The organism is Congregibacter litoralis KT71, assembly GCF_000153125.2.
Lineage (GTDB): Bacteria > Pseudomonadota > Gammaproteobacteria > Pseudomonadales > Halieaceae > Congregibacter > Congregibacter litoralis.
In genome coordinates this window covers 2179006-2236676 of sequence record NZ_CM002299.1, presented here as the reverse complement: position 1 = coordinate 2236676, position 57671 = coordinate 2179006, and the positions used below count along the sequence as shown (strand labels likewise).

Here is a 57671-nt window from a genome sequence, read left to right as displayed (position 1 = left end):
CTCAATATCCAGGACCTTGCCGGCGTCGTCGCTTGTTCCATCACGGGGTTCTCTGCCTGCTTCGACGGGGGGCTTGTCCTGGGGTCGACGCTGGAAGTCGCGTAGGTACAAGTGAGGGCTGAAGAGATCCAAGGACAGGCGATCAATCTGGAGCCGGTCGATGTCGGCACTGGCGACTCCCTGAACAGCGGTGTCGCCGATAAGCGCATCCGATAAAACCGTGAGGTAGCGGGGCCGCAGACGCAGGTTCGCTGTCATACGACTGGGGGTCTGGCTCAGGGGAGAGAACCCCTGCCAGGCCGCGTTACTGACAGTGAGAAGTTGTAGCTCTAGGTCGGCACTGAGTTCCTTGTTGAACAGGTCACCTTGACCCCCGAGGTTTACGGTAAGTTCGGGTAGCACCTCCATCTGAAGGTCGATGTCGCGAAGACGCAGGGTATCGCCCCCGCGCAGGAGCAGGGCTGTCCCTGCCAGAGATTCAGGATACCCGGACGTTTCAATGGCCAGGGCATCGAGCAGCGGTTTGGGGCTCAGCCTGTCAAACTGAAGCGCAAGCGCCATACCCTGGGCGTTGAGTATGTCTGCAACGGTACCCCGGACATCCGCCGTCTTGTTGTTGTCCCCATCCTCAAGCTGAAGCTCAAGTTCGGGCGCTGACAAAGTGTTCTCTCGCCACAGCAAGGCAGAGGATCCGCCAAGGGTGAATTCCCCGTGACGGACCCGAAGGTTCTGGAGGTTCACGCGCAGCTCTTCCATGTTTCCCCGCGCAACTCCCGTAAAGTTCGCCGTAGCGCCCGTTAGCCCCGCAGCGGCTACGTAGTCCCGAGGTGTGACACCAGCGCTTACCAGTAGCTCCCCGAGATTGCCTACGCTGCCCTCGAGGTCTACGTCGATAGTTTGGCGAGAGAGAAAGTCTTCGATTTCTTCAAACTTCAGTGCCTGAGCGTCGCTACTCAGGCTCAATCGCGTATCGCCCGCTCCGTGCAAAACGATTGCGACACGCTGAATGACCGGCGCCTGAAGGCTGCCCGAAATATCCATTTCGATCTCGCTGCGATCGAGGACGTCCGCAAGCTTTCCCTCAAAAGGGAGCAGTTCTTCAAGCTTGAGAGCAGAGCCTCGGGCACGCAGGGCCAGACTGCCCTGGTCCGCGCCCCTCTGACTCCATTCTCCCGAGGCAGTGAATTCGTAAGCGCCATTCTCACGGAGCCCCATTTCACTGAGGGACAAGGTGTATCCGTGGGTGTCCCCCTCGAGGGTGCCGCTGAGGCTGAGACTACCGGCGAAGGGGTAAGCATTCTTATCGAACGCAAGGAGAAAGTCGCTAACCCGCTCGTAGCGACCCTGAACATCAAGCGCGTAGCTGAGCTCAGCGCCGACAGCGTCCACATGGCCGATAGCCTGCAACTGCGAATTCTCACGGTCTCCCAGGATTCTGGCCGCCAGCTCCATGCGATGGCCACTTGCGTGACTTGCCCAGTCGATTCGCGCCTCCAAGACAACGTTTCGCTGAGCGATCGTTGCCCTGGCGTTTACATCCAGACGGCCGTCGGCGTTTCTGCCCGCCTTTACCTGGTAGAGGGGGAAAATCCACAGGCCTTGATTTTGCGAAATGAGGTGTGCGGACTCGATCTCCACTTCTTTAGGTAGGCGTGAAAGCGGCGCAAGGAGAGCCTCCATATCGAGAGCTTCGTCGCCGTCTGACTCCACCAGGTAATAGGTGGCGTTGGCGGCCTTGAAATAGCCGCTGGAGACATCGCCCAATAGGAGCTCCCGTAAGGACATGGCAGCATCGACTCCCTGAAGGGACACGAGGGGTGGCTTGGTTTTGTCTGCATATCCCAGGATCAGCAGCTCACTTTGGAAACTGAATGGCGACCATCGGATTTCGGGTGATCTCAGTTCAAGCTCGTAGGGCGAGAACGTGCTGGTTGTACTGCGAAGGGCTTGCAACGCAAGGTCCGGAGAAAACCAAAATGCTGCCATCATCGACGAGACCGCGACGATCAGAGCCAAAAGCAAAAACAAAGGCACAAACAAAAAATTGCGAAGTGAGGGCACGGCGTAGCGGTCGTTGGGTGAATTAAGAGAAGTCTAGCATTGGATTTCGATAATTAAGCGCCTGCACTAGCGCTCTCCAAGGATCCCCATGCTAGAATTCCGCGCCTCGCGATCCGCAGCGCCCGGGTGGTGAAATTGGTAGACACAGGAGACTTAAAATCTCCCGACTATTGCAGTCGTGCCGGTTCGATTCCGGCCTCGGGCACCATAAGAATCCTGTGGTCCATCTGTTTTACGTGATAAAAACTCAGCTCCAAAGGAAAATGAGCGGGACCCATGCTGGCGTTCAGAGTTTTTATGGCGGCCCTTTTTGTTGCCCTGACAATCTACACCGCGATTACTATTACAAACCATGGTTGGAACCTGATGCCTGTTTTCTTCGGCGATATGAAGGCCATGACCTGGCCCGGCCAGTTCAACGCCGACTTTTTGGGTTTCTTCTTTTATCGGGTTTATGGGTGTCATGGCGACACCAATTCAGCCCGGCAGGTCTGGCCTTGGGTCTTGTGGCCGTCTTTGGTGGGATCTTGTTTCTATCCGCTTATTTGTTTACCGCTGCTGGCAAGGCTGAAGGAGATGTTAAAGAAGTGCTCCTGGGTAAACAGCGCCTCGGCAGCTGAGACGCGTCATCGCCGTCTAGTCATTACCGACGGGATTCCCAATCGCTGATCGACGCTGATTTTCCTGAGTGATTGTCTGCGCCTGCTCCTGGTTTCGCTCTCTTTCGGACTGGCGAATGCATACTTTTCGTGCGATGCGCGTGCCCGAGGGAATGTAGTTTTCACAGATGAGAGGATCATCGGCGTCTGCCTGTGCTACCGCGTCTGATGTGTTGCCATTTTGTGATGCCGTCGAGCTTCCTGTGGAAGAACACGCGGCCAGCATGGCCAGGATCGCCATCATGGCGAATAGGGGAGTGGTGTATTTCATAGGCCTGTGCCTGCATTCATTTCTAACGGACCACCAAACTAAAACAATTAGCGAAAAATTTACAGCGGAAATACAGCCCTGGTGGGGATGATGCTTGCGTCAAAAAGCACAATCACAGGAACATTTGAGCCCCGGATTGGCTCTGAAATCGAGTGAGTACTGCCTACATATCCTTTTTAGAAGAAGAGCGCGTATCGGCACCGACAAGTCGTGCCCTGCTCGTTGCTCTGTTGCTCTCCCTATTGACGCACCTCATGCTCTCCGTTTATCTACAGGATCAATGGAAGCCGGGGGCGGCGTCGCGAAGTGAGCCTGAAGTGCAGCGACAGATAGAGCTTAGTCTCCGAGAAACCACATTACCTGAGACGCCAACAAAGGAAGCAAACCATGGGAACCGAGAGGCTGTAGAAAAGCTGGATAGTGAAAAACCCTCGATAATCACCAGCGACAAACGCCAAGTCGAATTTCAGGACCAGCCTGTTCAGGACACGCTGGCGCCTTCCGGAGCCGTGGATAATCCGGCTATTGACGTACCCCCGCAACCGTCAGCCAGGGTCTCTCGCCCCCAGGGGCTGAACCTGAGCTTGCCAGAAACAGCCCAAGACCCAGCCAGCACGCCGCGGCCCGGGAGGTCCTCAACAATTTTTGATGGACAGCTGCTGGAAACACTCGCCCGACAGCAAGAGCGCTCAGGCGCATTGGAGCCCTCGAAGTTGGCTATCGAGGGTAACGCAAGCTCCTTCGTGGGCGGTAGATGGCAGTCTTTTGTGAAGATCGGCAAGCTGTGTTTCGAGGTGATCGAGGCGGACCCCCTCGATGCTCTGAGCACTGACCAATGGTACCGCCGCGATTGCGACTGAGTGCGTGTCTCTGCTTCGCCGCACGAGCTCGTGTTTGATGTCAGCATTCGAGTGCCAAACACCGCGTCTCTTGGTATGTTTGACAGCTGATAAACCGAAGGACCGCGTTCCCCGCGAGATCGACCAGGAGAGCCAATGCAGGAAGCCCTTACAACGATGCTGCGCATGCAGGATCGCATGAACACCCGGGTTCATCCCCAATGGATAACCCAGAACTTTGCCTGGCACCGGGCAATCTGGGTGGAGTGCGCCGAGCTGGTGGATCACCATGGCTATAAATGGTGGAAACATCAGGAGCCGGATCTGGAGCAGGTGCAATTAGAGGTCATCGATATCTGGCACTTCGGTATGTCGGCCTATTTCCGTGAAGATTCAAGCGTGGAAGAGCTCGCACGTGAAATCATGGCGCTGTGGCCAGAGTCTCCAGCAGATTTGGGTGTCCTGGAATCTGCCGAGGCCCTCGCCGCGGTGGCTGCGGGCGAGCGTCGGTTCAGCATTGAGGCTTTTGCTTCGCTGCTGGGCGCCGCATCCCTCGACTTCAGCGGCTTATATCGCCAGTACCTGGGAAAAAACGTGCTGAACTTTTTTCGCCAGGACAACGGTTATAAGGAAGGCAGTTATCGAAAACTATGGGATGGTCGTGAAGACAACGAACACCTCATGGAGCTCCTCGCGGGCATAGATACCGCAGCCCTCGATGCTGAAGAACAGCTCTATAGCGCCCTGACAACGCGCTACGCCGGGACCGCTTAGAAGGGTGAGTGATGGCGACGACAACCGGCTGTCTACCTCGGCCCTTGCCAAGCGACTAAAACTGCCAATTCAGCAGCTTTTCGTCACCTTGCGTGACTACGGCTGGATTGATCGGCGGGATAAAGGCTGGGCCCTCACCGCGAAAGGTGAGCTCCAGGGCGGTGCCTATCAGGACAGTCAGCGCTTTGGTCGTTATATCGTCTGGCCCGAATCTCTGATGGAACACCCGATGATCACAGCCATCGAGAGTAATCAACGCATTACCCCGGGCGGCATGCAGCGCTATTACCCTCACCTGGGTGTGCGACAGATCAATCGTAACTTCGCTGAATTGGGCCTGCTCCGCTTAACCCGTCGGGGTCTGGAGCTCAGTAATCTCGGTGAACGCTTCGGGGGACGCCAGGAGCGTGACGAAGACAACGGTCTTCTTATCATCAGCTGGCCCCACGAAATCGTGGATAACGCGGTCATTCATCGCGAGCTCAATCGCCTTGCTAGTGATGGCATGGTCCTTACCGAAACTGACACTTCCGGTGTTCCAGGGGAGGCCGGGCAAACCGGGGTCGACGCCGTTGCCCCGGATCTTTTTACCGAGACTGAGAAGCCGAAAGCTACGCCGCAGACGGTCTCAGCGCAGCGCTGTGGTCTTGATGGTCACGCTGTCGATAGCGTTTTGCAATTGCGGGTCTGCGACTGGCTCTATGAAGCGCAATACGCCCATGCCCGTAATCGACGGCTGCCCGTGGAGGAGTCTCTTACCGCGGACTTTTACGTCCCCGCTCTGGGCCTTTACATCGAGTGTTGGGAGCGTGATGTACCGACGCAAACCCTGACTCGTCGCCTGCGTACGCGGGAAGTCTGTCGGGAACTGGATCTTGCTTACCTGGAGATTGCCGCAGCAGATATCGAGCGGATCGATGATTTGCTGACGCGACGCGTCGCCGAACTTTCCTCCTAAAATACCAACACGGGTCGTTGGAGTCGGCGGCGCCGCAGAACCACGGCGCTTTCGATGTGCGGTGTATAGGGAAACTGATCAAAAAGCGCGTAGTGGGTCACAACGTGGCTATCCGTGAGCGCCTCAATGTTGCTCTTCAGGGTTTTGGGGTTGCAGGACACGTAGAGAATGGCCTCGAAATCACGAACACAATCCAGAGTTCCGGGATCCAGACCCGCTCGGGGCGGATCCACAAACACCGTGCGCAGGTCATAGTCACCGAGAGGCTTCGGCAATGTGGCGAGACGGCGAAATTCCCGAACACCACTCATCGCCTCACTGACTTCTTCAGCGCTCAGACGAATCACCTGTACATTATCAACGCCGTTGTCCCTGATGTTTTCCAGGGCCGCGCGGGTACCACTCTTGGACAACTCCGTGGCGATAACCGCGGGGAAGCGCGAGGCGAGGGGCAGGGTGAAGTTGCCATTGCCGCAATACAGTTCCAGCAAATCGCCGGGGCATGATGCGCCTTGCTGCCAGGCCCAGGTCAACATCGCCTCATTAATGGGGGCATTAGGCTGCACGAAGGATTGCTCGTACTGGCGGTAACGGTAGCAGCGACCGTCGACGGTGAAGGCATCCACCACAAAGTCACGACCGATGATCCGTTTCTGCTTGCGACTGCGTCCCACTAAAGAGACATCAAATTCCCGGGCAAGAGCCCGGGCTTCATCCTCCCAGGCATCATCCAGGGGGCGATGGTAGATCAGGGTGAGGAGCAGCTCCCCCGTGGTCGTAGCCATAAACTCCGCCTGAAAAAGCTTCCGTCGCAGTACCGGACGGGATTTCAGGAACGCAAGGAGCTGGGGCATGAGCGTGCGAATTGGCGCCAGCGCCGGCGCAAAATCCTTGATGACAACCGGCGTGCGAGGATGCCCGGGGTCGAACATCACATAGTCGATGTCGTCGCCGTCATGCCAGATACGAAACTCCGCACGCACGCGATAGGATTCTACGGGAGAAGCAAAGCGTTCTGCCGGCGGTAACCTTAGAGTCAGCATGTCTTTTTCGACATCGCTGCACTTTTTCGCAAACAATGTTGCGTAGTTCTCGGGATCGGTTTGCCAGGGCAGCATGTTTAGAGACAGTTCGCTGGTTTTGGAAGGCCGGCGATTTTACTGGCTATCTTGGCAGGTGATCCAGGAAAAAGCTTAAGAAGATAGATGCTGCGCCCCTTGTCATCTCCCAGGCGCAATCTGCAGAACTTCACCAGGGCCCGCATGGCCGGGGATGAGTCATAGGTGTCGTAATACTGCCGGAGCAATTCAATAAGCTCCCAGTGCGCTGGCGTGAGAGTAATGGATTCTCTCTTTGCCAGAGCTTCGGCGACACCTGGGTTCCAGTCTGACGCATCCTCCAGAAAACCCTCTTCGGTCAGTGCGGGAAGCATTGACTCAGACTTTGGCTCAGACATTTGTTCAGATATGGGCTCGGTCATCGCCAGAGGACTTGCGTTTGGTGATTTTCGCTGAGCCTTACCCAGCCAGCGTAGTCTGTAGAGACAATGGAGGGATGTAACTCCCTGGCCCCGTAGGCCCGGAGGTCCTCCTCAAGAGCGTGGAGTTGTGCTCCCGAGGCCACCCACTCCTGAATATCCGGATGCGTGATTCCTGCGAGGACAACAGCCTTACCCAGGAGCAGTACGTCGTCCTGAGGCTCCAACATCGCAAGCAATCGCTGCCCTGCCTGGGAGCGGGGAGCGCTGGACAAGCAGTGAAGCGGTCGATCAGAGACTGATGACATGGCTTGCCTCCTGCATCAACTGGCGGAGCTCCGGACCCGAAAGGGCCACAGCGAATGCCGGCAGTTCCGCCGCGTGCACGCCGTTAGCAAGGAGTGACGTTTGTTCCACATACACCGTCTCCAGATCGTAGAGGGGCAGGGAATCGATGACCTTGCGCAGGGATTTTCTGCCCAGGGCCTCGGCGCTTTGCTCCGCTTTCAGGCAGAGCACGGCGTCACCGCAAAACACAATCTTCGGGTTCTGGGCGAAGACAGCGAAGGCCAGCGCCAGATCCAGGGCGGCGCGCGCAAGGGACCCCTCGTAGGGTGCCTGCTGAAAGAGAATAAGCGGTTGTTTTTGCTGTTGGGACATCGTTACCTCTAGTCCCCGAAGGTCATCAGGCGGTCGGCAATACTGGATGCCTCGATCAACTCTCCAAGCCCCGCTATGGCGAAGCCGGGAAGACAGCGCTCCTCAAGATTGCGCCCATCGCCCACGCCAAAGCGCTGGGCAGAGGCAACGCAGGCAAACAGAGGGATGCCGCCATCCTCGCCCAATGCCTGCCACTCCTTACGCAGATCCTCCTCGTCAGCGCTGGACTCACAAGCCGTCAGTGCGGTGAGTGCGCCGGCATCGAAGAAAAACACGCTGGCGACGTTATGCTTTGCTCGCCCCAAGGCCTTGGCAAACTCGAGAGCCTGTCGAGAGGATGAACCGCTGTCGGGGGGGCTGAGAACAAGAAGGGCATAGCGCATGGGGTGCGATTATAGACGCTGTGCCTCTATCGTCCCAAAAAAAAGCCCCGGACATTGCCGGGGCTCTCTTTAAGCTCTTAGGACTGAGCTGTGATGCTGCTGGGCTCTTAATCGTCAATCGTCGCCGGAAAGCGCCGTCAGAAGGTGCAGAATGTGAATGAACAGGTTGTAGATGTTCAGGTACAGACTCACCGTCGCCCGGATGTAGTTCGTTTCACCGCCGTTAATGATACGGCTTGTGTCGAACAGAATCAGACCGGACATGATCATTACCACCGCTGCGGAGATCGTCAGGGAGAGCGCAGGAATTGCCAGAAAGATATTTGCAATCATGGCAACCACAGCAACGATCAGACCCACCATCAAAAAACCGCCCATGAAGGAAAAGTCCTTTCGGGTGGTGAGGGCGTAGGCAGACAGGCCGAAGAACACCACGGCGGTGCCAGCGAGGGCCTGCAGCACCAATGCAGGGCCATTAGGAAGGGCCAGATAGTAATTCAGCATGGGCCCGAGGGACGCGCCCATAACGCCTGTAAACGCGAAGATTGCGACCAGCCCTTTGGAGCTATCTGCGGTTTTGTGCACAACAAACAACAGGCCAAAACCCACCAGGCTCAGCAGCAGTGCAGCGCCCTGGGGAAGCCCCATGACCATGGAGACACCCGCCGTAAAAGCGCTGAACAACAGCGTCATGCCCAACAGCATGTAGGTGTTTTTCAGAACTTTGTTGGTGCTGACCGCCGCGCCTAAGGCTGCGTCAACGTCATACACTCTTGGATTAGCCATTTTTTACTGCCTCACAATTCACATTGATGAATTTTCTTACGTATTTTTGGACGGTCAGGGTGGGTAAAAGTTCCCCAAAGGCTCCTGCCGCTTGGTATCTGAAAATCAGCTAAGGTACTGAAAAATATAGCTAACTTTGCACTTACCTGGTGCTTACCTTGCACTTACCTGGTGCTTACCTTGCACTTACCTTGCACTTACCTTGCAACAGACCGCTTCCAACCGGCCTTAAGTGAGCAAGAGTATAGCCTTAGATAGACCCGGGAAAAACTTTTTGTCCTGCCCCTAGGCATAGCCTTGAGCTATCAATAGGACGCTCATCATGACGACAAAGCCAGCAGCAAGACTGAGACGTGCAGACCTGGGCACGCTCGTGGCAACGAGAACATCACGCGCAGCCATCCAGGAGCGCTTTCCGCCGCTAACCATGAGCACCATCGCCAGAGTGCTCAGACATCCGCAGAGATTCCACCAGAGCCAGGAGACATCCGTCGCCAGCTGCCAGAGGGCAAAATTCGCCACGACGCCGCCGGTAAAGGCGGCAACAGCAAGGGCAGACTTTGTGCCCGGTAGCAGGACCGCGATCATAAAGAGGCCCAGAAGAGGGCCATTCACGAGAGAACTCACCTTGTTAATGGATTCCAACAAGGTGCTGGCAATGTGTTCAACGCCAAAGGAGAACGCTACCGCAAAAAGCCCCCAGCCCAGAGTGACGATCTTGGATGTTAAAAATCGGCGTCGCTCGGACTCTGCAAACCCTGCGGGCATAAAGTCTTCCAAGGTACTCGCCGACAGGCTGTTGAGTGCGGAATCAATGGACGACATAGCCGCGGCAAAAAGGCCCACGATGGCCAGGCCCGCCAGCCCGGGAGCAAATTCCCGGAGCACAAATGCCGGGAAGACCATGTTCAGGTTGGGCTCTCCCGACGCCGTTGAGGGAAGACTATCGATAAACTCGGGCTGCTTGAGTGCGTAAGCGGCGAGACAGAGTCCAAGGAGACAGTAGGCCAGCACCAAAGGAAACCGCAGAAGTCCGTTGAAGACCAGAATTTTGTGAAGATCCCCCTCGTTTCTGGCCGCGAGAAGTCGTTGGGCCTGGCTCTGATCGCAGCCGTAATAGGCCATGTACAGAAACAGTCCCCCGAAGAGCATGGGCCAGAATCCGAAGTCTGTTCTCCCGCTCAGGCCCCAGTCACTGACGAGGGGCTGACGGCGCACGGATAGCGCATCAAAATGTTGCCAGAGGTCTGGCGCCAGCCATATCAGAGAGGCCAGGACCGCGGCAATCAACAGTGCCATCTGGACCACGTCAGAAATCACGACAGCTCGCATGCCCCCCATGACGTCATAGGTGACGGTCACACCCATGAGTAACGCCACGGCAGGGATGTAGCCGATACCCGTGATCAGTGACAGTACGGAGGCAACGCCATACACCGTGACTCCCGTGGCGACGCCCCTAAAGAAAAGAAAGCTGGCACTGGCTGTTAGGCGCGCGCCGCGCCCTATGCGCAGCTCCAAAAAAGCGTAGATCGAAATCACGCCGCTGCGATGGACGGCAGGAAACAAAAAAGCCAGGCCCAGCATGGCCAGGGGTACGGCCAGTTCATATTGCAGCCAGAGCAGACCGCCGCCCGCGGCAAACCCCACGAAGGCCGGCGCGCCCAGAAGACTGTTGGTGGAGCATTGCGTCGCCAGAATTGATGTCGCCAGAGCTGGCGCCGGGAGGCCGCCGCCAAGGTAGTATTCACGCTCCGTGCTCTGGCCGCGACCGAGCCACAGGGCGAGTCCCAGCATCGCCGCGAGGTATGCACCGATGACCCACCAGTCCAGTGCTGTCAAACTGCTTGCCTCGGGCTCGCGTAAAAATCCATCATAAGAAGCTGTGAACCAACATTGCTAGCAAAAGGAATCGAGTGTGAAGAATATCAAAGGAATCGCTGTCGGCTTACTCGCCGCCGCCATGCAGTATGCCCCGAGCCTCCTCGCGGGTGAAACGGTGGTTTACGCCGTCGCGGGGCAGGAATACGAGGGATATTACGAGCCCGCGGAAGACAGTAAAGGTATGGTGCTTATCATCCACGACTGGGATGGTCTGACGGATTACGAGGTGAAGCGTGCCGAGATGCTTTCGGACCTCGGGTACAGCGTATTTGCCGCAGATCTCTATGGCAAAGGCGTGCGGCCTACGGAAACCAAGGACAAGATCGCTCGCTCCGGCGAGCTCTACAAAGACCGCGAAAAGATGCGTAGCCTCATGCGCGGGGCGTTGGCCGCTGCCTCAGAGAGCGGTGCTGATGTCGCAGACGCCGTGGCCATCGGGTACTGCTTTGGGGGAACGGCCATCCTGGAGCTTGCCCGTGCGGGAGAGCCCCTTAAGGGTTTTGCCAGCTTTCACGGTGGGCTGACTACCCCAGAAGGACAGACTTACCAAGAGACTCAGGCGCCGGTAATGGTCTACCACGGTAGTGCGGATACGGCAGTGAGTATGGCCGATTTCGCTGCACTCGCTGAGCAACTGGAGTCCCATGGTGTCACTCACGAAATGACAACCTATAGCGGCGCGCCCCATGCCTTCAGTGTCTTTGGCAGCTCTCGCTACCAGGAAAAAGCCGACAAGGAATCCTGGGCGTCGTTTACCCGCTTTCTCGACGAGACTCTCGCGCCATGAGCAGCGTTAAGACGAGATCTTTGACGACTCTGAGCGGCATGCCCGGCACGATACGCCCCGTCTTTCGACGCTGTTTCACGGTGCTTGCCGTCGGGCTCCTGAGTGGATCGGCACTATCCATGGCTCAAACTGCTCCCCCGGGAGAGGTGATGGCGCTCTACGACATCGGCTCCGCACCATCGTCCCGGCGTGTCATGAGCGACATTGAGACCCTGGTGAATTTTGGCACCCGCCACACGGCGTCGGAGACGAAGAGCGATACCCGCGGCATCGGCGCAGCCCGGCGCTGGATCTTTGATGAGTTCGAGCGGATTTCGGCGAGCTGCGATGATTGCCTGGAGGTGTTCTACGTGGGCGAGACCGTATCCGGCGAGCGTCGGGTACCTGATCCGGTGGAAATTGTGTCCGTACTGGCGATACAGCGGGGCGCCCTGGACCCCGATCGTATGGTCATGATGTCCGGTGATATCGACAGCCGCGTCTCCGACGTCATGAACGCTACCGCGGATAGCCCCGGCGCCAATGACAATGCCTCCGGCGTTGCGGGCGTGCTGGAGGCGGCGAGGGTGCTCAGTCAGTACAACTTCGATGGCAGCATCGTCTATGCCGCTCTCGCGGGTGAGGAGCAGGGCTTGATTGGTGGACGCATCGTTGCATCTCACGCCTTGGAACAGGGCTGGCAGATTAAGGCCGTATTGAACAACGACATGATATCTAATATCTCAGGCATCGATGGGGTGATTAACAACACGGTGGCTCGGGTATTTTCCGAGGGTACCCGCGCTGTAGAGACCGAGGCTGAGGCGCGGTCCCGGCGTTTTACCGGTGGGGAAGTTGATAGCCCCTCCCGAAACCTGGCGCGATACATAGACAGCATGGCAGACCGCTACCTCACAAATCTGGACGTGGAAATGGTGTACCGTCTGGATCGCTTCGGGCGGGGAGGGCACCACCGGCCTTTTAACGCCGTGGGCATTCCCGGCGTACGCATTATGGAGACCCATGAGCACTACGATCGCCAGCACCAGGACCTCCGCGTGGAGGATGGCCGTGCCTATGGTGACACTTTGGATGGGGTCAATCCTGACTATGCGGCAAAGCTTACGGCGCTGAATGCCGTTACTCTGGCGGGCATTGCCGGGGCGCCTCCCTTTCCCGCGCAGGTGAAGGCCGCCGGTGCGGTCCGCGCTTCCGCCACTCTGGAGTGGGCCCACGGAGGCTCTGAGCAGGCACGGGAAAATTTGGCGGGCTACCGGGTCTGGTGGCGAAAGACCACGGCACCACAGTGGACCCATTCACGCTTTGTGGGGAATGTCACGGAGTGGGAGTTCACCAACCTGGTCATCGACAACTATTTTTTTGGCGTATCCGCAGTCGCCCAGGACGGTAGTGAAACACCAGTGGTGTTTCCAGGGCCGGCGGGCGCGTTTTGACGGGACTTGTTCGTACGGTCTTGGCGCTTCATCGATTTGAGCAACTATAGTGGAACACACGGGTTCGGATCAGAACATTTTTGACAGTCGCGTTATGCGGCTCTATCGTCGATTCGGTGCCTGGGGGCTCATCGTCCTGGTTACCGTCGTAGCGGTTCTTGCCTCCCTGGCGTTGACGCTGGCGCTGGCGCTGCCCAACCAATCGCCTCAGGAGCGGGAATCAGGCGTTATCTATTACTACTTGTTCGCCGCGACCCTGGTGCCTCTGGTCGTGGCTCCGCTATCGACATTGGTATTGGCGCGAGTGTTGCGGAGCCTTGAAGAGGCCCATAGGCAAGTGTTGGCGCTGTCTACGCAAGATGACCTGACCCGGGTGGCGAACCGTCGAGGTTTTTTCCGGGCGGTGGAGGCCGCGTTTCGGGATCTTAACGAAGACCAGTTGTTTCTCCTGGGCATGGTGGATTTGGATAGGTTCAAAGAGATTAATGACACCTACGGTCATCTAATGGGGGACCGCGTGCTCGTCGCGGTCGCTGCTCATCTTCGGAATACCGTAGACGGTATTGGAATGGTTGGCCGCCTGGGTGGCGATGAGTTTGCGTTCTTCGCTGTCGGCTCCCGAGCATTACTCAGCAGTCTGAGCGAGAAAATCGAGGAGGATTTTAAGAGTTTGATGCTATCCATACTCCCCGCAGAGACAGAGCAGTCAGTGTCTGCCAGCGTTGGCCTCACCTGTCTAGCTGCGGGCGAAACCGTTGACCAGGCCTTGCTCCGCGCCGATAGCGCGCTGTACAGGTATAAGAAAGCTGTGCAATTGCGAGCGAGGGAGCGCTAATTGTCTGAGCTTGCCCTGATTTTCAAAATCACAGCCTTTAATCGAGCAAGAATCCCGTGAGAGGGGCGAGAGAGTCAAGAGGGTCGAGAGGGTCGGACAGTTTTCCCTGGAGCCTCCAGCTTCCGATATGGACGTTGCGCGAGGTCTGGAAATCCAGACCATGCCCGCTGAGGGCTTCACAGCGCCAATGTCAGGCCACAAGAAAGAAACGCAAGCCATTACAAAAGAATTTTGTCGCCTCCCTTGCGTTCCCCACCCGGCAGGCTACTGACTCTCCTGCGCCACAGTAGAAAAACCGCGCTCAGCGCCAAGAAAAGCACGTTGAGCGCGAGCGCGGAATCGAAGGCGAAGAACTCGCGCTCAGTGACACTCGGGGCTGATGCTGTTGAAACTGGATTGGCACTCAATAAGCTGGGCGTGGAGATTCGTTTCATAACAGGGCGCGTAACGGACAGGCCAAAAAAAAACGCCCGAAGGCGTTTATTTTGTTGAGCATTTGGCGGTGGGCTAAGGATTCGAACCTTAGGAAGGGATAAACCTTCAACGGTTTTCAAGACCGCCGCTTTCGACCACTCAGCCAGCCCACCGGAATCTCGTATCACGAGAGGCGCAGATTATACCTACTGATTTCGGTGTGGCAACGGTAGTCTTTGTCTTTGCCACACACTCCGCTTTAGACGGCATCGAGCCTGAGTTCTGCGCGGCCCGAAATCATAATGCCCCAAATATTAATCTGCGTGCTCAGGCGTTATTCCAGCCCCGAGCCGTCCTCGGAATAAATAACCCAGATCTTTTTGTAGCCGTCGGTCTCCCAGATACCCGTCCACTCCTTGGGAATTGTGACGGCTTCGCCTGCAGCGATTTCCGTGATGCTCCCATCACTGGACGTGAGGGTGACGCCACCTTCCAAAAAATACATAAACTCATCAACACCATAGGGTTCGTCGATAACCCACCGTGACTTTCCTGCCATATACATGCCGCTCGCGAAGCGACCATCCGAGGACAGCAGGGAGGTTACGTCCTTCACGGTATCGGCTCCCTCGCCCTTAATGAGCGTATCGGGACGATCGAAAATCGCCCCCGCAATATCCTCACGACTCATTTCGGCGGGATGAATGGCCGTATCGGCCAGCACTGGGAGGGCTGCCGCAAACATGGCACTTCCCAACGTTGCCGCAAGGACGGTTTTTTTCAGGGGTATTCGATTCACGTTAATGCTCCTTTCCTTGGCGTGTTCAGGTTGTTGTTCTCAATGTCTTTGGCACTGTCGGAACGGAAGAATAGCTCAGATTGCATATCCTACCGCCAGGTAGCCTACGGCGGCGATTGCCGCTGCGATTAGCGCAAAAGGCAGCTGTGTGAGGGCGTGTTGCATGGGCGTGCAGCCCGTTGCCTGGGCCGTGAGTACCGTGGCATCGGAGTAAAAGCAGGCGTGACTGCCAAAGGTGCTGGCAGACAGGGTGGCTCCGATAAGGAGCGTCATGTCGGCGTCCACGCTGTTACCCAGGGCCACCACAATAGGAAGGATGATGACAAACACCCCCCAGTTCGATCCCGTCAGAAAAGATACCAGGCCCATGGATAGAAAAACCGCGAAGGGCAAAATCTGAGCAGTGAGTAAGGGTTCCAGGGAAGCAACCACATAGGTAGCCATACCCAGATCATCATTCACTTCCTTGAGGATAAAGGCAGCGACCAATACAGCCAGCGGTTCAATCATGGTTTTGAAGCCGTCCAGCACCGTGTCAAAGGCATCGTGAAGATCGAGAATTCGCATGCCTAGCACCACGACAAGAGTGGCTCCAAGGGTAATGTAGATGCCGACAAGGAAGTCATTGTCCGCCGCGATCGTTGCGCCGACGAGACAGATCATGGGCACAAGAAAGAGCCACAGGCGAGGCCTCACACCGGCCTTGGGTGCAATGGCGCGGTTGGCGTTTTCGATGTGCTGGGCTTCCGGTGGAACGGTCACTCCCGTCGACCGTGCCCTTTCGTCAGCGGCGCGCATGCTGCCCAGAGAGGGTATCCAGCCGCCGATTACCAATGGCACTACCAGGACCGCTGCCCAGGCATAGAACATATAGGGAATTGCACTGATGTACACGTCGAGCCCTTCACCGTCTTCGGCGAGGCCATTCGCCACGAGCAAGCCCGCAAAAAAGGCGCCCCAGGTCGAATAGGGAATGATGACGCTGATGGGAGCAGCCGTGGAGTCGACCACGTAGGCGAGCTTTTCCCGGGATATTTTGAACTTATCGGTGACGTCGCGCATAGCTGCGCCCACGGCCAGAGAGTTCAAATAATCGTCGACAAACATGGCGATACCCAGGAGCCAGGTTGCGAACAGCGCACGCTTCTCGTCTTTGACGCGCGTACTGATAAACGCGGTGAAAGCGCCGCTGGCGCCGCTGCGCATGAGTAGCGCAATTAATCCGCCCATGAGACCACAGACAAGGATTACCCACGCTACGTCGGGATCTGTGAGTACAACGATTGAGGCTTCCGCCATACCCGTGACAAATCCGCTGCCGAAAAGCATTACGAGTCCGAGGAGGGATCCGCAGAGGAGGGACTCTATGGGGCGGCGGGTCCAGACAGCGAGGGAGAAAACCAGGATGGTGGGTAGTAAGCTCAGTATGCCCGGGTCGCTGGAAACCATATCCTCAGCTTAGCTGTTCGCGGGTAGCGCGATAGGCCGCATCAATGGCGCCGTCGACGAAGGCGTAGGCAGAAGCGTCGGAGTTGGCAACGGAGATACGTCCCATTTGCCGGGCGCCGAGAAGATGAGGTCCGTAGCCGGGCCCGTACTCCGGTGGGTCCGAGTAATCGTTGTATTCATAGGCGTAACCGTGGGGCCAGCGGTTCACCGTGATAGCAGCGATATCCCGCTCGGGATCAAAGCTGGTGCCCCTGAGCCCGCCGCTCAACTGTCGCAGGATACGGCTTTCCATGTCGTTGTAGCTCATCTGATACATCGCCTGGCGACCAATGACATGCTGCTCTTTGGCGGTCAGTCCCTGATCCGGTGCGCAGGGCACCACGCTGCCATGCAGTATCGCAGCCTCATCCGGGTTTTCGGGGTACTTGACGCCGCCCATCGACACGGGGAAGTCCATGCCAAAAGAATGCATAAAGTCCGATTGCATCACGCTGATGCTGTGCATGCCGAGCTCAGCGAAGGGGCGCCAGTTGCGGACAGCAACGCTGATGTAGATGAGGGGCACCTTGGTGGCGTAGTTGATGGCATCCCGCTGATCATCGGGAAGCTCCGGCGCAATATGCGGAATGATGGCGTTGTAGCAGGCGAGCACTGCATGCCTGGCGCGCACCCGGTGACTTTTCCCGTCGCGTACATAGCTGACATCGACATGAGAGCCGTCGGGCGTATGGTGCACATTGACCGCGGTGCTGTTGAGCCGGAGTCGGCAGGGGCTTTCTTTGCGATCGAGCTTGCCGTAATCGGTTTTTGCGAGCACCAGATCTTCCATGGTCGATCCGGGAACGGCGTCGGGAATGAGCTTGCGGAGAATGGCCCGGGCCACCCCCGCATTGCCGTCAGGAAAATGAAAAATATAAGGCTCATCCCGCACAGGTTCGTCGGAGCTGCCCTCGGGAAGATCAAGATAGGCGGTGCCGGGCATACCCATGCTGGCTGCGGCGAGGGTAGAAAGCGCATCCCAGCCAACTCCCCACCAACCCCGGGCGCTGTCGCGGAAGAGATAGTAGACATCCTCCGGTACGCCCACCACGTCCAATAAAAATTCCCGGTAGGTCTGCCCGCGTAGCCACTCGGCCCGCTGTTCCCGGGGGATGTGCGCTGCATAGTTAATGGTGCTGTTCATCAGGGAGAGCAGGGCGGTGCGCGCCTCCAGGGGAATGGGGTAATCCCTGATATCGTTCTCTGTGAGTGCAGCGTCGTCGCTGCTGCGCCAGCTTTTCACACCCGGCAACGTGAGATCTTTCCCATAAACCTCTTCAGGGAAATAGCTGCCCCGGCCCAGCTTTGCCCCGGCAAAAAAGTCCTGGTCGTAGTAGTCGTAGAAGCGATCGGTAATGATGCCCACATCACGAAGCAGTTGCGCCGCGGCCGGAGAGTAGCTGCCAGGAGTATCGATGGACTGGCTGCCACCGTAGCCGACGAGTTTTTTACCATCCACGGTGAATTCGTTGCGCCGTGCGTGGCCGCCAAAATCATCGTGGTTATCCAGTATCAGAATGCGGCTGTCCGTGCCCTTTTGCTGTTGCCAGTAAAACGCCGCCGCAAGCCCGGAGATACCGCCACCGACGACCACCAGGTCGTAGTCATCGTCAGTTTGCTCCCTCGGCACTGAAAACTCCTTGCCGCCCCAGGCCATCGCGTGGGCAACGTCAAAGGAACCAGGCTGGCTGCCTCGCATGCCCGTGAGCGCCGGGGGATAGGGAGCGGCCGCTGATTGAGCCAACAGCTCCAGTGGCGTCAGCGCGCCCGCCGTGGTGCCGAGAGCTATGCCACCGAGAAAGTCCCTGCGGGTGATGTTCAGACGCGAGGGCAAGAGGCTGTCCTAGAGGTTCCAGGTAAAGCGCATGCCCACGGTGCGAGGCCGGCTGGGACTGATGCTCGACTGGACATAGGGCTGCCCACCAATACTGATGCCGCCTTCCGCGTCGTAATACTCATCATCGAGGAGGTTTTCCACGTAGAGCGCAAGGGCCCAGCCGGCGTCGGATCGGTAACCGCCCAATGCCTGAACCTCGGTGTAGCTACCTGTTTCCTGTAATCCTGCCGCAACCGTTGCGGGAATAAACGGTTCCCAGTCGGTGACGGCGTCATCTTCCCAGCTCGCAGACAGGTTGCCGTAGAGTTCGCCGGATCCAAAGGGCAGTACGGCGTCGATCGTGCCGTAAGCCGTCCATTCCGGAATCCCGGGAGCAGGCGAGCCTTCGCAAATCGTATCGTCGCCCAACAGGGCCAGACCGCCGGTGCATTGAGACTGAATATTGGAGCCCTCCGTATCCAGCCAGGAAATGCCGAGACCGAAACTCAGGATATCGGTGAGTGCCACGTTCCAGACACCCTCCGCACCAATGCCGTCGAGCTCCGCATTACAAACTTCAACAATCGGGGAGCCCGGCTCGCTGCAGGTTGTCTGCAGACCTTCGTAGGCGTAGGTGAAAGCATTTACGGAGAGTTGGCTGCGACCATCCCACTGCGTGGCTTTGTAGCCAATCTCGTAGGAGGTCACCGTCTCGGAGTCGAAGGACGTTGGCAGATTAACACCGGGCAGGGCTTCCCCGCCAAAGGGTACGCCCGCCACAGAGAAGCTGTTAAAGCCCCCCTGTTTGTAGCCGGTGGTGACGCTGAAGTACACCAGCATGTCATCTACGGGTCGCCAGTTAACGACACCGCGCCAGGTGGGCTCGCTCCAGCTGAGGGTGTCGGAAACAGCGCCTTCGGGCGTAGTGAAGCCGGTCTGCACGACCTGGCCCAGCAAGCTGCCATTGCGTTCGCTCAGAACGCGCTGGGAGAATTCTTTCTCGTCGTCGTTATAGCGAACCCCCAGGCTCGCATCCAGCTGATCAGAGAATCGGAACTGGAGGTCCACGTAGGCGGCCCAGCCCTGAAATACGCCTTCGGTGCGATTCCAGTCATCAATCAAGCCATTGTTGCTGCTGGGCGTCCAGGTACTGGTGCCAAAGTAGTATTCGAGATAATCGCTGAGCCCATAGGCATTGTAATAGTCAAAGACGCCCTGACAGTTATCGCCCCAGTAAACATTGCAGTACACGTCCTCGTCCTGCTGGCCCAGAAACTCCGTGTCGATGTCTTCTCGATAGTAGGACACACCGGCGTACCAGTTAAACATACCCTCGTTGTCAGAGGTGAGGCGCAGCTCCTGCTCGAAGTACTCACCCTCCTGATCCTGCTCGTAGTTGAAGATCGTGAGGCTCGTGGCGTCAAAATCTTCTGTATAGCCGTACTCATGGGTTTTGTAGCCTGTGAGAGACGTAAGCGTAGCCCAGCCCAGGTCGTAGTTCAGCTCAAGGCCCAGTTGAAAAACCTCCCCACCGTCAAAGAGACCGTTTCGGGGGCCATCAATACGCACATCCCTGGGGTCAGAGGGCAGGGCGATGTCACCATAGATGCCCTCGAGAAACTCGTAGGAGGCACCCCGGCCCGTGGCCCGGTAAATGGTGCCCGATTGATCGCGATCCTCGTATTCCAGGAACAGCGTCGCGGTGAGTGCGCCGCCGTCATCGTAGACGCCCGTAAGACGCAGGGCGCTTTTTTCGTGTTGAATGAAGTCTTCGCCGGTGATTTCGTTATTAACGTAGCCGTCTTCCCGCGAATGGAGGCCCGCGACGCGAACACTGATGGCGTCGCTGACATCAAAGTTTGTAGCCCCTTCGACGCGGAAAATACCGCGCTCCCCGGCGCGAACGTCGATGTAGGCATCAGCATCGTCCTGCACGGGTCGGCGACTGATGATATTCATGGCGCCGGCGATGGAGTTGCGACCAAAAAGAAAGCCCTGGGGGCCCCGGAGAATCTCTGAGCGCTCCAGATCAAATACGCTGGTGACTGCGGCGCCGTTACGGCCCTGATAAAAGCCGTTTTTGTAGACACCCAGGGAAGGATCTGCGCCGTTTCCAAAATCGTTGGTGGTAATGCCCCTGACGGCTATGGTGTCAAGGAAGCTATCCTTCGAGTTTCCCGTTACCCCGGGAGTGAAGGTGACAAGATCTTTGACGTCGTCGGTGTTCACCGTGCGAAGAAAATCACCGGACAAAGCCTGCACCGCGAGGCCCACATCCATCACCGATTCGGCGCGCTTGGTCGCCGTGACGATCACTTCTTCAAGTTGTTGCGCCTGAGCTGTGCTGGCGGCAAGGGCTGCCGAGACCGCAAGGGCGAGGTGTCGCCGGGAGGCTGATGGCGTCGAAAGCCCCTTGGACTCAGCGCAGTGCTGCGCCGATGGTGACCGTTTAGTAGACGTAGCTGATGACGCTGTATTCATAGGGACCCCGGATGCTCGACCTGAAAAGTGATGGGCTCTGTCTGCAGGCTGTCGCTCTGCGTGTGCTATGCCTGTCGTCCCCGCGCTCGTTGTCAGAGAAACAGTCGTACTACTTCTTTGTTGTGCTGTGCCCGATAAACCAAGACTACGAAACAACGTATGGCCAGACAAGCATTAGATGAGGATTAGCGGTACCCCTAAGTGGGTAGCGTGTGTTGTTTCTATGGCGACAGAGCCTGGTGGTCCAGGGGTATCTTCAGCTCTTCGAGAGTCTGGCGCATGGGTGCAAGCTGCTTTTCATAGCGGCGCCAGCGACCTACGCTGCGTGTGTGGGCAGCTTCTCTTACCTGAACGACGCTGGCGGTCGTTACGGCACCACGCTGATTATAAAAATCGAGACACTGATCTTCCCAGGGGAGCTGGATAAAGCTGAGGAGCGCCCGGGCCTGAGGCTCCGGGTCTGCCGCTACCGCCTCGTAGTCAACTTCGTGATAGCGCAGTCCGAAGCGCTCCCGCCAGTCGCTCATGAGCTGGTAATAGCGGGCATGGTGCCGGGCCATTTCTCCCTGTTCATAGGAGTGGGGGTAGGCATCCGCGAACAGCTGTTTGAAGCTGGCAAAACAGGCATCCATGGGGCTTCGCCGTACGTGAATAATTTTTGCGTTGGGTAGGGCGGCCAGAATCAGTGGTACAAAGCGAAAATTGGCAGGCAGCTTGTCCACGAAATGACTGCCATCGCCCTGCATGGGCTGCGTGAGCCTCATATAGGCACTGCCCAGTTTTTTGGGGTCCAGGGTTGCCGCCTCCGCGAACACGGCCTTGAGGCTTCCGTCCCCCCGCGCTCCCAGGAGCCGCCGACAGGCGCCTTCGAACTGCCGCAGTTCTCCTGCGGAATGCACCGCGCTGTGACTGCTGATAATGCGCTCTACCAGTGTAGTGCCAGTGCGTGGCTGGCCGACAATAAAGATCGGGGCGTGACTGTCGTTGCCCGGGGCACGGCTGCTTAGCCAGTCCCGGGTGTAAGTGGCAGAGAGCATCTCAAAAAAGTCGATTTCCCCTTGCTCGTCATAGCTGAGGGTTCGTCGACGTGCCGCTGCGCCGCGAGCGAAGGCGTCAAAGGCCTGGGGCCACTCCTTCAGATCTTCCAACTCTTTTCCCAGGGCGTAGCTTAAAAATGCCGTGTCCCGGTCGTTCCGGGACTCCCTGTCCAGAATCTCCCGAAGCACCGTGATGTGATTGTGGTTGCGGGCTTTTTCCAACCCTGACAGCAGCCAGTGGGCGTTCGCGTGGCCGGGATGGCGGGCAATGGCGCTCTCCAGAAGCTCGCGGGCGCGGGAAAAATCACCCAGAAACATCAGATTGTTTGCACGGTTAATCACAAAGCCAATATTGGCGGGCTGATGCTGCAGCGCTTTTTCCTGCCATGGCGATGCCGCTGCAGCATTGCCAAGGAGCGTATACACGCTGGCAATGGTGTCCTGAATCGCAGGATTATCGTCAGCATGTGCCACCGCTTTTTCCAGAGCATCCTCCGCCCGGTTGACCTGCCCACGGCGAATAAAAATACGCGCAAGCTGGGCCCAGGCTGCACCGTGATCCGGCTGGAGTTTGGTGACGGAGCCGAAGCCCTGAATGGCCGTGCGTATATCGTTGGTCTCGAGGGCAATCATGCCCACAAGAAAATGTCCCTCGGGAAGATCGGGTTTGCGCTGAAGAATTTGGCGGCAGCACTGCGCAGCACCATTTTGATCGCCACGCTGCAGGCGGTCGTAGCCTTCCCGTAACTTGGCCTTCAACCAGACAGCCTCCGGGGGTTGTTGCTGTGTCATGGGGCTTCCTTAATGTGCCGGGCGTGATGCGAAGTGTGCCTAAAACCAGCACTGGGTGTAGTGGGCTTGTGGGCGGAGCTTTCGGCAGCCATAGTACCGATTGGTGTAGATCGAGTCAGCTGCCCCAGGTATCAGCGGGGCGGCGTTCACGGCACAGGAGTGCGTATGAGTCACAGTGTGAAAGCCCCATTTTCCTTATTCTCTTACTTGTTAGTCTCTCTGCTGTTTTGTCCAGGTGTTGTTTCCAGCGCACGGTCACAGGAGGCCGCGGATCTGGTGCTGTCTGGCGGGAAGGTGTACACCCTCAATGAGGCCGCTCCCTGGGCGGAGGCGGTGGCCGTTAAGGGCGATACCATCGTGTACGTGGGAAGCAATGCCGGCGTCGAAGCTTTTATAGATGCGGATACCCAGCGGCACGATCTGGAAGGCAGGCTGCTCCTGCCCGGGTTTATCGACAGTCATATGCATGTGGGATCGACGCTGCCCTATCTGTTCGCCGCCAGCCTCTCACCAGCCATGAGTCGTGCAGAAGCCCTGGCAACAATCGCAGCCCACGCCGAAGCCTATCCGGAACAAAACCCATTGATCGGCACGGGTTTTCTTGGCGCAGCATTCGGTCCCGAAGGACCTACCGCGAAGGACTTGGATAGCGTGGTTTCGGACCGTCCCGCAATAATCTTTGACGAGGGCTTTCACTCCGCATGGGTCAACAGCCTTGCCATGGAGACCGTGGGTCTCACGGCTGCCACGCCGGACCCCAAACCGGGCGCTCATTTTTATCGTCGCTACCCCGACGGTAGTCCCACGGGTTGGCTCATCGAAGGTGAGGCCTTTGGCTGGGTCGCCGAGGCCCTTGGCGTTATCGATAGCGACATTCTTGATGAGGCGGCGGATGCCTTTTTTGCCAGCATGTCGTCCATGGGCATCACGGCCGCCTTTGATGCGGGCATGATCGAGGGAGACGGTGAACTATTCCGGTTCATGGGCGAGCGTGCCGCCAGAGGTGCGTTGCCCCTTCGGGTGGTGGGTTCTCATTACGTCAACAGCGAGAGGGGACTGATTACGGCTCTCGAAGACCTGGAACGCTTATCCCGGGAGTATGAAAACGAGTTTTTCGATGTAGAGGTACTGAAAGTGAGCCTTGATGGCACGGTGGAGGCACAGACCGCCTACACCATCGAGCCCTACCAGTCGCCCCCGGGTCACCGTGCCGAGCCCCTCGTACCACTGGAAAAAACCAAAGAAGTTGTGGCCGGGGCAGCCGGGCAGGGCATTGATGTACACCTTCATGCCATCGGCGATGGAGCCGTTCGCATGGCTCTGGATCTGGTGGAGTATGCGCGCGCAGAACAAGAGAACAGCACCAGTCGTTTCACCATTTGCCATGCCCAGGTGGTGAATCCTGCCGACGTGCCTCGCTTCGGTGAGCTGGATGTCATCGTGCAGTCTACCCCCACCTGGTACGCCTACGACGACATCGCCCTGGCTTATCTGGGAGAGGAGAGGATGACGCATATGTACCCCCTGAACTCCATAGCCAAAGGGGGGGGCAAGGTCACCCTGGGTAGTGACTTTCCTGCCAGTTGGATCGGTCTCGATGGCATGAATCCATTGTTCAATATCGAAATGGCACTCACGCGCCAGCCAACCGGGGACAAGGACTATGCGCCTCAACCCCCGGTGGAAGAGAGAATCACCCTGGCTCAGGCCCTACGCGGCTATACCCTGGACGGAGCCTATCAGCTGGGTCTTGAGGATCAGATCGGCTCGATCACTCCGGGAAAACAGGCGGACATGGTGGTTATCGATAAGGATTTGTTCGACCTGGATCCCTACGCCATTCATCAAACGCAGGTCGTCATGACTATTGTAGACGGGCGGGTGGTTTTCGAGGCCCCATAAAAAAACACCGGTCCTGGTACAAAAAGCACCAGAGCCCGGTGTCCTATCGCCAAAAGAGCGCTTCAGGCTTTAACTGAGGCGACTCTTCATCGACTACACGCTTGCTCGTTTAACCGCGCGTTGCTGTCTGACAGTCTGCCTCAAGCTTCTGCGCTTACGGCGTCTTTCGGTCCCCGCGGGTCGTTACTGGCCCTGGGAACTTGCCGATCGGGCGCTTCCACCGCTGGTGCGGCGGTCTCGGAGAAGAGCACGATTTGTCCTGTCTCAATATGTAGCTCCTGAACCGGTGAGGGTGAAACCCTGGGATCGTTGACCGCGCGACCCTCTTCGGTGAGTCCTTCACCGGGAGCATTGGCTGCTTTGGCGTCTACCTGCAGCGTGGCCGCCGCAGGCTCCGCGGGCGCGGGAGCCTGAGCAGTGTCTGCAGTCGCGTCGGCTACCACCTCGCTCACATCGTCTACTGCTTCGGGGCTGTCCTCGGCTTCAACTATCGCTGTCTGCCCATCAGTCGCCGCACTCAAACCCATGGCGGCTTCAATGCTGCTACCGGCGGAGGCGGGCTTGGTTGCTTCCTCAGCCACGGGTGTCTCCGCTGCTTCGACCGTATCTGTCGCGGTTGCCGCTTCACCTGTCAGGGCTTCATCAGCGGCAGCAACTGAATTGCTAGCTTCGGCGTCGTTGAGACTTGCATCGACCGCTGATTCATCGACTACAGATGCTGTTTCAGCCACTGCCTCGACCTCTGTTACGGCTTCTATGGCTTCTACGGGCTCTACCGACGATTCGGCTTCTGACTCTACAACGCTCGTAGACGCCTGATCCGTTTGCTCTTCAGCTACGGCCTCGGCGGTCTCCGTCACGGGCTTGCGACGGCGACGGCGGGGTTCTCCGCGGCGCTGATTGCTGGGGCGTTTCCGGGGCTTATGTTCGCTCGCGACGTCCTGATCGCGATCGCTGCTCTCGCCGTTATCATCTTCGCTGGCTACAGCTGCTGCCTCATCGCTATCACTGGAATCTTCAGACTGGGTAACACCGGATTCTCCCGTGCTCTCCTGTCCATCGGGCCCCGAGCGACGACCGCCGCGGGAACGACGGCGGCGACGGCGACGGGTACCGTCTTCCGGCTTTTCACTTCCGTCCTCATCGGAGGCGCTTCCGGTCCTTGCCTCAGCGGCGTCGGTGCTGGCTTCGCTGTCCTTCGAGTCCGCGTTCTGATCCGTATCCTCAGCGTTGCGATTCTGGTTGCGGCCCTGGCCACCGCGGCGGCGACGGCCTCGGGTACGCTTGGGGCGATCACCCTCAGCATCTGCGCTTTCTGATGTATTGCTATCGGAAGTGGTGACGGCTCCTGCTTCCTCTGCACCGGCTTCTTCGGCGTTCGCATTGGGATCCCCAAAGAAACTGACCCAGAGACGCTGTGCCAATCCGGGTTTGGCAGCGACGGCCGCCGTGGCGGCAACAGCTGTTGTTGCCGCGCTTGTGGCAGCGCCTGACACTGACGCCGGCTCCGTGGCTTCACTGTCCGCTACCGCGGTGGGTGCTGGTGCGGCCGTGGGCGCAATTCTCTGCACCACGGCTTCCTGAGTCGGCAGGCTGTGATCATGGCTGTCCGAAATGCTGTCTGCGTCGGGAACTGCAATCTCTACCTTGTAGCTGGTCTGCTGATCCCCTTCGACTTCGTCGTCGCGTAGACGGGTCACTTCAAAGTGCGGTGTCTCGAGGTTGGGATTGGGTATCACCAGTACGCGAACCCTTGTCAGGGACTCGACCTCGCTCAGGGCGACACGTTTCTCGTTGAGCAGATAGGCAGCGACATCCACGGGTACGATGGCGCGCACCTCGGCGGTGCGGTCCTTGATGGCTTCCTCCTCCAGCAAACGCAGGATGGAAAGAGACAGGGACTTGGTGTCGCGAATACTGCCCTGTCCCGTACAGCGGGGACAGATAATGGCGCTGGTTTCTCCCAGGGAGGGGCGCAATCGCTGACGGGACATCTCCAACAGCCCAAAGCGTGAAATTCGCCCAACCTGCACTCGGGCACGATCGATAGCGAGGGCATCGCGCATGCGATTCTCGACGGCGCGCTGATTCTTGGCCGCGAGCATGTCGATGAAATCAATAACAATGAGTCCACCCATGTCACGCAAACGCAATTGACGGGCAACTTCATCTGCCGCCTCAAGGTTTGTTTGCAGGGCGGTAGCCTCAATATTGGCACCTTTTGTTGCTCGGGCGGAGTTGATATCGATCGATACCAGAGCTTCCGTAGGGTCGATCACGATCGATCCGCCGGACGGTAGCCTCACTTCGCGCTGAAAGGCAGTTTCGATCTGACTCTCAATCTGGAATCGGTTGAAGAGGGGAATGTTGTCTTCGTAGAGCTTGATGCGTTGCTGATACTTGGGCATCACCATGCTGACAAAATCCATGGCCTGCTTGAATGCATCAGGGGAATCGATGAGCACCTGATCCACATCGTCCCGAAGATAATCGCGCACGGCACGGATGATGACGTTGCTCTCCTGATAAAGAAGCACCGGCGAGCGGTTCTCTTCGCCAGCCTTGCTGACGGCTTCCCAGAGCTGCAAGAGGTAGTTGAGGTCCCATTGCAGCTCTTCTGCGGATCGACCCACACCTGCGGTGCGGATAATCACACCCATGCCATCGGGAATATCCAGGGCACTGAGCGCCTCGCGCAGTTCTGCGCGATCATCACCCTCAATGCGGCGGGAAATGCCGCCAGCACGGGGATTGTTGGGCATGAGCACCATATAGCGGCCGGGGAGGCTGATAAACGTGGTCAGCGCTGCGCCCTTGTTGCCGCGCTCTTCCTTGTCTACCTGAACGATGAGGCGAGTGCCTTCCTTGACGACATCGCGAATGGAGAACTTGCCGTCCACGTCTTTGGGATTGCGATAAAAGTATTCTCGGGCAATTTCCTTAACGGAAAGAAAGCCGTGACGCTCAGCGCCAAAGTCCACAAAGGCCGCTTCGAGGCTGGGTTCTACGCGGGTGATTTTGCCAACATAGATGTTGGCTTTCTTTTGCAGGCGGGTTCTGTTCTCGATATCCAGATCGTATAGTTTCTGGCCATCGACGAGTGCTACGCGCATTTCTTCTGCATGCGTAGCGTTGATGAGCATTTTCTTCATGTCTAACTAAACCTCTCATGGGGTTTAGCCGGCGCATGCCAGTGCTTACGTTCGTCTTTCACGAGGCCTGTTAGGCCGCAGATCTAAGAAATCGTCCGTTCGCCGCAGCCCGGGTTGAGCCGCTTCGCGGCGAAATCAGGCTGCAATTTTTGTTATCTCCGAGCGGTCGGGAAATTCCGCCGCCCATCGCTAATTCTGGTCCTGCCCCGGCAACCCTGTTTATTGGTGTTGCGATAGGGCGCTTTTTGTAGATGGCGGACTTCCTTGGGAAGCGCAGCCTCGTCTCGATTCCCCCGGTCCCAGGGCCGACTCCTGCGGTGTTGCTTCAGGGCGGTCGATCTGGCGCTCAGCGTTTCCTTCTCGTGCACGCTGGACGGCAAGCCTGGATTGGCGCCGTTTCCATCACATGCTGATCATGCTGCTGAGGAATGGGGTCTCGTCAAAAAGCGGTTCGTAACTCTGTTGTAACTGTGTTGTAACTGTGTTGTAACTGTGTTGTAACTGTGTTTCGTGCTTGTTGTGTTGTTTGCTTCACGATCTGCTCTGGCATTCGTTCGTAACGTGCCTCCACAGCGTCGTATAATCCCAGCAGAGAAATTGCTACCTGCGATAATCCGGTGACGGGCCCCGACCGACGACGTCTTCGATGCGTCGTGGGTGATAGATGATCGGGGAGAATTGCCGCAGACCGTTCACTGCCTGGCAGGCATACTAGCAGCTCCCTTGCTGACGCTCAAATAAAAGAAGGACGTGAATCAGCCCCATGTGCACGAGAACGCCCACGGCAACGCCCAAAACGATTTCCCTGAGGGCAGGCAGAGGAAAGCCAACGATCCTAGGGGGCTTTTTGTGAGCGCGGTGCGTTATCTCACCGTCGACGAACGGGGAGAGGGGCAGCGCCTGGATAATTATGTTTTGCGAGAGTGCCCGGCAGTACCCAAGACCCGTCTGTATCGGGCTATGCGCAAGGGTGAAATTCGTGTCAACAAGGGGCGGGTGAAACCCGATCGTCGTCTGGCTCTCGGCGATGTGGTACGACTGCCTCCTCTCAGCACCCCTGAGCCCCGAGAGCGCGGCGCGGCGCCGCCGGGCTGGCAGGAGCGCCTCGGGGCACGGGTCGTATTTGAGGACGAGCATCTACTCGCCATTAACAAACCCTCGGGTATCGCGGTGCACGGTGGCAGCGGTCTCCAGTTTGGTTTGATTGAAACATTACGCACCATGCGCCCCGGGGCGAAATTCCTGGAACTGGTTCACCGTCTGGACCGGGAAACCTCCGGACTCATCCTCGTGGCAAAGAAACCCGCCGCTCTGCGTGCGCTCCACGAACTACTCCGCCAGAAAGGTAAAATTGACAAACGCTATCTCGCCCTTGCTGAAGGAGCCTGGCCGCGCCACCTGCGCCTCGTGGAGGCCCCTCTGAAGCGATTTGAGCGTCAGTCCGGGGAGCGACAGGTCAAGGTGGCAAAAGACGGTAAGCCGTCCATTACGGAATTCAGGATCAAGAGGAGCTTTAGCGCCGCGACCCTGGTGGAGGCGCGACCGTTGACGGGGCGGACACATCAGATCCGCGTCCATGCGCTCCACGGGGGCCATCCGCTCCTTGGCGATGGCAAATACCAGAGCGAGAAAGGAGAGGGTCTGGCGCGTAAACTCGGTTTAAAGCGGCTTTTCCTTCACGCACAGTCCCTGTCCTTTGAATTGAATGATCAGCGCTATGAACTCACGGCGCCCCTCGATGAAGAGCTAGAAAGTATTTTAATTAAGCTGGCTAAGTAACTGTTTCTAAATTAATTCTGCAGCACTCCTAGTTGCTGAGAGTTCAAAAGGTCGCAGGTGGCGATCAGAGGGAGTCCCTCCAGAGCCGTGGGGTCCGTGCTTTCGAGGGCGGTGAACAGGCAGATACCCAGACCTTCCCAGCGAAAGCTTCCCGCACAGTCCAGGGGCCGCTCTCTGTCCACATACTCCGCAATCTGCCGGTCCGTTAGCGCGCGAAACGTTACCAGGGTGGGCACGCAGTGCCTGGCAATCACCTTGCCGCCCCGGGCGAGGGAGACCGCGGTGTAGAAGCTCACGCTCTCCCCGCTGCAAAGAGCTAGCTGTTTCTGCGCTGCCGCGATGCTTCCCGGTTTACCCAGAAGTATCTCGCCCCGGGCAGCCACCTGATCGCTTCCAAGGACAATCGCGAGGGGATGTGACTCTGAGACGGCAAGGGCCTTGGCGTCGGCGAGGCGAGCGGCGAGAGCCTCGGGGGGCTCATTTTTCCGTGGCGTTTCATCGGTCTCGGGGCTTACGCATTGAAAAGGTATACCCAGGCGCTCCAGGAGGCGCTTTCGGTAAGGGGAGGTCGAAGCGAGGATAAGGGGAGAACTCGTCATGGTATGCATCAGTCTGCGTTTTCGCTAAGGTTCGGGATTGTAAAGATTTTTTTGACAACGGTGGGGGCTATCACTATAGTGCGCCGCCATGTTGACAGCCCCCCTCCCGATTCGGGTCAATATTCGAAAGGCCGTGACTCGTTCGGCGCGTTATGCAGGGGCCCTTGGCGCGGAGCAAATTCCCCAGTTTAAGGACCTTCTGGTTCCCGAGGCGCCCACCATTGATGTGGTGGTGGAATTTGGCGAAAACGACGAAGGGCAGCAGTATGCAGCGGTCGAGATGCAGGGAAGGGTGGTACTGGAATGCCAGCGTTGCCTTAAGCCCGTTGTCTGCGAGGTTCAGGGTAACAGTCGTCTGGGCATTGTCCCGGGAGACGAGCAGGCCAAGCAGTTGTCTGCGGGTCTGGAGCCCCTAATAGCGATTGACGAAGTCGATCTGTGGGCAGTGGCAGAGGAAGAATTGGCGCTCGCGCTGCCCGTGGTGGCATACCATCCGGACGGCGAATGCGAGCCACCGAAAAGCGACCGGCGTGAACGGTCAGAAAGTGAAGAGACGGGGTCCACCGGCCAGGAGGCCGAGAACCCTTTTAGTGTTTTGTCATCGCTGCTGGACAGCGACGGCACGAAGGAGAAATAGCCCATGGCTGTTCAGAAGAGCAAAAAGACCCGCTCGCGACGCGGCATGCGTCGTTCGCACGACTCCCTGAGTGGACCCACATTAAACGTTGATCAGACGACGGGTGAAACACACCGGCGTCACCACGTGACCGCCGACGGCTTCTACCGCGGTAAAAAAGTGGTTGAGACCGGCAGCGACGACTAAACTTCTTGAGCCTGACGATTGCGTCAGGCCGTTGATGAGTTTTACAGCGGCACCTTTGGCCGGACGGGGCGCAACATCATCGTTGCTTCCGTCTGATCGGGGTGCCGCCGTCGTTGCTAGCCCCCTATATTTATGACAATCGTCCCTCGGGACGTGCCTAATCGGAGGTAATTCATGCGTAGCGATCTTGCTTTTATGTTTCCCGGGCAGGGGAGTCAGCGCGTGGGCATGCTGGGGGAGGCGATAGCCGAGTTTCCCGAGGCTGCAACGGTTTTCGAGGAGTGCTCTGACGCATTGGGTTTTGACCTTAAGGCACTTGTCACGGAAGGCGATCCCGAGCAGCTTAATCTCACGGAGTTCACGCAGCCTGCGCTGCTTGCAGCGTCCGTGGCAATCTGGCGGGTGTGGAGTGCCGCGGGTGGTGTTCGTCCCGGAGCAATGGCGGGGCATAGTCTTGGTGAGTTTTCTGCGCTGTGCTGCGCTGGTGCTCTGAGCCTGAAGGATGCCGTGACGCTGGTTCGCGAGCGAGGGCGCTTCATGCAAACCGCCGTGCCCGTGGGCGTGGGTGCCATGGCAGCTATCCTGGGCCTCGATGATGACGTTGTTACCGCCTGCTGTGACGAGCTCTCCGCCGGCGCTCAGGAAATAGTGCAGGCAGTGAATTTCAATGCACCGGGGCAGGTGGTGATCGCGGGCCATAGCGCTGCGGTGGAAAAAGCCATCGCTGTGCTGAAAGAGTCCGGGGCAAAGCGTGCAATGCCCCTGCCGGTGAGCGCACCTTTCCATACATCCCTGATGCGCCCGGCAGGAGAAAAGCTTGCTGAGGTGCTTGACGGTATTGCTATAGCCAGCCCGGAAATCCCCGTGGTGCACAATGTCAACGCCGCGACAGAGACCGACCCCGAGACTATCCGTCAGTTGCTGGTGGAGCAAATTGCTGCGCCGGTGCTTTGGACCTCCTGCGTGTCAAGTTTGCAGTCCATGGGTGCTACACAGTTTGCGGAATGTGGTGCAGGTAAGGTGCTGGGCGGTTTGCTGCGGCGCATCGATAAAAGCCTGGGCTGCGTTTACCTCGAAAATCCAGATGACCTCCGGGCTGCGGCGACTGCACTTGCGCAATGATTTTAAGGACACCCACCTGGGTTGGAAGTGTGGACTCGCTGAAAATCGCAGGCAGATTGGGGAAAGGATATGACCGAAGAGACACAGAACACTGAAACACGCGTTGCCCTTGTAACCGGCGCCAGCCGGGGCATCGGCCGAGGGATAGCGGACGCGCTGGCAACCGCGGGTCATACGGTAATCGGTACCGCCACAAGTGATAGCGGCGCCCAGGCCATTGATGAGCACCTCGCCAAGGTCGGTGGCGCCGGCATGCGCCTTGACGTTGCGGATCCCGAGAGCGTTGCCAGCGTGCTCGCCGCCATCAATGAACGATTCGGCGCACCCCTGATTCTGGTGAACAACGCCGGCATCACCCGCGACAACATTCTCATGCGGATGAAAGATGATGAGTGGCAAGGGGTGCTGGACACTAACCTCACCGCTCTGTTCAAAACATCCAAAGCCGCATTGCGCGGGATGACCAAGGCGCGTTGGGGCCGCATCGTAAACATCACGTCGGTGGTCGGCTCCATGGGTAACGCCGGCCAAAGTAACTACGCGGCCAGTAAAGCCGGTGCAGAAGGTTTTTCGCGCGCTCTGGCGCGGGAAATAGGTGGGCGAAATATCACGGTGAATTCGGTAGCGCCGGGGTTTATCGACACCGATATGACAGCAGCGCTGAGCGAAGAGCAACGCAATGCCATGCTGGCACAAATCCCCCTGGCTCGTTTGGGAGATGCAAAAGAAATCGGTGCTTTGGTCGCGTTTTTGTGCAGCGACGCAGCAGCGTATATAACAGGTGAGACAATTCACATTAACGGCGGTATGTACATGGCCTAATGTTTCCGTCAGGTGTATGCCGGGTAATAAAAAACCGGTAGACTTCGCACCTGCCCTATAACATTGGCAATGTAGGTTTTCCTTCAGCAGGAGTATTCGAGGATCATGAGCAGCATTGAAGAACGCGTAAAAAAAATCGTCGCTGAGCAGCTCGGCGTAAAAGAAGAAGAAGTGCAGACGGAGGCTTCCTTTGTAGAAGATCTCGGCGCAGACTCGCTGGATACAGTTGAGCTTGTGATGGCGCTCGAGGAGGAATTTGAAACAGAAATTCCCGATGAGGAAGCTGAGAAAATTACAACGGTGAAGCTTGCGATCGATTACATCAACGAGCACCTCTCCTGAGGGCACTGCGAGCGCGCAGCAGCGCGTGTAGCATCTGAAGAGCCGTGACTACCGCCAGGTATCACGGCTTTTCTGTTTGTGTGAGCTCAACAAGTTGACAGTGAATCGACAATGGGTAATTGAAAGTTGGTGAGAGCCAGGGGAGAAGGACTGTGAAGGGAAGACGCGTAGTTGTGACGGGATTGGGGTTGGTAACTCCCGTGGGACACGACGTTGAATCAAGCTGGGCATCGATACTCGCGGGAAAAAGTGGCGCCGCACCCATCGAAGCCTTCGACGTTGATGCCTACACCACACGCTTTAGCTCCAGTGTTAAAGACTTTGATATCAGCGCCTATCTCCCACCGAAAGATGCTCGAAAAATGGATACCTTCGTGCAATACGGCATGGCTGCAGGCATCCAGGCGATGGAGCACGCAGGATTTACGGTCACCGAAGAGAACGCCGGTCGCGTGGGTTGTGCCATTGGCTCTGGCATCGGCGGCATCGGTCAGATCGAAAAAAATTCTGAAATCGTCAACAGCACGGGACCCCGTCGTATATCACCGTTTTTTGTGCCGGGTTCCATCATCAATATGATTGCCGGAAATCTGTCTGTTCGCTACGGCATGCGTGGCCCCAACATCGCCATTGTTACGGCGTGCACAAGCGGCACCCACAACATTGGTCTTGCAGCGCGAATGATCGCCCAGGGCGACGCGGATGCCATGCTGGCAGGTGGCGCTGAGATGGCCACGACGAAAGTAGGTCTTGGGGGGTTTGCTGCGGCCCGCGCCTTGTCGACACGCAATGATGATCCCGAGGCCGCGTCGCGGCCCTGGGATGCGGATCGCGATGGCTTTGTCCTGGGCGATGGCGCCGGCATGGTGTTTCTTGAGGAGTATGAAAGCGCGAAGGCCCGGGGCGCCAAGATTTTTGCGGAGCTCAATGGCTTCGGCATGAGTGGCGATGCCTATCATATGACCTTGCCGCCGGAGGACGGCCGCGGCGCCGCCGACGCGATGCGCAATGCGCTTCTCGATGCAGAACTCGATGCGAGTGCCGTTGAATATGTCAACGCTCACGGCACCTCAACGCTCGCCGGCGACGTAGCCGAGAGCCGGGCCGTAGAGTCTGTGTTTGGAACTGCCGCATCGTCTGTTGCCGTGAGCTCTACCAAGTCCATGATTGGACATCTCCTGGGTGCCGCCGGAGCCGTCGAGGCTGTGTTTGCGGTACTGGCGCTGCGTGATCAGGTTGCTCCGCCAACCATCAATCTCGATAACCCCGGTGAAGGCTGCGTGCTCGACTACGTTCCCAACACGGCACGAGAGATGACAATCACGCACAGTCTGACTAATTCCTTTGGCTTTGGCGGCACCAATGGCTCCCTGATCTTCGGACGCGTTTAGACCTCTCGGTGGAGGCCTTACGGGAGGTTCCTTTGCTTTCGGTGCCTGCAACGGACCGGGCATTTCTCTATGGCGACGGACTTTTTGAGACCCTGCTCATCGTCAGCGGCCGGGTACTTTGGCTTGATCTCCATATCGACCGTCTCGCAGACGGTGCCCGGCGTTTGCGCATGAACCTTGATAGCCGGGATGTTCGCGATGCGATCAGCGATACCCTTGGGACGATGACAGGAGCAAACGCTATTCTTCGCGTGACCGTCAGTCGCGGATCGGGGCAGCGGGGATATGCGCCGGATCTCTCTGCGCGGGCCAGGGTGACCACCACCCATCACAGCCTTGAGAGGCCACCCCTTGACGCTTTACCGCCGGCGACAGTCACAACCTCGTCCGTCGTGATGAGCCACCAGCCGCTGTTGGCGGGCCTGAAACACTGCAATCGCCTGGAGCAGGTTATGGCCGCTGCTGAGGCAAAGGATCTGGCGGTCGACGATGTGTTGCTTCGCAACGAGCGGGGTGTTTATCAGTGCTCCAGTAATGCCAATCTATTTGTGCTTCGGGGCGATCGGCTGCTCACATCACCTTGTGACGGCAGTGGCGTATTGGGCACGCGACGGCGATTTCTCATGGAAACGCTTGCGCCGAAGCTGGGCATGACAGCCGAGGAAAAGCCCCTGCAAGCCCGGGATTTGCGCGAGGCCGATGGACTGTTTCTCAGCAACAGTGTTGTGGGGGTTCGCGGCATATCCCGCTGGGATGAGCAGGATTACCCTCCTAGCGAGAGACTGAGCGCGCTACAACAAAGTTTCTTTAGCGAGGCAAGGCAGTGTTGCGCTATCTGAGTCTCGCCCTCTCCGGTACGTTTTTGATGGTGTTGGTCGCTCTCCGCTGGCTGGACGCCTGGTGGGAAGGCCCTCTGAACGTAGCGGAGGAGGGTTTGATCGTGTATGTGGAGCCGGGCGACAGTTTGAGTCGTTTGTCCCGCCGTCTTGCTGACGCCGGGGTTTTGGATCACGAGCGTCTATTTAACTGGGCCGGGCGTTTTCTTGGGGCGGATAGTCGCATCCGCCTGGGGGAGTACCGCCTGGAACCCGGCGTCACGCCGGCTTCACTGTTGGCGCAGCTCCAAAGTGGCGATACGGTGCGTTATCTTGTGACCCTGCCCGAGGGGATTACCTTAGGTGAAGCGCTGAAACTCCTGGCGGACAGTAAAGGTATCAAGCCCGTGCTTGAGGGCCCGCAAGATTCACGCTTACTCGATCTGGTGGCGCCGGCCACGCTGACGGAAGGCTATTTTCTGCCCGAGACCTATCAATACGAGCGCGGTGACAGCGATTTCGATATCCTCCACGAGGCCCATCGCATGATGGAAGAGGCTCTCGTCGAGGTATGGGGGCAGCGCCAACAGGGACTGCCTTACCGTGATCCCTATGATGCCTTGATCATGGCCTCCATCATCGAGAAGGAAACGGGTCTCGCGCGGGAGCGCGCGGCGATTGGGGGTGTCTTTGTGCGACGACTGCGATCAGGTATGCGTCTGCAAACCGACCCCACGGTGATTTACGGGCTTGGCGCAACCTTTGAGGGTAACCTGACGCGTAAACATCTGAGCGATGAAAAGAATGCTTACAACAGCTATCGACATAAAGGCCTGCCTCCGGGGCCCATTGCCCTGCCCGGAAAGGCCGCGCTGATGGCTGCGGTGAATCCCGAGGCGGGAGATGCCCTGTATTTTGTAGCGCGAGGTGATGGAAGCCATCAGTTCAGCGCAAGCCTGAAAGAGCATGAGGCAGCCGTTCGGCAGTTTCAGTTGTCCCGACGCGCTGATTATCGATCAGCACCAAAGAGCAATGAGCCGTGAATCAACGAGGATTATTTATTACCCTGGAGGGCGGCGAGGGCGCATTGTTTCGGATTCTTTTTTTTCGTAAACAGTTTGTAAATATATCGGATTATGGTATATTGTAAACAATGCAGCGGTAAAGCACTGGAATTGATGTGGAGAAGACGAATGAAAAAAGGCCGCATGATCGTCGTCGATGGGAGTAATGGAGCTGGAAAAACTACGGTCATTGAAGCGATTCGTGATCATCTCCAGCATGTGAACCGTGAGACCGTGTTTACCCGCGAGCCTGGCGGCACTCCTATCGGAGAAAAAATAAGAGAGATTCTCTTGTCACCGGAGGCCGGTGAGATGGCTGACGTGACTGAACTAATGTTGTTCGCCGCTGCGCGAGCGCAACACGTTCGCGAGAAGATCATGCCTGCCGTTGAGGCAGGCAAGGTTGTTGTTTCTGATCGCTTTGACTCAGCAACCGTAAGTTTTCAGCACTACGCAAGGGGGCTGCCCCTGGAGTTGATTACCACGCTGAATGAAATCGCCGTTGATGGCCTCAAGCCTGATATGACGATCATTCTTGATCTGGACCCAGAGGCAGGTCTGGTGCGTGTTGGCTCCCGTGGCGATGACCTGGATAGGCTTGAGAAGGAGAAGCTGGACTTCCTTCACAAAGCCCGTGATGGCTACCTGGGGCAGGCTAAGGCAAGCCCAGATAACTTTGTTGTGATTGATGCCTCACAGTCACTTGATAATGTAATAAGTGAGGTGTTGAGCGTCGTTGACCAAGTTATTGAAGCGTAACGGGTCAACGCATGAAGTATCTTAAGGTTGTTCAAGGCGTTGCGACGGTGCTTAGCGGCGATGGAAGGTCGGTGACCTGCAACTATCTTGAGCATCCTCGTTTTTCTTATGATTGTAATTTCAGTGCAGGTCTACACTACGCCTTCGTGAGATTTGTCCAAGATCGCTCGTACTCGAAGGGCTATGAGATTCGCAAAGCGATCAATGTATTTTTAGATTTTATATGCGTGTACGAGTCTGGAGTCCCAGACGCATTACACCTGAATTCCCTCGATAAAATAACATCAGAAGTATTTTACGGTTTTGATCAATACGCCAAGAAGGTCAAAGCGCCGCAGGGCTTAGCATCACGCCTTCGCGGAGCATTGACTTCTGTCGCAAAGGATTACGACGAAGGCATGCCCCTCCTGTTTCTGCCAGCGGTGGATAGTAGGAGTGGCAAGCCAGCTGAGCCGCTTACAGAGGCTTGCTTTGTCCAGCTCTCGACTGCACTAAAGCAGCATATTGATTCTCTGTATGAAAAATTAACGTACAGAGAGAAACTTGGCGCGGTGACGCCTTACCCCCGCAGCGAGTTACTTCCTTTCGACGGCAAGGTGAGTAGGTGGGTGCCGGATGATGACCGCGCTCTAAAGACACTCTTGCTTGAAGGGCATCCTCTTGCAGTACCTTTCGATGACTTCCAGCACGCTTACGATTCGGCCAGAAGCGCCAGAAGTACTGATGCGTTGTCTAACCCCTGTGAGTTCATTTATCGGCGCTACTTGATTCATGCAGTCAGGCCGACTGACTACGCGGATGCCGTAACGCCGTTAGATGACGTATTTGCACGTTATTTCCCGACCGCCATGGATCAGGTGGCTATTGCACTCTTCATTGGCTTGCAGACAGGGTGGAACAAGGAAACGGTGTCCGCGCTCGATAGTGGCAATTACGAGCACGCTCTTGCTGGAATTCTCAACGACAAGAATGCCTTGATTTTCTCCGAGAAGAATAAGTCACAAGGAAGGGGTAAGCCCTATAAGGACCCCAAGGCCTTCTATGCAGCAAGCTCCAAGGAAGACAGGTATTCCGCATACAACTTGATTCAGTTAGCGAAGAAGCTCTCGGAGCCGATGTTAGGCCTACCCATAGACCATATTGGCCGGGAGTACTGCACGATCAATCCCCTTTTTTCCTGCATAAGAGGGACAAGGCAAATGTCGAATGACCTGAAAAAGAATCAGAAGGGGAACCTGTCCCGTCCAGGGCGCTACACGTCCGCTACGGTCAAGGACGTCTGGAGCTCAGGGGTAAAGGCATTCTTTAAAAAGTACGAGGTCTGCGAGAACGGAAACAGACTGGAGACTGCCAAGGATATTGCGTTGCGCCTTCGCCCGACCTGGGTTCGCTTTGTTCGTGATAAGCGAGGCACACCTTTAAGTGTTGTCGCACTGACGCAAGGACATAAGGATATTGAGAGTACGGACATTCATTACGACGATTCTGGTATGGCGAGGCAACAGCGCCGCGAGCGGCTCAGAAAAGAACTGACCTTGCTGATGAGTAAAATTCGCCAGAATAAGTTCAAAGGACTCATCGGCAAGCGAGGCGACACCTCTATCAATTTTGCATCACTGAGAGTGTTTTCATTACCTGGGCAAGATCGCTCTCTTTGGGCGTGCTCCGATTCATACAAGCCAGACTGGCCTGGCAGCTCCACACAAATCCCTATCGGAAAGAAATGCAGCGAACTGCGGAAGTGTCTCTTCTGTAGTCAGGTCTGCATATTCGAGGATTCGCTGCCATATCTAATGGATCGACAAGCATCCCTCCAAAGGGAGGCCGAAGAAATCGGGGCTGCCATGTTGGACCCTCTTCACGCTGATGAGTTGTCGATCATCGAATACATCTTTGACGTTTGGGGGGATGAGGAAGCCTTGAAAAATGCTGCACGCTATCTCAGGAAGAACCCGAGCCTGCTGCCTTCCGATATGTCTATCCTGTCCGTACTGTTTGAGGACGACGAATGAGCAACCAATTGGACAATGAAGACCTCGCTCAGGCCATTAACAGGCCTTTGGAGGAAGAAGCCAAGGAAGCAGCGTCAGCAGAATTCCATGAACTCCTCGATTTTTCGCATGGTGACCTCGATGGTGACAGCGGGTCGCTCCTAGCAAAAATCGAAGATGATCCGACGTTGTCTTTCCGCACATCAGATCAGTCGAGCTACAATGATAATCGCTGGCTTTACGCGACTCGCTCCGGCGAGAAAGTGATCGTCACATTTACCAGCAGACTTGCTGGGGGCAATGAGCTTTACAAGCAGTTGATCTATCACTTGATTCCTGAGTTTCACCCCTACGGCAAAGTCAGGAGCTATCGATCAACAAGGACCTACTCTTATGCCTGTGATTACCTTGACTGGTATCTGTTGAGCCCCAACGGACTAGATGCAACGCCAGAGAGCATTCGCACGATCACAGTGCCCATGATTAACAGGGCGCTGGACATGGCTCGTGATGAAGGCATCTACAGGCATTACTCATTTCTGTATTTCATCCTCGCCTTCTGGATTTCACTGTCAGCGCAGAAGTTAATCTCAAGAGAATTACGTCTGGATATTCCGCTGAATAAGGTGGTCACCAAAGCGCGACAAAAATCTGTCCAGGAAAAAGTTGCCGCCGAAACACAGGGCTGGAAACCGTACACTGAAGGCGAATTGTCCAGCATGGTTGAGTACGCACTCTTCTGGACCGAGGAGGCAATGCCAACACTGATGGAGATACGAGACTTTATCGTTGAGAGCCTTAGTGTCCACAAGGTAGGTTTCCTTGTTCGCTCAAAGCCAGACCTCGAGATTGAAGAAATGCTCGGCAAGAAGGTGAAAGGAGTGACTGTCTGCGGATATGAAACTCGACCAACTAAGGCCAAGATCACCAGCAGCAGCGGTAGGGAGCTCGAATACGACTACATCGCTTACACTTGGAAGAACAACTACAGGGTGGCCCTAGATAACGTAATGCAGGGGATTCTGGTCCTTTTCTCGCTCATCACGGGACTCCGATCTAGCGAGTTGGCAGAACTGGATTTCGACGACATCACCCAGAGCGGTGATGGCGAATACACAGTTAACGTCGTGAGATTCAAAACCAGCAATGACCCCAATTATTTTGGGGAACCTGATGCGATCCCCTTGCCGGACTTTCTAGGTGAGATCATCACACAGTTCAAACAACTTCGTGAGGTCGAAGTCCACATGCGAACCCGAAAGGTTTTTTATTGCGCCAAGGGGGGGAAAGTGGCATCGATAATGGCTCGTTCAATCCAAAAGTCGATGAAACGGATTGGGGAAGTAACAGGTATTGATGGCGTTCATCCGCACAGATTCAGGAAAACCATAGCGGAGATGCTGATCAATCGTTCAGAACGGAACATTGACGTTATCCGTATGCTGTTCGGTCATCGCAGCTACAAGATGACCCTTCGCTATATCGCTCGAAATCCCTACATTATTTCTTCTGTTGCAGAGGCGATAGAAACCCACTACGCACAAGATTTCATCAATCTCGTTAGCGCAGTACAAGGCGGCGGGTACTCGGGGAGCGCGGCAGAGCGGATAGCAGCCAAATCAGCAGAAAAGCCATTGCTGTTTAAGGGCAAGCTGCTTCGCATGACCATCTACAATTACATCGCATACCTTATTGAGGCCGGTGAGCCTGTGTTCATTAAGCGGGCCTCAGTCGGCGTCTATTGCGTAAGCAACGATGAGTATTCGGCAGACCAATTGCCTCCTTGCTTAGAGGGGAAGTGTTTGTCAGACGGCCCAATCCAGCCAGACACCTCGAACTGCAAACTGGACTGCAAGAATGCGGTCGTTCTCAGTGATGCAAAAGGCGAGTTGGAGAAAAACATCAGCTTCTACCGGGGGCTACTCGATGGTGGGCCGGGGATGCTATCCCGACTCTCCCGGCGTGAGATTGAGCGCCAGATCAAGATCAACGAGGTCCATCTTTCCAACCTCGGAAATACCAAATGTTTCGGGAAGGCGTCAGTTGTTGCAGGGGATGTTGTGCAATGAGCGCGAAAGACACAGAGAAGCGACTGGTTCGACTGATAGCTGAACACCATCTGGGCGGTGGAGAAGGAAAGCTGACCATACAGGTCGTGTCGAGCTGGGCGGGGATTTCTCGACAGGCTTACAACAAGTACTACAAGCACCTTACCCCTTACGTTAAGGGTGCTCGCCCCATCGAAGAGTTACTCACAGACCAGGCCGATGATGTTCAGGGGCTACTGTCAAAGAGCCAAGAGCGCATACGTGAGCTTGAGAAGGAGGTTGCTCGACTCCATATAGAGCAAGAAAAGGAGGTCGAGAAAATCAAGGATTCGTACATCACATCGCTGATGAATAGCGACATCTCTCTTATGGAAGCAGATGAGACCAGGAAGCGACTCCAGAAGCAGGTGCTGCACAATGACAAGCTCATTAAGGACAAAAAGGAGTGTGAAGGAAAGCTGAATGACGCCATAGCGATGGTCGCCAAGTTAACTCAGGAGGGCGGGGCACATAATGTCGATGGGCAGGAGGTCACGATAATTGATGTTGATCTTAATCCAATCTACCGAAACTACCTGAAAACCGGAGATCGGGATGTCCTAGAGGATGAGAAAGACCGGGCGCTGGCTGGCGTGCTCAAGAAGGTCAACAAGCTAGCCTCAGTCGGTGACGCTCATGTTGTTCTGTATGTAGATCGTTTTCTTGCGAGCTTTGACGAGTTCGCGTCCTCCTACCGAACCTCAAGCAAAGGTCAGGTCATCATCGTACGACTTCCGATCTTCTCCCGAACAGAATTGAGGTTGTTCGCCAAAAACATATACGTGAAGGCCACCAAAGAAATCTGGATCCCGCATTGCGCTAGCGAGACAGTCACAAAGGCCCAAAGGAAATTCTCTTTCAGAGATGTTCCCGACGTAGAGAAAGAAGCTGCTGACCACCTCGCAACTCCCTCGCTTAATGATGGGTTTCAGCGCGTATGCAGTTACGAGGTGAGGCAGGGCGATTGATGATTGAGATTGAGCGCAGATTTGTTGACTACGAGAGCGTAGATACCGGACTTAAGTGTTCGCATCACCTCCTGGTTGCACAGAGTGGGGACAAGAACGTGCTCCTGAGTCACCCCAATCTGTTTCTTTACGAGAATGCTAGCAGCTCGAAGAACACCTCGAATAGATACTCGAATGTGATAGCCATGTTCTACCGCTTTCTCAGTGGCGAAGAGAAGTACCGATGGGTAGATGTTAGTCAGTACCACGCCCTCGCCGACAACAACGACATCAAGAGATGGCAGGTGGCACGACAAGAAGAGAGGTTGCTAAAAAATCAACCCAAACCTTCTTCTCAGACAATTTATGGCGATGCAAAGCTCCTCCTTATTTTTTTCGAGTGGCTTGTCGCTGCTGGCTTTGTGACATGCGTGAACGTGAAGACGAAGACGTGGTCACCAAACTTTAAAAGAGAAGGGTTCTTAAACTACGTCAGAAAAGAATCCAGGGAAGTGATCGATCCGAAAAATATCGAGGTGCTTGACAAGGAATGGAGGCAGGCGCGGCTGCATTCTCTGATTACGAATCAGGAGATCAAGGCGCTTATCGTCTCTTATCACGACCCCGTTTATCCGGCGCTGTTCAAGTTTGCTCTCGGAACGGCTATGCGTCCGATGGACCTGGTGAGGTTTCCATACATCGGCAATGGCCCTAACAAGCACATACTGCCGTATAGCGATATGGCTGAATCCGAATCTAATGTCGTTGATTACACGGTCGAAAAGAGCAAGGGAGGAAAGACGCGGGAAATAAAGATGAACAGGGCAGACCTGCGTGCATTGGATGAGCACTACATTAAGCCTTATTACCACGAGCGCGCAAAATTGTACGAGCAGCGTTACGGAGAAAAGTGTCCTCCATCAATCCTGTTTCTGAATCGATTTGGAGAGCCTGTAACGCCAAAGATGATTTCAGATGCGACCACTGACGCCAAAGCGAAGGCAAAGGAAATCCATCCTGAGTTTCGCAATCGCGTGAACTTCTACGAGGCTCGGCACTGGTGGCCGACCATGTTCCTTATTCGATTCTTCGAGGACAAGCTGCTCACTGAAGCGGCCGATGCTTTGTACGCAGCCGCTGCGGAAGTTCTCAAGAGCCAGATGGGTCACCAAGACCTGGCAACCACCTACAAATATTATGTCGATAAGGCGCGTCTGGTAGTGATGGCGAACCAGGGAATGGTTAACGAAATCATCACCGACCAGGATGTGAGCGTTGAGCAGTTCATAGAAGAAATGGAGGCTTCAGTATGACGACGCCTGCCGAAAAGAGCGTTAATGCTTTTCGACAAGATGACATCGAACATAATGTCCCAGGCATTTAACGGACTGGCTCGAGTATTGGTCGAAAAGCCACTTGAATACGTCGTCTACGATCTGCCAGAGACCTGGAATCCTGAAGTATTTGATCCAGCATTTGCTTTGGAAGAGGGGCAAGCGCAGCAGGCCTTGCCGGGAGAGGTCATTATATTTGAGGGGAACAGGCGTATTGTCGACTTCCAGTCTCCCGGCTGTCTCGTACTTAAATTGTTGTCTACCCCTATTTGCACAAAGACCTGGGCTTTTTCTCGCTCAAGTCGTCAAGCTTTGCAGACGCATGAAGTGCTCAGCCTGGACTCCCAGTTGCTGTTGGCAATAACGACGCTGGGCAAAATTGGTGACCATGAAAGTCTGGAAAATTTGAGGGTGCTTGCCACCAGGCACGGAAACCATTCCGTTAGATGGGCCGCTGTGCAAGCAGCAGCAGCGATATCGGAAGACGCTGCGATCAAGATGCTCCAGAATGCCTTGACTGACGCGCATCCACATATTTCGAATGCAGCAAAACGTACCCTGGAATTGAACGGATTGTAACAGGACTGCCCAATGGCACTCACTATTGAAAATTCTTGCGATCAGCCTCGTGTGTCTCCTAAAGAGTACCTCTCTTATCTTGACAGAAACATAGACCCGCGTGACACCGCGGGGATCATCGAAAGCGCACCCATGTTTGCAACAATAGCCGATGATGAGCGCCTTTTGACGGAGAATTTGAACGCTTATCTCGCAGGCTTTATCGAGTCCGGTGCACAGGCCGAGCTGGGAAATCAAAGCTTCCTGATAGGGGTGAATGGCTGCTATATCCTTAGATGCAATATTTGGCTTCCACTTGAAGAAGCAGAGCTTTCTGCTGATCAAGAGCGGCTGGAAAAGGAGGTATATTTTTTCGAGAAGCCCCACGATCATAACTTTGATTTTCTAACTGTTGGATACTTCGGAGGAGGGTATAGAACGCGTATTTTCGAATACAATAGAAGACAGGTCGAAGGATTCCCTGGCGAGAAAGTTCAAGCCCGCTTTCTCGAGGAAACCACGCTCCCCGCGAAGAAGGTGATGATGTACCGAGCTATGCAGGACATTCACACGCAGTACATTCCGGATGAGTTATCGATTTCGATCAACCTTCTAGTAGACAACCCGGAGTTGCGGCTGGAACCACAGTACGTTTTCAACTCCAACGTAGACAGAATCGAGTCACTGGTTCCGCAGACCAGGTTGTCCACCAAATGTTCACTTATCCCAATCGCCGGATTGATAGGTGACCAGAACACGGCACAATTGCTGGAAGATATCTGCCTAAGCTCCTCGCTTCCTGACTTGATGAGGACGGAAGCACTCAATGCGCTTGGGGTTCTGTCTGGCACAGCCGCCGCTACTGATACACTTCAAAAAATGCAAGTGGATACAAAAGGCGGAATATTCAAGCACTCAATAGCAATTGGTGATTGCAAGTGACAAAAGCCTGGAGCCGTACCGCAAATGTCGCGAATTTACTTTTCGAGCACTTCAGGCCCTCGCTCAGATTTTTTTCTCTCACGAGTAGTGTCAAGGAAGAGAACATCGAGGCGCAGTGGTCAGAGCCAAAACCCAAACTATCCAGATTTCCCGAGTCTACTCGCACCTTCTATGACCTCAGGTTCCATGGCGATAGTTCAACGAGGTGTGTCGATGACCGTACCTGGATAGATCTTGATTTTGATGAGTTATTTCAGGAGGCGGACATCACCTGGACCAACATTGGCCGTCAATTCCTGTACTGCCGATTCAGGGTGCTTCGCGCTCAAGAGGATCTTTCGGAAACCAGTACATTTACCGGCCAACTTCAGTCGGATGCCGTTGTCCGAAGGTCTCTGGCGAGTCACCTGCATGACTTCGGCAGCACCTCTGCAAATGACTCCACGAAGCTGATTTTCAGGGAGTTCAAGCATGTAAAAATTCCGAAAACATTGGCTCTGATCTGGATTGTCGCCTGTCTCACAATACTCCAGTTTGCACTAACTTTTGGTGGGGTTTTCTGGGGCCTGCTTGCGCTTCAAATACTGGCAAATTTTTTCGTCTCGCAGTGGTTCGAAGGAAAGATAGACGGATTGTCTCATGGCTATTATGAACTCCACCGAATAGCCGCAACCGCTTTGAAAATCGCGACCGATCGGTCTTTGGGAAAGGTCGAATCTGTGCGTCAGGGGGAAAAATTGGTTCAGCCACTACGCCAGGTAAGAAGGGTGACGTGGTTGACCTCGTTCTCACAATCCAGCGAAAAGCTGCTGCTCGGAAATGCGATGTATTTGGTGAATTTGGTCACCAGCATTGAATTCGTGTTGCACCCGTTTCTTTCATCGACGCTTTTACAAAGGCTGGATACATTAAAAGAGAGTTACATTTTTATTGGAAACATGGATAGTGCAATCGCTATTGCCCGATATAAATTGAACTTTGCGGTAAGGTCAACTCCACAGGTGTCAGAAGGGGATATCTTTCAATTCGACGAACTCTATCATCCTCTAGTTGATGATCCGATCAGAAACACTATCTCGCTCACGAACACATCAGCTCTCATTACCGGCTCTAACATGGCAGGTAAAACTACGCTGATAAAAGCGGTAGGCATCAACGCCATTTTTGCGCAAACGCTGCATTTTTGTTGCGCGAAAAGATCGAAATTACCCGCGCTGGACGTGCTTAGCTCAATAAAGACAAGTGACTCTATCTCTCTAGGCAAGAGCTACTATTTTGCGGAGCTAGAGAGAATCCTGGAGTTTCTGAACAAGGATCCTGACTCAAACATGCTGCTCCTTGTCGACGAAATTTTTCGGGGAACCAATACTCTGGAGCGAATAGCGGGTTCAGCTGCCGTGCTCGAAGAGTTGGGGAGTCATCACCGGGTACTGGTCACCAGTCACGACACAGAGCTCGAGACATTTTTGTCAAAGAATTACGAGTTTTATCACTTTTCGGAAACGGGCAATATCGAAGCGCCCTTCGACTATGTATTGCGTCCAGGGGTATGCCGAACAAAAAACGCCCTTAAGCTTATGGAGAGAGTGGGCTACCCCGCCCAAGTGGTGAAGACATCCATCGAGTACTGCAAGTACCTCGAAAATCTGTAGCGCAACATATTTTCAAGCTCGGAAAAGGGGTTTTTCTACAGCGGGAAACCATACATACTTGAGAGTATCCCTGCAATCGAGCAAGGCCTGTTGTAGGAGTTGGGCATGTCAGGTCGCTGGCGTTGGCGATAGCTGATAAAACTCGAGAAAGAGGATACATGAGACTGACAGCGTTACGACTTGTAGCTTTTTATGTGAGTGTTGCGGGTTGTGGATTTTTGGCTGCGTCTTGCGCCTCTACGGCGAATGCCGTCGAGATTTCTCAGTCGATTGCTGCCTTCTTCTTCCTGATGGCAGTTGGGAATTCAGTGTTGTTAGCATTGCGCGGCCCCGGATACGTGGTGTATGACGAAGACCCGACTCACCCGATAAAGTACTATCTATTTTCTGTGATTTTTTTGTCTGCCTTTTTCGCAGACACGCTGCGACAGGAAATGTTTAGGTAGGTGATTGATTGGGTTGTGTAAATAGTTTTTCGTACTTTTGATTTGGGGCTATGTCTTCAAGCGGTATGTTGAGTCTCCATATCGTGTTGTTTAAGCCAATCCATCGACATGTACTTGCGGGTTCCCCACGAGGTACTTGCTATGTGCCGTAGCCTGGCACCGACAAGCATCACCGCGGACTCACCATCCGGGAACGCACCGACAACCCGGGTGCGGTGAGGAGGTGTATCTGCGGGCGTACGACAGCATCAATGGAGCGCGCGCGTCCCTGGGCCGGTACTTCGATTTCAGCAGAACCCAGAACGTGCGCAATTCTATGCTTCGTTGAGCAGGAGTCACACTCGACTCTGTCTCTCCACTATGTGCACCCGCTGCCTACTTGGCAACACCTAACATTGGCCGCTGCTAGCTAGCCTTCACTGGCCTGCCCCAACAGGCGCAAACGGGGCCTTCGTCAGCGGCAGCTAACACCTCAAGGTGACCGGTCGTTGTGCGCGAAGCCGGGTGACTCCTGAATTCGCCAGTGGCCACAAACAGGTCTCTGGATTAAGATTTCGGTTGACCTTGATACCGGAGGAATGATGCGAAAGTTTCGCCCCACCGCCCAGCTTTTCAAACTTATCCTGCTAGTGGCAGTGTCTGGGCAGTCTTATGCATCCTGCACGCACAACGTATTGGGTGACTGGCAGCTTGATACAACTCGTTTCGCCACTGGGCACGACCAAACGACGCGTGACAAAATTCTGACGTACTACGGTGGAGTCTCTTTTATGCGTGTGTCTTTCACCAAGAATACGGTCTCCAATTCAGAGTGGAATCGGGACCTCGAGAAATGGAGCGTCCCACAAGACGCGCATTACGACCCGATTGCTGAGAATGGTACGGAGTGTAAGCTACGTACCCGCGTTGAACACGAGGGCGAGACTATTGAGAGCGTCATGACTATTCGCTTCGATAACGTGGGCTTTTGTTTTGTCCATGAAGGGGAGAAGCCGGGTAACGACTGCTACGTTAAAAACTGACTCAGACCCGGTAAAGCGAAATCAATCGTTAGCATCGGTCACAGAACCATGCCGGCTCTTAGGCGGGAGCGGTCTTTAGCAATGACCCAGAACACCTCAAGGCGGTCTTTAGCGTGGGGAAGAATCACCATGACGTTAACGGCTGCTTTCGGCCAGCGGCAGTCGTCTATCGCGAAATCGAATCAGTTTGTCGCGGGTTAGTATTTGAGATCAACCGCAATGCGTTAGTGTAACGCGTCAATTACAGGACGCGAGCAGTTCACTTTGACACACCATAATCCACATCGCGTAGCGGGCACTGAAATCCCGATGATTAGTCTACGCTCTGCTGCAGGCTTTTCCGGACTCGCGATGGCCCTTATTTACATTGCAGCTTTCGTTTATTTTGGCGCGTTCTTCGATTACCCGTCGCAGGGCACTCAGGAAGAAAGACTCCGGTTTTTGGATGAGAATCAGCTGGCCGTCTCTATCGCCTATGGCTCAATCTATATTTTGTTCGGAGCCTTGCTGGCTGTCATGGTTGCCGGATTACATGACTTGCTAAGCCCCTACGGGCCAGCAGCGTCACTCACTTCGCTGCTTGGCGCAGTTTGGGTTGGGCTCGTCATGGCTAGTGGAATGATCTATGTCACAGGCCTGCAGCATGTTGTCGGCCTTCTGCCCGACAGCTCGGAGGCCGCCTTCCACTTATGGCGAGTTGTCTCGATGCTCGGCGACAGTCTGGGTGGCGGTAACGAACTTGTTGGTGGGTTATGGGTAGCTGGCGTGAGTCTGCTCGGTCTCAAATACGGGGTATTGCCGAGGGCGTTGAACAGCCTGGGCTGTCTTGTCGGCGCTTTTGGCCTTGCAACGACCATCCCCTTGGATGTGTTTACCGATATGTTTGGGCTCTCACAGATTGTTTGGTTTCTTTGGCTTGGGCTCAGTCTGCTGCGAATGCGGGAAGCATGAGCGCGGTCATCGGATTCCGGTGGCGGGCTATTGAGCGGTCAATAGTGGCGCAAACTGGTAGAGGGAAGGGGAAAGCACAAGTTCGAATCGGCAACGAGGGTTTGCGCTATGTACTACAAGGGCTGGATGGCCGCTTCGGATCGAGAGTAGAAACCGACTAAACATGAGCCCGAACTTCAGCTCCTAGGCGATAGCGGTCCTTCAGGGCCTTCTGGTCGAACGTCGGGTCTGGGTCGATAGCGGCTGTTCGAGAGGAAAGCCGTGAACGTCCGCTCCCCGATAGCGGACGCTGCGGCCAGGGGCACTGATGGGCAGCCTCCGGCCAACACCGGTCTCTCGAGTTTCGCTTTAAAGCTACCCCACTTCGTCCTATCCTGAAGGCATTTGCTCATTAATGCGCTGTGAGACGTCATGGACAAGCATCCCGACATGGGCCCCTACGTGGCCTGCATGAATGAAATCAAGTTGAGATATAAGATCGCAAATTCATTCAATACGGGCGAACGTAATGCGATCTATGACGTCCCAACCATGGAGGTGATGATTCTCCAATTCAGGATGATCTTTGAGCTGATAGCTCTCTCATCGCTATCAGCCCACGCAAAAATCTTCGAAGACTACCAAGTAAAATTTCAGAAAAAATGGCGTGTCACAGATATTTTTGGTGACCTGGAGAAATTGAACAAAAATTTCTATCCACGGCCCATACGAGAAGTCCCTTCGGCCCGAGAGAATATAAAAAACGATCTGATTGACATCTCGGACGGATACTTGACCAAGGAGGAACTCGTTTCTGCACATGGTCAGTGCGGGGGCGTACTTCACGCTCGGAATCCATTTGGGAGGCAGATCGACCCTGCAACTTTCCGTTCCAAATTGGACGATTGGTCTTCGAAAGTTATTACGTTGCTAAATACGCATGTTGTGACCCTCTTGGACGACGAATTCATGTATTTGATTCAGTTCAACGCGATTGACCAACCCGTAAGAACCTATGTCTTTGGGAAGGCTAGCGAGCAACAAGGCGATTAAATTCACTCTCTGCGGTCACCGGATGCATCCAAGCTCGAACCGTATCTGGCGGCGTTAACGACCGGAAAGGCGAAAGCAGTCTTCGCGCTCGTCGGACCACGAAGGTCTCAAAGTAGGGGCGAAAGCGGTCCTTCAGGGCCTTCTGGTCGCACGTCGGGTATGGGTCGACTGGCGCGATGGCGTTCCCCCACAGCACAATGTCCGCTTCTGCCGCTCTGCGCCCGTTAGCATCGCGGACACGCTCTTCACATGAAGTTGAACAACCATGATGTCAACCTACGGAGTCACGAACATTTATGTTCTTATTCAAGCATTGGGTTAGCCGGCAACGTAACAATCACCGGCAATGCGCCCCTGCGGGGCCGGACACGCAAACCGCTGCTTCCAGAGGTAGGTGCTCTCAGCGTTCGACGTAGAGGAACTCAGACGAAGGGGAATTGAGTTTATGGTGTTGGTGTACTTCGCGTTGTCAGGCTGCGTAACGGGTGCATTATTCGGCATTCCGGTAGCGTACCTCTTGCGGTTGGTGCGCATGCCGTGGCGACACTGGCTCTACTTCGGCGCTGTTGCCGGGTCCCTCGCTCCGTACGCTCTACACTATCAGCACTCCCAGCAATATCTCGCACGATCGGGGGTCGAGGACTATTTGGGTCTGGACCAGTACACTTTTGCTGTCCCCATGGTAGCGGCCGTTTCAATCTTGGGCGCGTTACCAGTCGCGTGGTTCCGGCCGGCTATAGCCGCGCTTTTACCTGTGGTGTTCGGCGGCCTTTACTGGTTTTTACTCGTGCCGCTCCTATATCGCGGGACGCCGGCTTCGTTCGTGGGCCTGGACAATGTGCCGTTTGTCTGGCTCTTTGCGTTAAGTGTTGCTGGTTACGTGTTCTTGCTTCTCCTTGCGGCTCTTGCTCTCGGCTCTCGGAACCGTCACGGCCCCGTCTAAGCAGCCGAAAAAGCCGCCGCAGATGACGCGCAAAAGGCTCGCGCCTGAGCGGCGGCGTTATGGGTCTTAGGCATTCGTAATCTTTGGAGGCTTAAGCGGTCATGCTGCTTGTGAGGCAATGCAGCCAAAGAGGCGAAGGTGCGATTGCTATGGGCTTTTCTACCGCGAGAGTCTAAGCGCGTGTCGCTGGTGCGGCGAGCTCGACGACATGATTTGGCTGAGCAGGAAGAGAAGCTGAAGTGGGAGACGCAAACCAACAAGTCGCTTGGACAACTGTTCTTGGTCTTCACCGCAATTGCCCCAGCGATCGTATTGCTGCCATGAACACCGTCACACATAACCAGGTCAGGCAGTTCGCTCCCTTCGGTCGCCGGACTACCAAACCGCTACGCGGGTTGGCCGCCCGCTGCTGGCAGCGTTGATGTCCGAGAAGGGTCGAAGCGGTCTCTAGCCATGTCCCAAAACACCTCATAGCTGCCGGTCGCAGAGGCGCTTATGCAGTAGTCTGAAGGACCGCAACCGGCCAGGAGCGGGCGAAGAAGGGCCTCGCACTCAGGCCCTACATGAATTGGTTTGCGTAACGTGCTGTATTAACGTACTTTTATCGTATCTCAGCGTGAGGGTGAATAGGTGTTAACGCATATGAAGATAACAAGCGTTGGCTCGTTAGCACGCTGTCATGCATAGAAGAGGGCGCGAGAGATCCTAAATGGCTTTACTGCATCAAGTACAAGAAGCTGTAGTTCAAGAAGGCTCTGACCTAGGCTCTGTGCTCTTGAAGTTACGTCTTTTAGCATCTCGTTTGGGCAGTGATCTGCTTGAAGAATGGGTAAAGCATGAATCTGAAGGATACCCAGAAGACGCAGAAGTACCCTCATACCGAGTGGTAAGCATAAGCTATAAGGGCACATTTTCTGGCGCATTTGGATCAGGCGTTAGTAACGCTCCTATTCCAACTTACCTTGTCGAGAAGCACGCCGGGGAACACTGGACAAAGAAAAAAGTACGGGAAAGCATTGCAGGTGTTGAAGAACTACTCCGCATGAGTGCTGATAAAGGCGGATTAGGAATTGATGCGTCGAATTTAATTCTACTTTTGCAAGGCAAGGTCTACGAAGATTACTCGTGCATCGACATAAGCTCATCGATTTCTCGCACCGCAATAGCAGAAATCCAACAGGCAGTTCGAGCAAGAATTCTTGAGCTAACTCTTGAATTAGAAAAAGCAATTCCAGCCGCAGCGCATATTTCGTTTGGCGCCCCTCAAAATACCGAAACGAATCCAGAAAAGGTTCAACATATTTCACAACAAATAATTTACGGTAACGTAACAACTGCCGTCGCTGGAAGTAGCGATACGCAAATCTCCGTAGAAATTGGGTTGCGAGACAATGAGTCTTTTATTAAGTATCTCACTGAATCAGGCATTGCGAATGAAGATGCAAAAGAGCTTGCTGAAATTGTTCACTCAGAGGAGCCATCGAGTCCAGAGGAGCCATTTGGTGAAAATGCAAAAAATTGGATCACATCGAATTTGAAAAAAGCAGCAGAGGGGACTTGGAACGTAGGCATTTCTGTTGCCACAAAAGTCTTAACAGAGGCCGCACTGAAATACTATGGTCTCAAATAAATGCATAACAATGGACTCCAATGGATGCTCTGCTCGTTCCTCGTTACGCGCCCCTGAGCCCGGGCGTTAATGCCTGAGAAGCGTCGACAGCGGTCACAGATGCAGTTGTGGTCCGAACGACTCAAAGTAGGCGAAAGCGGTCCTGGGGAATGTCTCAGAACATCTCAAAGCGGCCAATAACTCGAGGGAGTTCGGTAGTTTTTATCGTCCCCTTTGAAGCCTATCCCGACCTTCGCTGTTAGCTCAACAAGCCTTTTGAAAACGCGTCTTTGAGCTTGGACTCCAAGCTATCCCAGACGGCGCTGCTGCCATCTTTGATGCGACTGTTTAGGTTCAGCACTCTTTGCTCAGAGATCGCGTTCTCTTTCCAGCTGAGCCCATCTCCGTGCAAGTTATGGAGAAGCGGCGGTATGCGGTCAATAGACTTGGCATACCTTGCGTCAGCAGATTCACCAGCCTCGAATTCCAGCCAAAGGTCAATGTACTCTTGCGCCACCGCCTCAGAAAGTAACCCTAAAACTCTCCGCAAGCCGGCTTCTTCCTCGGCTTTGACTTGTGGGGTTTCAGCGGAATAGACGATGGTATCTCCTGCATCAATTTCACCAATATCGTGAATTAGGAGCATTTTGATAACGCGATCAATGTCCACCGGCTCGTTGGCATACTCTCGCAGCATTATCGCGGCCATGCATACGTGCCAGCTGTGCTCTGCCGAGTTCTCGTACCGTTGGAGACCAATAGGTCGAGTTTTTCTTAGCACACCTTTCAACTTATCTAGTTCAATGATGAAGCCAAAAATGTCTTCGAGTTCCTGCAACAGAATTCCCCTGGGAAAACCCGCTTTAACGGCGATGAAAGTCATTCAACATACTATATCAAATGTCCTGAACTAGGTGCGGTCTTTCGAGATGTCGCAAAACACCTCAATGCAGACAGTCGCTAAAAGCGAAATGAGATGGTTTTTACGACTACTCTCGGCCAAGAGGGGATATTGCCAACCTAAGACCTGAATCGCCACCAGTTCTCTAGACACTTTCCAGCTGTTTTTCGTGATGCTGTTCGTAGTCTACAGGTGACAGCAGGCTGTTCGAGCCATGCCGGCGTCTGACGTTGTAGAACATCTCGATATAGTCAAAGATATCGGCCCGGGCATCCTGCCGGGTCGGATATATCTTGCGCTTCACGCGCTCGCGTTTCAGTAGCTGGAAGAAGCTTTCAGCGACTGCGTTGTCATGGCAGTTGCCGCGTCTGCTCATACTGCCCTCAAGGCCGTTTGCGCGTAGAAACGCGCTCCAGTCATAGCTTGTGTATTGACTGCCCTGGTCCGAATGAACAAGTACCTTGCTCACCGGCTTGCGACGCCACACCGACATCAACAAGGCATCTAGAACCAGATCGCTCGTGATCCGTGATTGCATCGACCAGCCAATCACCCGGCGCGAGAATAAGTCGATGACCACGGCCAGGTACAACCAGCCTTCGTGGGTCCGAATATGGGTGATGTCGGTCGCCCATCGCTCGTTCGGCGCAGCCGGATTAAACTGTCTCTGCAGTACGTTAGGCGTCACATCATGCGCTTTGCCAACCTTATGCCGTGGCTTGCGATATCCAACCTGCGCCCTGATTCCAGCGTCTTTCATGAGACGGTGGACACGGTTGGGGCCGCAACACTCGCCTATTTCATGCAAATCACGATGGATCTTCCGATAGCCATACACAGCACCGGACTCGAGCCAGAACTGCTTGATCAGGCCAGAGAGCCGCTTGTCCTCACAACCGCGAGCCGATAGCGGCTGTCGACGCCACGCATAGAAACCGCTGGGGTGAACGTTAAGCAAAGAACACAGATGCCGCACCGGCAACTGGTGGCGATGGGATTGAATAAAAGCGTACCTCACTCGGATTGGCTCGCGAAGTACGCCGCGGCTTTTTTTAGAATGTCACGCTCCTCCGTGACACGCTTAAGCTCTTTTTGTAGCCGACGAATCTCGGCCTGATCATCAGCCTCCACTCGATGTTGCTCAGCAGCCGGCCCGTACTTCTTCACCCAGGCATACAGACTGTGCGTCGTCACGCCCAGCCGACTGGCCACGTCCGCCACGCTGTAGCCGCGATCCGTGATCTGGCGAACGGCTTCTCTCTTGAATTCTTCGGGGTAACGCTTGTTGCTCATAAACACCTCTCTGATAGCCATTTTGTATGGCTGAAAGGTGTCTAGCAAACTGGTGGCGATTCAACCTATGTCTGATGTTAAGGTAAAACGTGAGCGAGAATCACGTGTTTGAGCCGGTCTCCGCTCAAGCGATCCGATAACACGCCACTATGTATCACCCGAGAATTATTATGGATGTCGCCTGCAATCTTATTCGACTAAAGCAAGGGAGCCTGCCGACGGCCCGGAAGTGGGCGGAGACCATGAATGACAGAATGAAAGAAGTTCTGGCCTCTTTGCACGATGAATCCGTAGTCATTGAATCTGTGTTCTTGCTGTCTAGGAGGGAAGGAGACTACTTGGTGTACTACATGCGCGCTGTGAGTATGGAGCAATCGAGAACGTCGGTGAAAACGTCCGAGCATGAAGTCGATGCTATTCACAAACGCTTTAAACAAGAAGTTTGGGAAAGTATTGAGGAAACTGAGTTGTTGCTCGATGCCTCTATTTGGCACAAGACTGAGGATTCGGCCTTGCCTTGAGACTCGCTCAGCGCCTTGAAAAAAGCTGTCTCTAAATTGGTGCGAGAGGCTAGGAATTTGCTAGCGGCAGCGAAGGTTTGGTGGATGCCGTTTAGCCCCGGCCAGCCCAAACTTCCGCTCGTAGGCGTAGGCGTAGGCGTATGCGGTGTTTGGCAATGACGCAAAACACCTCAAAGCGGCCGGTCGTTGAAGGTCAAACAACGTGTTTTTAGGACCGCTTCCGGCCAACTGCGGATACTACGGCTGAAGAAAGCAGTGCTTCTGCGACTCATGTCGAAAGTCAGCCTCAAGTGACACCGGGTAGGCCTCAATGCGCTCGTCGCTGAGCAAAGCATCGGCAAGCGCCGCCGGGCCGGCAAAGAAGCTTGAGTTGTGGTCGAACGGTACCGTAAAAAACCATTCCGCCGTAGTCGGCCAGATCGCCTGCGGCGAAAGCGACGATACTGATGATCCCGACACGGGCTCATCCGGTAGCAGAGTGCGCCACTTTTCGAATACGGTGCCGAGACTCGCGCACAGCACAAAATGCTCCTGCTGGCCCATGCCTTTAATTCTCGTAGCGTTGCGACGGTGAAGGTCGTCGATCTCTTCGGTTCCGTAGCCATGCCAGACGGCAACGATGCACTCCTGATGCTCGCCGCTATACGACAATACAGCGTCACTGACCGCATCGATCATTGCGCCTGTAGGCGTTTCTTCAAGCGGTCCGCAGAAGTCACCCGGGCGCAGTTGCTCGTAGTTTGGGTGCGGTATCAGATCACCGTACTGCGTGTATTCGTCGATTGTGTGCCCGCGTTCTTCCGCCACCTTCGACCAACGTACAGGCCTCAGGAAGAACTCCCAAGGAGGTGAGCCATCTTCTGGAGTGTACTTCTTATCGCGCGGGTCCGTACTTACTTGCCACGCCGGCGGGCAGATCTGAACATAACGTTCAAAGCCCGACGGCACCCAGCGATTAACCGTGAACAAGGGGCCGCTACATCTTTGGACCACCCATTCGGCGCGACTACCGTCTTGCTCTGGACCACAAACAGATACGATTCCGCCCCTCATGTATTCGCCCTCCCAACAATTAAGACCGCGTCATTGAGCAATCATCCCAAAAAAATGCGTAGTTTGACTGCGTAAGATGACGGCGTCGATAAAGTACCGCTTTGGGTTGTGGATTCAACCGGTCGTTGCAACACCTAGACACAGCTGCAATTTTGCCCCAATGTCGCAAAATAGGCGAAAGCGGTCTTTGTGGATTAGCGGGTAAGCACTGGCAAATCCAATAATCGGCAGAAAGCGTCGATCGGTGCTATTCCTTGATCGCGCATGTTTTGCCACTTGTTCTGAGAACGTACGGCTTGACTCAAGTACCGTGAGAAATTGGCCTAGCCTGAACCTTACGCCTCGATGGGAAAAGCACATCACAACAGAGCGTTAAGCTCTCGCTTTGTGCTATTTACACTGATTATCAACAGCAGCCGCTGCACAAGTGAGCGTAGCGCCAGCGAAGCCGGCAGACCATTTCAGGTCCAGATCGGGGCCTCCATGCCTCACGCTTGTTGTCACAAATTATGATTCCAAGATAGCCAGCCCGGTAGACCCGCCGCCGCCCGGAAGGGCTGCGGTTCCTGTGGAGAAATCTGGAAAGGTTTCTGGTTTACATTTAGGCTCGAAAACCGGTGGATTCTTCTCCCCTGATCACGTCGTTATGGTTTACTCTAGCGCCGTGATTGAACCTTTTGAGCATTTGTTTCCATTTTGCGGTGCGAGCGGGTGAATTCGGCAGCTCGAAAGAATAGCCAATACCAGGAAAAGCCAGTGTTTTTTCGGTTCGCAGAGGCCAGCAACGACCCGAGCTACTCACTCACTCACTCGTTTACACAAAAAATTGTTCCGATATTTGGCGCAGGCAAGAGCACGGCCATGTCCTATATTGAGGAGCGTCTGCGGGATGCGGGAGTGGACCTCATCTGCACCCGCGAGCCGGGCGGCACAAGTCTGGGCGAACAGCTACGAGAAACGCTGCTGGCACCTACGGAGGCAGGCATTGCGCCTCTGGCTGAACTTCTGATGATGTTTGCAGCCCGGGCACAACATCTCTCTGAATGCATACTGCCGGCGCTCCGGCGGGGGCAGTGGGTGCTCTGTGACCGATTTACCGATGCCACCTATGCCTATCAGGGCGCGGGCCGAAACATGGGAGAGGCACCAGTTGCCTTGCTTGAGGAATTCGTGCAGGGAGACCTG

52 protein-coding genes, 2 tRNA genes and 1 pseudogene (2 of these 55 only partly in view) are annotated in these 57671 nt (G+C 55.3%); 33 read left to right on the top strand and 22 right to left on the bottom strand.

Annotated features, from left to right (window positions below):
• Nucleotides 1–1989, bottom strand: partial view of an AsmA family protein gene (locus KT71_RS10290; protein ID WP_008295468.1) — the 5' portion only. Its footprint begins 822 nt before the window's first position; only the first 1989 of its 2811 coding nucleotides appear in the window; its start codon is at nucleotides 1987–1989; the stop codon falls past the left edge of the window.
• 192 nt (nucleotides 1990–2181) lie between these two features.
• Between KT71_RS10290 and KT71_RS10285 the strand changes: the two genes are divergently transcribed.
• Together KT71_RS10285 and KT71_RS10280 are read left to right on the top strand one after the other, a co-directional pair.
• Nucleotides 2182–2269 (top strand) — tRNA-Leu (locus KT71_RS10285).
• Between the two features lie 68 nt (nucleotides 2270–2337).
• Nucleotides 2338–2730 carry a hypothetical protein gene (locus tag KT71_RS10280; protein WP_008295469.1) on the top strand — a complete coding sequence of 131 codons (393 nt, stop codon included), beginning with the start codon at nucleotides 2338–2340 and terminating at the stop codon, nucleotides 2728–2730.
• Here KT71_RS10280 and KT71_RS10275 read toward each other — a convergent pair.
• Nucleotides 2698–2991: a hypothetical protein gene (locus tag KT71_RS10275; RefSeq protein WP_008295470.1), complete on the bottom strand. Its 294-nt coding sequence runs from the start codon at nucleotides 2989–2991 to the stop codon at nucleotides 2698–2700. The two genes, KT71_RS10280 and KT71_RS10275, sit on opposite strands and share 33 nt — an antisense overlap.
• A 152-nt stretch (nucleotides 2992–3143) precedes the next feature.
• Here KT71_RS10275 and KT71_RS10270 point away from each other — a divergent pair, with 152 nt between their 5' ends.
• The 3 genes from KT71_RS10270 to KT71_RS10260 all read left to right on the top strand — a co-directional run bounded on the left by KT71_RS10270 (nucleotide 3144) and on the right by KT71_RS10260 (nucleotide 5562).
• Nucleotides 3144–3851 (top strand): hypothetical protein, encoded by a 708-nt coding sequence (locus tag KT71_RS10270; RefSeq protein WP_008295471.1) that lies wholly within the window; start codon nucleotides 3144–3146, stop codon nucleotides 3849–3851.
• 135 nt (nucleotides 3852–3986) lie between these two features.
• On the top strand, nucleotides 3987–4604 hold the full coding sequence (locus KT71_RS10265; protein WP_008295472.1) for a dUTP diphosphatase: 618 nt from the start codon (nucleotides 3987–3989) through the stop codon (nucleotides 4602–4604).
• Nucleotides 4605–4608: 4 nt separating this feature from the next.
• Entirely contained in the window at nucleotides 4609–5562 is a 954-nt protein-coding gene (locus KT71_RS10260) for a hypothetical protein (RefSeq protein WP_008295473.1), read from the top strand.
• Here the strand turns inward: KT71_RS10260 and trmA are convergent.
• The 7 genes from trmA to KT71_RS10225 all read right to left on the bottom strand — a co-directional run bounded on the left by trmA (nucleotide 5559) and on the right by KT71_RS10225 (nucleotide 10710).
• Nucleotides 5559–6680, bottom strand: coding sequence for a tRNA (uridine(54)-C5)-methyltransferase TrmA (gene trmA, locus KT71_RS10255; protein ID WP_008295474.1), 1122 nt, complete (start codon nucleotides 6678–6680; stop codon nucleotides 5559–5561). The genes KT71_RS10260 and trmA overlap by 4 nt on opposite strands.
• A gap of 2 nt (nucleotides 6681–6682) precedes the next feature.
• Nucleotides 6683–6994, bottom strand: coding sequence for a TusE/DsrC/DsvC family sulfur relay protein (locus tag KT71_RS10250; protein ID WP_008295475.1), 312 nt, complete (start codon nucleotides 6992–6994; stop codon nucleotides 6683–6685).
• Between the two features lie 44 nt (nucleotides 6995–7038).
• Nucleotides 7039–7347 carry a sulfurtransferase complex subunit TusB gene (tusB, locus tag KT71_RS10245; RefSeq protein ID WP_023659584.1) on the bottom strand — a complete coding sequence of 103 codons (309 nt, stop codon included), beginning with the start codon at nucleotides 7345–7347 and terminating at the stop codon, nucleotides 7039–7041.
• Entirely contained in the window at nucleotides 7331–7699 is a 369-nt protein-coding gene (locus KT71_RS10240; RefSeq protein ID WP_008295477.1) for a DsrE family protein, read from the bottom strand. Before KT71_RS10240 ends, tusB begins: the two co-directional genes overlap by 17 nt.
• Before the next feature lie 8 nt (nucleotides 7700–7707).
• A complete protein-coding gene (gene tusD / locus KT71_RS10235) occupies nucleotides 7708–8082 on the bottom strand; it encodes a sulfurtransferase complex subunit TusD (RefSeq protein ID WP_008295478.1) in 375 nt (124 codons plus the stop codon).
• Between the two features lie 114 nt (nucleotides 8083–8196).
• The gene (locus KT71_RS10230) at nucleotides 8197–8868 is read right to left on the bottom strand and encodes a Bax inhibitor-1/YccA family protein (RefSeq protein ID WP_023659583.1); all 672 of its coding nucleotides are present in this window, start codon (nucleotides 8866–8868) and stop codon (nucleotides 8197–8199) included.
• A gap of 285 nt (nucleotides 8869–9153) precedes the next feature.
• Nucleotides 9154–10710, bottom strand: coding sequence for a sodium:solute symporter family transporter (locus KT71_RS10225; protein ID WP_008295480.1), 1557 nt, complete (start codon nucleotides 10708–10710; stop codon nucleotides 9154–9156).
• A 76-nt stretch (nucleotides 10711–10786) separates the two neighbouring features.
• On the opposite strand from KT71_RS10225, the gene KT71_RS10220 reads away from it, so the two are divergent.
• Genes KT71_RS10220 through KT71_RS19710 form a run of 3 tightly spaced genes read left to right on the top strand, consistent with a single transcriptional unit; the run spans nucleotide 10787 to nucleotide 13807 of the window.
• Entirely contained in the window at nucleotides 10787–11539 is a 753-nt protein-coding gene (locus tag KT71_RS10220; protein WP_008295481.1) for a dienelactone hydrolase family protein, read from the top strand.
• Nucleotides 11540–11559: 20 nt separating this feature from the next.
• Nucleotides 11560–12972 (top strand): M28 family peptidase, encoded by a 1413-nt coding sequence (locus KT71_RS10215; protein WP_238549414.1) that lies wholly within the window; start codon nucleotides 11560–11562, stop codon nucleotides 12970–12972.
• Between the two features lie 49 nt (nucleotides 12973–13021).
• The gene (locus KT71_RS19710) at nucleotides 13022–13807 is read left to right on the top strand and encodes a GGDEF domain-containing protein (RefSeq protein WP_023659581.1); all 786 of its coding nucleotides are present in this window, start codon (nucleotides 13022–13024) and stop codon (nucleotides 13805–13807) included.
• 218 nt (nucleotides 13808–14025) lie between these two features.
• Here KT71_RS19710 and KT71_RS20490 read toward each other — a convergent pair whose 3' ends face one another.
• The 7 genes from KT71_RS20490 to KT71_RS10180 all read right to left on the bottom strand — a co-directional run bounded on the left by KT71_RS20490 (nucleotide 14026) and on the right by KT71_RS10180 (nucleotide 22634).
• On the bottom strand, nucleotides 14026–14241 hold the full coding sequence (locus KT71_RS20490) for a hypothetical protein (RefSeq protein WP_008295484.1): 216 nt from the start codon (nucleotides 14239–14241) through the stop codon (nucleotides 14026–14028).
• Nucleotides 14242–14304: 63 nt separating this feature from the next.
• Nucleotides 14305–14394, bottom strand: a tRNA-Ser gene (locus KT71_RS10205).
• A gap of 161 nt (nucleotides 14395–14555) precedes the next feature.
• Complete coding sequence (locus KT71_RS10200) at nucleotides 14556–15020, bottom strand: cupin domain-containing protein (RefSeq protein WP_008295485.1); 465 nt, start codon at nucleotides 15018–15020, stop codon at nucleotides 14556–14558.
• Nucleotides 15021–15095: 75 nt separating this feature from the next.
• The gene (locus KT71_RS10195) at nucleotides 15096–16469 is read right to left on the bottom strand and encodes a Na+/H+ antiporter NhaC family protein (protein ID WP_008295486.1); all 1374 of its coding nucleotides are present in this window, start codon (nucleotides 16467–16469) and stop codon (nucleotides 15096–15098) included.
• A 4-nt stretch (nucleotides 16470–16473) separates the two neighbouring features.
• A complete protein-coding gene (locus KT71_RS10190) occupies nucleotides 16474–18342 on the bottom strand; it encodes an NAD(P)/FAD-dependent oxidoreductase (RefSeq protein WP_008295487.1) in 1869 nt (622 codons plus the stop codon).
• A 9-nt stretch (nucleotides 18343–18351) separates the two neighbouring features.
• A complete protein-coding gene (locus KT71_RS10185) occupies nucleotides 18352–20805 on the bottom strand; it encodes a TonB-dependent receptor (protein ID WP_023659580.1) in 2454 nt (817 codons plus the stop codon).
• Between the two features lie 221 nt (nucleotides 20806–21026).
• Nucleotides 21027–22634, bottom strand: a complete 1608-nt coding sequence (locus KT71_RS10180; protein ID WP_008295489.1) for a tetratricopeptide repeat-containing sulfotransferase family protein — start codon at nucleotides 22632–22634, stop codon at nucleotides 21027–21029.
• Nucleotides 22635–22799: 165 nt separating this feature from the next.
• On the opposite strand from KT71_RS10180, the gene KT71_RS10175 reads away from it, so the two are divergent.
• Nucleotides 22800–24536, top strand: a complete 1737-nt coding sequence (locus KT71_RS10175; protein ID WP_023659578.1) for an amidohydrolase — start codon at nucleotides 22800–22802, stop codon at nucleotides 24534–24536.
• A 140-nt stretch (nucleotides 24537–24676) separates the two neighbouring features.
• Here the strand turns inward: KT71_RS10175 and rne are convergent, their stop codons facing one another.
• Nucleotides 24677–27688, bottom strand: coding sequence for a ribonuclease E (rne, locus tag KT71_RS10170; RefSeq protein ID WP_008295491.1), 3012 nt, complete (start codon nucleotides 27686–27688; stop codon nucleotides 24677–24679).
• Between the two features lie 750 nt (nucleotides 27689–28438).
• Here rne and KT71_RS10165 point away from each other — a divergent pair.
• Nucleotides 28439–29467 (top strand): RluA family pseudouridine synthase, encoded by a 1029-nt coding sequence (locus KT71_RS10165; protein ID WP_023659577.1) that lies wholly within the window; start codon nucleotides 28439–28441, stop codon nucleotides 29465–29467.
• Nucleotides 29468–29478: 11 nt separating this feature from the next.
• Here the strand turns inward: KT71_RS10165 and KT71_RS10160 are convergent, their stop codons facing one another.
• Nucleotides 29479–30066: a Maf family protein gene (locus tag KT71_RS10160; protein ID WP_238549413.1), complete on the bottom strand. Its 588-nt coding sequence runs from the start codon at nucleotides 30064–30066 to the stop codon at nucleotides 29479–29481.
• 88 nt (nucleotides 30067–30154) lie between these two features.
• Here KT71_RS10160 and KT71_RS10155 point away from each other — a divergent pair, with 88 nt between their 5' ends.
• The 17 genes from KT71_RS10155 (at nucleotide 30155) to KT71_RS10075 (ending at nucleotide 47161) form a co-directional block, all read left to right on the top strand.
• Nucleotides 30155–30703: a YceD family protein gene (locus tag KT71_RS10155; RefSeq protein ID WP_008295494.1), complete on the top strand. Its 549-nt coding sequence runs from the start codon at nucleotides 30155–30157 to the stop codon at nucleotides 30701–30703.
• A gap of 3 nt (nucleotides 30704–30706) precedes the next feature.
• The gene (gene rpmF / locus KT71_RS10150) at nucleotides 30707–30889 is read left to right on the top strand and encodes a 50S ribosomal protein L32 (protein WP_008295495.1); all 183 of its coding nucleotides are present in this window, start codon (nucleotides 30707–30709) and stop codon (nucleotides 30887–30889) included.
• Between the two features lie 174 nt (nucleotides 30890–31063).
• A complete protein-coding gene (gene fabD, locus KT71_RS10145; RefSeq protein ID WP_008295496.1) occupies nucleotides 31064–32011 on the top strand; it encodes an ACP S-malonyltransferase in 948 nt (315 codons plus the stop codon).
• A gap of 69 nt (nucleotides 32012–32080) precedes the next feature.
• Nucleotides 32081–32833, top strand: a complete 753-nt coding sequence (fabG, locus tag KT71_RS10140; RefSeq protein ID WP_008295497.1) for a 3-oxoacyl-ACP reductase FabG — start codon at nucleotides 32081–32083, stop codon at nucleotides 32831–32833.
• Nucleotides 32834–32938: 105 nt separating this feature from the next.
• Complete coding sequence (acpP, locus tag KT71_RS10135) at nucleotides 32939–33175, top strand: acyl carrier protein (RefSeq protein ID WP_008295499.1); 237 nt, start codon at nucleotides 32939–32941, stop codon at nucleotides 33173–33175.
• Nucleotides 33176–33327: 152 nt separating this feature from the next.
• Nucleotides 33328–34566 (top strand): beta-ketoacyl-ACP synthase II, encoded by a 1239-nt coding sequence (gene fabF / locus KT71_RS10130; protein ID WP_023659576.1) that lies wholly within the window; start codon nucleotides 33328–33330, stop codon nucleotides 34564–34566.
• Between the two features lie 41 nt (nucleotides 34567–34607).
• The gene (gene pabC, locus KT71_RS10125) at nucleotides 34608–35405 is read left to right on the top strand and encodes an aminodeoxychorismate lyase (protein ID WP_008295502.1); all 798 of its coding nucleotides are present in this window, start codon (nucleotides 34608–34610) and stop codon (nucleotides 35403–35405) included.
• Nucleotides 35390–36424 carry an endolytic transglycosylase MltG gene (mltG, locus tag KT71_RS10120; RefSeq protein WP_008295503.1) on the top strand — a complete coding sequence of 345 codons (1035 nt, stop codon included), beginning with the start codon at nucleotides 35390–35392 and terminating at the stop codon, nucleotides 36422–36424. The genes pabC and mltG overlap by 16 nt, the downstream gene beginning before the upstream one ends.
• A 150-nt stretch (nucleotides 36425–36574) precedes the next feature.
• Nucleotides 36575–37204 (top strand): dTMP kinase, encoded by a 630-nt coding sequence (gene tmk / locus KT71_RS10115; protein ID WP_008295504.1) that lies wholly within the window; start codon nucleotides 36575–36577, stop codon nucleotides 37202–37204.
• An 11-nt stretch (nucleotides 37205–37215) separates the two neighbouring features.
• Nucleotides 37216–39216, top strand: a complete 2001-nt coding sequence (locus tag KT71_RS10110) for a hypothetical protein (protein WP_008295505.1) — start codon at nucleotides 37216–37218, stop codon at nucleotides 39214–39216.
• Nucleotides 39213–41264 carry a tyrosine-type recombinase/integrase gene (locus tag KT71_RS10105; RefSeq protein WP_008295506.1) on the top strand — a complete coding sequence of 684 codons (2052 nt, stop codon included), beginning with the start codon at nucleotides 39213–39215 and terminating at the stop codon, nucleotides 41262–41264. Before KT71_RS10110 ends, KT71_RS10105 begins: the two co-directional genes overlap by 4 nt.
• Nucleotides 41261–42250: a coiled-coil domain-containing protein gene (locus KT71_RS10100; RefSeq protein ID WP_008295507.1), complete on the top strand. Its 990-nt coding sequence runs from the start codon at nucleotides 41261–41263 to the stop codon at nucleotides 42248–42250. The genes KT71_RS10105 and KT71_RS10100 overlap by 4 nt, the downstream gene beginning before the upstream one ends.
• Before the next feature lie 185 nt (nucleotides 42251–42435).
• Nucleotides 42436–43542, top strand: coding sequence for a site-specific integrase (locus KT71_RS10095; RefSeq protein ID WP_202962347.1), 1107 nt, complete (start codon nucleotides 42436–42438; stop codon nucleotides 43540–43542).
• A 24-nt stretch (nucleotides 43543–43566) separates the two neighbouring features.
• Nucleotides 43567–44142, top strand: coding sequence for a HEAT repeat domain-containing protein (locus KT71_RS10090; protein WP_008295509.1), 576 nt, complete (start codon nucleotides 43567–43569; stop codon nucleotides 44140–44142).
• A 12-nt stretch (nucleotides 44143–44154) separates the two neighbouring features.
• The gene (locus KT71_RS19705) at nucleotides 44155–45063 is read left to right on the top strand and encodes a hypothetical protein (protein ID WP_008295510.1); all 909 of its coding nucleotides are present in this window, start codon (nucleotides 44155–44157) and stop codon (nucleotides 45061–45063) included.
• Entirely contained in the window at nucleotides 45060–46715 is a 1656-nt protein-coding gene (locus KT71_RS10080) for a MutS-related protein (RefSeq protein WP_008295511.1), read from the top strand. Before KT71_RS19705 ends, KT71_RS10080 begins: the two co-directional genes overlap by 4 nt.
• Before the next feature lie 158 nt (nucleotides 46716–46873).
• Nucleotides 46874–47161, top strand: a complete 288-nt coding sequence (locus tag KT71_RS10075) for a hypothetical protein (RefSeq protein WP_023659574.1) — start codon at nucleotides 46874–46876, stop codon at nucleotides 47159–47161.
• A 56-nt stretch (nucleotides 47162–47217) separates the two neighbouring features.
• On the opposite strand, the pseudogene KT71_RS21075 reads toward KT71_RS10075, so the two are convergent.
• Nucleotides 47218–47376, bottom strand: a pseudogene (locus KT71_RS21075) (IS256 family transposase); the annotation flags it as partial.
• A 555-nt stretch (nucleotides 47377–47931) separates the two neighbouring features.
• On the opposite strand from KT71_RS21075, the gene KT71_RS20480 reads away from it, so the two are divergent.
• The 4 genes from KT71_RS20480 (at nucleotide 47932) to KT71_RS10045 (ending at nucleotide 52739) form a co-directional block, all read left to right on the top strand.
• Nucleotides 47932–48183: a hypothetical protein gene (locus KT71_RS20480; RefSeq protein ID WP_152025211.1), complete on the top strand. Its 252-nt coding sequence runs from the start codon at nucleotides 47932–47934 to the stop codon at nucleotides 48181–48183.
• 351 nt (nucleotides 48184–48534) lie between these two features.
• The gene (locus tag KT71_RS10065) at nucleotides 48535–49134 is read left to right on the top strand and encodes a Domain protein of unknown function (RefSeq protein ID WP_023659571.1); all 600 of its coding nucleotides are present in this window, start codon (nucleotides 48535–48537) and stop codon (nucleotides 49132–49134) included.
• A gap of 411 nt (nucleotides 49135–49545) precedes the next feature.
• A complete protein-coding gene (locus KT71_RS10060; RefSeq protein ID WP_008295515.1) occupies nucleotides 49546–50166 on the top strand; it encodes a hypothetical protein in 621 nt (206 codons plus the stop codon).
• A gap of 1652 nt (nucleotides 50167–51818) precedes the next feature.
• Nucleotides 51819–52739, top strand: coding sequence for an AbiTii domain-containing protein (locus tag KT71_RS10045; protein WP_023659569.1), 921 nt, complete (start codon nucleotides 51819–51821; stop codon nucleotides 52737–52739).
• A gap of 238 nt (nucleotides 52740–52977) precedes the next feature.
• Here KT71_RS10045 and KT71_RS10040 read toward each other — a convergent pair whose 3' ends face one another.
• A complete protein-coding gene (locus KT71_RS10040; protein WP_008295518.1) occupies nucleotides 52978–53601 on the bottom strand; it encodes an HD domain-containing protein in 624 nt (207 codons plus the stop codon).
• 163 nt (nucleotides 53602–53764) lie between these two features.
• Nucleotides 53765–54912 (bottom strand): IS3-like element ISGpr2 family transposase gene (locus KT71_RS10035; RefSeq protein ID WP_169729177.1). Its coding sequence is split into 2 segments (ribosomal slippage): nucleotides 53765–54675 and nucleotides 54675–54912, totalling 1149 coding nucleotides; the frame shifts between segments, so codons are not numbered across the junction.
• A gap of 149 nt (nucleotides 54913–55061) precedes the next feature.
• On the opposite strand from KT71_RS10035, the gene KT71_RS10025 reads away from it, so the two are divergent.
• A complete protein-coding gene (locus tag KT71_RS10025; RefSeq protein ID WP_008295519.1) occupies nucleotides 55062–55433 on the top strand; it encodes a DUF6176 family protein in 372 nt (123 codons plus the stop codon).
• A gap of 237 nt (nucleotides 55434–55670) precedes the next feature.
• On the opposite strand, the gene KT71_RS10020 is transcribed toward KT71_RS10025, so the two are convergent.
• Complete coding sequence (locus KT71_RS10020; protein WP_152025209.1) at nucleotides 55671–56402, bottom strand: hypothetical protein; 732 nt, start codon at nucleotides 56400–56402, stop codon at nucleotides 55671–55673.
• A gap of 909 nt (nucleotides 56403–57311) precedes the next feature.
• On the opposite strand from KT71_RS10020, the gene tmk (KT71_RS10015) reads away from it, so the two are divergent.
• Nucleotides 57312–57671 carry the 5' portion of a dTMP kinase gene (gene tmk, locus KT71_RS10015; protein ID WP_040363095.1) on the top strand. It continues 261 nt past the right edge of the window, so only the first 360 of its 621 coding nucleotides appear in the window; it begins with the start codon at nucleotides 57312–57314; its stop codon lies beyond the right edge, outside the window.

Excerpts from the sequence above, each read along its gene's own strand:
- KT71_RS10280 (WP_008295469.1), top strand. The coding sequence starts at position 2,338 with ATGCTGGCGTTCAGAGTTTTTATGGCGGCCCTTTTTGTTGCCCTGACA.
- KT71_RS10275 (WP_008295470.1), bottom strand. The coding sequence starts at position 2,991 with ATGAAATACACCACTCCCCTATTCGCCATGATGGCGATCCTGGCCATG.
- KT71_RS10265 (WP_008295472.1), top strand. The coding sequence starts at position 3,987 with ATGCAGGAAGCCCTTACAACGATGCTGCGCATGCAGGATCGCATGAAC.
- trmA (WP_008295474.1), bottom strand. The coding sequence starts at position 6,680 with ATGCTGCCCTGGCAAACCGATCCCGAGAACTACGCAACATTGTTTGCG.
- KT71_RS10250 (WP_008295475.1), bottom strand. The coding sequence starts at position 6,994 with ATGCTTCCCGCACTGACCGAAGAGGGTTTTCTGGAGGATGCGTCAGAC.
- tusB (WP_023659584.1), bottom strand. The coding sequence starts at position 7,347 with ATGTCATCAGTCTCTGATCGACCGCTTCACTGCTTGTCCAGCGCTCCC.
- KT71_RS10240 (WP_008295477.1), bottom strand. The coding sequence starts at position 7,699 with ATGTCCCAACAGCAAAAACAACCGCTTATTCTCTTTCAGCAGGCACCC.
- tusD (WP_008295478.1), bottom strand. The coding sequence starts at position 8,082 with ATGCGCTATGCCCTTCTTGTTCTCAGCCCCCCCGACAGCGGTTCATCC.
- KT71_RS10230 (WP_023659583.1), bottom strand. The coding sequence starts at position 8,868 with ATGGCTAATCCAAGAGTGTATGACGTTGACGCAGCCTTAGGCGCGGCG.
- KT71_RS20490 (WP_008295484.1), bottom strand. The coding sequence starts at position 14,241 with ATGAAACGAATCTCCACGCCCAGCTTATTGAGTGCCAATCCAGTTTCA.
- KT71_RS10195 (WP_008295486.1), bottom strand. The coding sequence starts at position 16,469 with ATGGTTTCCAGCGACCCGGGCATACTGAGCTTACTACCCACCATCCTG.
- KT71_RS10185 (WP_023659580.1), bottom strand. The coding sequence starts at position 20,805 with ATGAATACAGCGTCATCAGCTACGTCTACTAAACGGTCACCATCGGCG.
- KT71_RS10180 (WP_008295489.1), bottom strand. The coding sequence starts at position 22,634 with ATGACACAGCAACAACCCCCGGAGGCTGTCTGGTTGAAGGCCAAGTTA.
- KT71_RS10175 (WP_023659578.1), top strand. The coding sequence starts at position 22,800 with ATGAGTCACAGTGTGAAAGCCCCATTTTCCTTATTCTCTTACTTGTTA.
- rne (WP_008295491.1), bottom strand. The coding sequence starts at position 27,688 with ATGAAGAAAATGCTCATCAACGCTACGCATGCAGAAGAAATGCGCGTA.
- KT71_RS10160 (WP_238549413.1), bottom strand. The coding sequence starts at position 30,066 with ATGACGAGTTCTCCCCTTATCCTCGCTTCGACCTCCCCTTACCGAAAG.
- KT71_RS10155 (WP_008295494.1), top strand. The coding sequence starts at position 30,155 with ATGTTGACAGCCCCCCTCCCGATTCGGGTCAATATTCGAAAGGCCGTG.
- rpmF (WP_008295495.1), top strand. The coding sequence starts at position 30,707 with ATGGCTGTTCAGAAGAGCAAAAAGACCCGCTCGCGACGCGGCATGCGT.
- fabD (WP_008295496.1), top strand. The coding sequence starts at position 31,064 with ATGCGTAGCGATCTTGCTTTTATGTTTCCCGGGCAGGGGAGTCAGCGC.
- fabG (WP_008295497.1), top strand. The coding sequence starts at position 32,081 with ATGACCGAAGAGACACAGAACACTGAAACACGCGTTGCCCTTGTAACC.
- acpP (WP_008295499.1), top strand. The coding sequence starts at position 32,939 with ATGAGCAGCATTGAAGAACGCGTAAAAAAAATCGTCGCTGAGCAGCTC.
- tmk (WP_008295504.1), top strand. The coding sequence starts at position 36,575 with ATGAAAAAAGGCCGCATGATCGTCGTCGATGGGAGTAATGGAGCTGGA.
- KT71_RS10110 (WP_008295505.1), top strand. The coding sequence starts at position 37,216 with ATGAAGTATCTTAAGGTTGTTCAAGGCGTTGCGACGGTGCTTAGCGGC.
- KT71_RS10105 (WP_008295506.1), top strand. The coding sequence starts at position 39,213 with ATGAGCAACCAATTGGACAATGAAGACCTCGCTCAGGCCATTAACAGG.
- KT71_RS10100 (WP_008295507.1), top strand. The coding sequence starts at position 41,261 with ATGAGCGCGAAAGACACAGAGAAGCGACTGGTTCGACTGATAGCTGAA.
- KT71_RS10095 (WP_202962347.1), top strand. The coding sequence starts at position 42,436 with ATGTTCTACCGCTTTCTCAGTGGCGAAGAGAAGTACCGATGGGTAGAT.
- KT71_RS10090 (WP_008295509.1), top strand. The coding sequence starts at position 43,567 with ATGCTTTTCGACAAGATGACATCGAACATAATGTCCCAGGCATTTAAC.
- KT71_RS19705 (WP_008295510.1), top strand. The coding sequence starts at position 44,155 with ATGGCACTCACTATTGAAAATTCTTGCGATCAGCCTCGTGTGTCTCCT.
- KT71_RS10075 (WP_023659574.1), top strand. The coding sequence starts at position 46,874 with ATGAGACTGACAGCGTTACGACTTGTAGCTTTTTATGTGAGTGTTGCG.
- KT71_RS20480 (WP_152025211.1), top strand. The coding sequence starts at position 47,932 with ATGCGTGTGTCTTTCACCAAGAATACGGTCTCCAATTCAGAGTGGAAT.
- KT71_RS10065 (WP_023659571.1), top strand. The coding sequence starts at position 48,535 with ATGGCCCTTATTTACATTGCAGCTTTCGTTTATTTTGGCGCGTTCTTC.
- KT71_RS10060 (WP_008295515.1), top strand. The coding sequence starts at position 49,546 with ATGGACAAGCATCCCGACATGGGCCCCTACGTGGCCTGCATGAATGAA.
- KT71_RS10045 (WP_023659569.1), top strand. The coding sequence starts at position 51,819 with ATGGCTTTACTGCATCAAGTACAAGAAGCTGTAGTTCAAGAAGGCTCT.
- KT71_RS10040 (WP_008295518.1), bottom strand. The coding sequence starts at position 53,601 with ATGACTTTCATCGCCGTTAAAGCGGGTTTTCCCAGGGGAATTCTGTTG.
- KT71_RS10025 (WP_008295519.1), top strand. The coding sequence starts at position 55,062 with ATGTATCACCCGAGAATTATTATGGATGTCGCCTGCAATCTTATTCGA.